The 55499-nt window shown below is 69.9% G+C and carries 56 protein-coding genes, 1 rRNA gene and 2 pseudogenes (1 of these 59 running past the window's edge); 35 read left to right on the top strand and 24 right to left on the bottom strand.

From position 1 onward, the window contains the following. The 8 genes and pseudogenes from ACIRVH_RS23960 to ACIRVH_RS23925 all read left to right on the top strand — a co-directional run. Positions 1-22, top strand: partial view of a S1C family serine protease gene (locus ACIRVH_RS23960; protein WP_403956472.1) — the 3' end only. The gene continues 992 nt to the left of window position 1, outside the view; only the last 22 of its 1014 coding nucleotides appear in the window; its start codon lies beyond the left edge, outside the window; the stop codon is at positions 20-22. Between the two features lie 28 nt (positions 23-50). Next, entirely contained in the window at positions 51-275 is a 225-nt protein-coding gene (locus ACIRVH_RS23955) for a hypothetical protein (RefSeq protein WP_403956470.1), read from the top strand. Positions 276-362: 87 nt separating this feature from the next. After that, on the top strand, positions 363-1097 hold the full coding sequence (locus ACIRVH_RS23950; RefSeq protein WP_403956468.1) for a response regulator transcription factor: 735 nt from the start codon (positions 363-365) through the stop codon (positions 1095-1097). Continuing rightward, complete coding sequence (locus ACIRVH_RS23945) at positions 1094-2578, top strand: sensor histidine kinase (protein ID WP_403956466.1); 1485 nt, start codon at positions 1094-1096, stop codon at positions 2576-2578. Before ACIRVH_RS23950 ends, ACIRVH_RS23945 begins: the two co-directional genes overlap by 4 nt. A 97-nt stretch (positions 2579-2675) precedes the next feature. Continuing rightward, positions 2676-2915, top strand: a pseudogene (locus tag ACIRVH_RS23940) (hypothetical protein); the annotation flags it as partial. A 38-nt stretch (positions 2916-2953) separates the two neighbouring features. Further along, positions 2954-4240, top strand: coding sequence for an ATP-binding protein (locus ACIRVH_RS23935; protein WP_403956464.1), 1287 nt, complete (start codon positions 2954-2956; stop codon positions 4238-4240). Next, positions 4237-5361 carry a tetratricopeptide repeat protein gene (locus tag ACIRVH_RS23930; protein WP_403956462.1) on the top strand — a complete coding sequence of 375 codons (1125 nt, stop codon included), beginning with the start codon at positions 4237-4239 and terminating at the stop codon, positions 5359-5361. The genes ACIRVH_RS23935 and ACIRVH_RS23930 overlap by 4 nt, the downstream gene beginning before the upstream one ends. A 25-nt stretch (positions 5362-5386) precedes the next feature. Next, complete coding sequence (locus tag ACIRVH_RS23925) at positions 5387-6109, top strand: hypothetical protein (RefSeq protein WP_403956461.1); 723 nt, start codon at positions 5387-5389, stop codon at positions 6107-6109. A 19-nt stretch (positions 6110-6128) separates the two neighbouring features. Here ACIRVH_RS23925 and ACIRVH_RS23920 read toward each other — a convergent pair whose 3' ends face one another. The 3 genes from ACIRVH_RS23920 to ACIRVH_RS23910 all read right to left on the bottom strand — a co-directional run bounded on the left by ACIRVH_RS23920 (position 6129) and on the right by ACIRVH_RS23910 (position 10080). After that, positions 6129-7916, bottom strand: a complete 1788-nt coding sequence (locus ACIRVH_RS23920; protein WP_403956459.1) for an ABC transporter ATP-binding protein — start codon at positions 7914-7916, stop codon at positions 6129-6131. A gap of 94 nt (positions 7917-8010) precedes the next feature. Continuing rightward, entirely contained in the window at positions 8011-8133 is a 123-nt protein-coding gene (locus tag ACIRVH_RS23915; RefSeq protein WP_403956457.1) for a hypothetical protein, read from the bottom strand. Positions 8134-8286: 153 nt separating this feature from the next. Next, positions 8287-10080 carry a bifunctional metallophosphatase/5'-nucleotidase gene (locus ACIRVH_RS23910; protein ID WP_403956455.1) on the bottom strand — a complete coding sequence of 598 codons (1794 nt, stop codon included), beginning with the start codon at positions 10078-10080 and terminating at the stop codon, positions 8287-8289. 170 nt (positions 10081-10250) lie between these two features. Between ACIRVH_RS23910 and mshD the strand changes: the two genes are divergently transcribed. From mshD to ACIRVH_RS23870, 8 genes are all read left to right on the top strand, one after another. Further along, positions 10251-11177 (top strand): mycothiol synthase, encoded by a 927-nt coding sequence (gene mshD / locus ACIRVH_RS23905; RefSeq protein ID WP_403956453.1) that lies wholly within the window; start codon positions 10251-10253, stop codon positions 11175-11177. Positions 11178-11269: 92 nt separating this feature from the next. After that, positions 11270-11656, top strand: a complete 387-nt coding sequence (locus ACIRVH_RS23900) for a GntR family transcriptional regulator (RefSeq protein ID WP_403956451.1) — start codon at positions 11270-11272, stop codon at positions 11654-11656. After that, positions 11653-12549: an ABC transporter ATP-binding protein gene (locus tag ACIRVH_RS23895; RefSeq protein ID WP_403956449.1), complete on the top strand. Its 897-nt coding sequence runs from the start codon at positions 11653-11655 to the stop codon at positions 12547-12549. The genes ACIRVH_RS23900 and ACIRVH_RS23895 overlap by 4 nt, the downstream gene beginning before the upstream one ends. Then, positions 12546-13559, top strand: a complete 1014-nt coding sequence (locus ACIRVH_RS23890) for an ABC transporter permease (protein WP_403956447.1) — start codon at positions 12546-12548, stop codon at positions 13557-13559. The genes ACIRVH_RS23895 and ACIRVH_RS23890 overlap by 4 nt, the downstream gene beginning before the upstream one ends. Then, the gene (locus ACIRVH_RS23885) at positions 13556-14413 is read left to right on the top strand and encodes a hypothetical protein (RefSeq protein ID WP_403956445.1); all 858 of its coding nucleotides are present in this window, start codon (positions 13556-13558) and stop codon (positions 14411-14413) included. Before ACIRVH_RS23890 ends, ACIRVH_RS23885 begins: the two co-directional genes overlap by 4 nt. 222 nt (positions 14414-14635) lie before the next feature. Then, positions 14636-16990: an RNA degradosome polyphosphate kinase gene (locus ACIRVH_RS23880; RefSeq protein ID WP_403956443.1), complete on the top strand. Its 2355-nt coding sequence runs from the start codon at positions 14636-14638 to the stop codon at positions 16988-16990. Then, positions 16971-18092 carry a CHAD domain-containing protein gene (locus ACIRVH_RS23875; RefSeq protein WP_403956441.1) on the top strand — a complete coding sequence of 374 codons (1122 nt, stop codon included), beginning with the start codon at positions 16971-16973 and terminating at the stop codon, positions 18090-18092. The genes ACIRVH_RS23880 and ACIRVH_RS23875 overlap by 20 nt, the downstream gene beginning before the upstream one ends. Positions 18093-18111: 19 nt before the next feature. After that, positions 18112-18525 carry an NUDIX hydrolase gene (locus ACIRVH_RS23870; protein ID WP_403956439.1) on the top strand — a complete coding sequence of 138 codons (414 nt, stop codon included), beginning with the start codon at positions 18112-18114 and terminating at the stop codon, positions 18523-18525. Positions 18526-18537: 12 nt separating this feature from the next. On the opposite strand, the gene ACIRVH_RS23865 is transcribed toward ACIRVH_RS23870, so the two are convergent. Continuing rightward, a complete protein-coding gene (locus ACIRVH_RS23865; RefSeq protein WP_403956437.1) occupies positions 18538-18711 on the bottom strand; it encodes a hypothetical protein in 174 nt (57 codons plus the stop codon). 144 nt (positions 18712-18855) lie between these two features. On the opposite strand from ACIRVH_RS23865, the gene ACIRVH_RS23860 reads away from it, so the two are divergent. Next, on the top strand, positions 18856-19725 hold the full coding sequence (locus ACIRVH_RS23860; RefSeq protein ID WP_403956436.1) for a hypothetical protein: 870 nt from the start codon (positions 18856-18858) through the stop codon (positions 19723-19725). Between the two features lie 95 nt (positions 19726-19820). Continuing rightward, positions 19821-19994, top strand: coding sequence for a hypothetical protein (locus ACIRVH_RS23855; RefSeq protein ID WP_403956434.1), 174 nt, complete (start codon positions 19821-19823; stop codon positions 19992-19994). A 40-nt stretch (positions 19995-20034) separates the two neighbouring features. Here ACIRVH_RS23855 and ACIRVH_RS23850 read toward each other — a convergent pair whose 3' ends face one another. Next, the gene (locus ACIRVH_RS23850; protein WP_020940900.1) at positions 20035-20340 is read right to left on the bottom strand and encodes a metal-sensitive transcriptional regulator; all 306 of its coding nucleotides are present in this window, start codon (positions 20338-20340) and stop codon (positions 20035-20037) included. Between the two features lie 206 nt (positions 20341-20546). On the opposite strand from ACIRVH_RS23850, the gene ACIRVH_RS23845 reads away from it, so the two are divergent. Together ACIRVH_RS23845 and ACIRVH_RS23840 are read left to right on the top strand one after the other, a co-directional pair. Continuing rightward, positions 20547-21167 (top strand): DUF47 domain-containing protein, encoded by a 621-nt coding sequence (locus ACIRVH_RS23845; protein ID WP_094216994.1) that lies wholly within the window; start codon positions 20547-20549, stop codon positions 21165-21167. A gap of 7 nt (positions 21168-21174) precedes the next feature. Next, positions 21175-22173 carry an anion permease gene (locus ACIRVH_RS23840; RefSeq protein WP_403956431.1) on the top strand — a complete coding sequence of 333 codons (999 nt, stop codon included), beginning with the start codon at positions 21175-21177 and terminating at the stop codon, positions 22171-22173. Positions 22174-22453: 280 nt separating this feature from the next. On the opposite strand, the gene pstB is transcribed toward ACIRVH_RS23840, so the two are convergent. The 4 genes from pstB to pstS form a co-directional block, all read right to left on the bottom strand. Further along, positions 22454-23230 carry a phosphate ABC transporter ATP-binding protein PstB gene (pstB, locus tag ACIRVH_RS23835; RefSeq protein ID WP_403956429.1) on the bottom strand — a complete coding sequence of 259 codons (777 nt, stop codon included), beginning with the start codon at positions 23228-23230 and terminating at the stop codon, positions 22454-22456. Positions 23231-23277: 47 nt separating this feature from the next. Beyond that, positions 23278-24339, bottom strand: coding sequence for a phosphate ABC transporter permease PstA (gene pstA / locus ACIRVH_RS23830; protein ID WP_403956428.1), 1062 nt, complete (start codon positions 24337-24339; stop codon positions 23278-23280). Further along, positions 24336-25343 carry a phosphate ABC transporter permease subunit PstC gene (gene pstC, locus ACIRVH_RS23825; RefSeq protein ID WP_403956426.1) on the bottom strand — a complete coding sequence of 336 codons (1008 nt, stop codon included), beginning with the start codon at positions 25341-25343 and terminating at the stop codon, positions 24336-24338. Before pstC ends, pstA begins: the two co-directional genes overlap by 4 nt. A gap of 142 nt (positions 25344-25485) precedes the next feature. Then, positions 25486-26616, bottom strand: coding sequence for a phosphate ABC transporter substrate-binding protein PstS (gene pstS / locus ACIRVH_RS23820; RefSeq protein WP_403956424.1), 1131 nt, complete (start codon positions 26614-26616; stop codon positions 25486-25488). A 327-nt stretch (positions 26617-26943) separates the two neighbouring features. Here pstS and ACIRVH_RS23815 point away from each other — a divergent pair, with 327 nt between their 5' ends. Continuing rightward, entirely contained in the window at positions 26944-28503 is a 1560-nt protein-coding gene (locus tag ACIRVH_RS23815) for an FAD-binding oxidoreductase (protein WP_403956422.1), read from the top strand. A 68-nt stretch (positions 28504-28571) separates the two neighbouring features. On the opposite strand, the gene ACIRVH_RS23810 is transcribed toward ACIRVH_RS23815, so the two are convergent. The 4 genes from ACIRVH_RS23810 to ACIRVH_RS23795 all read right to left on the bottom strand — a co-directional run bounded on the left by ACIRVH_RS23810 (position 28572) and on the right by ACIRVH_RS23795 (position 32986). After that, positions 28572-29276 (bottom strand): phosphatase PAP2 family protein, encoded by a 705-nt coding sequence (locus ACIRVH_RS23810; RefSeq protein WP_403956420.1) that lies wholly within the window; start codon positions 29274-29276, stop codon positions 28572-28574. A 228-nt stretch (positions 29277-29504) separates the two neighbouring features. Then, positions 29505-30506: an NlpC/P60 family protein gene (locus tag ACIRVH_RS23805; RefSeq protein ID WP_403956418.1), complete on the bottom strand. Its 1002-nt coding sequence runs from the start codon at positions 30504-30506 to the stop codon at positions 29505-29507. Between the two features lie 56 nt (positions 30507-30562). Then, positions 30563-32299, bottom strand: coding sequence for a serine/threonine-protein kinase (locus ACIRVH_RS23800; RefSeq protein WP_403956416.1), 1737 nt, complete (start codon positions 32297-32299; stop codon positions 30563-30565). An 84-nt stretch (positions 32300-32383) separates the two neighbouring features. Beyond that, positions 32384-32986 carry a ScbR family autoregulator-binding transcription factor gene (locus tag ACIRVH_RS23795; RefSeq protein WP_403956414.1) on the bottom strand — a complete coding sequence of 201 codons (603 nt, stop codon included), beginning with the start codon at positions 32984-32986 and terminating at the stop codon, positions 32384-32386. A 51-nt stretch (positions 32987-33037) separates the two neighbouring features. Between ACIRVH_RS23795 and ACIRVH_RS23790 the strand changes: the two genes are divergently transcribed. Then, complete coding sequence (locus tag ACIRVH_RS23790; RefSeq protein ID WP_403956412.1) at positions 33038-33724, top strand: hypothetical protein; 687 nt, start codon at positions 33038-33040, stop codon at positions 33722-33724. 77 nt (positions 33725-33801) lie between these two features. Here ACIRVH_RS23790 and ACIRVH_RS23785 read toward each other — a convergent pair whose 3' ends face one another. Both ACIRVH_RS23785 and ACIRVH_RS23780 read right to left on the bottom strand, forming a co-directional pair. Next, the gene (locus tag ACIRVH_RS23785; RefSeq protein WP_403956410.1) at positions 33802-34572 is read right to left on the bottom strand and encodes a trypsin-like peptidase domain-containing protein; all 771 of its coding nucleotides are present in this window, start codon (positions 34570-34572) and stop codon (positions 33802-33804) included. Between the two features lie 239 nt (positions 34573-34811). After that, positions 34812-35258 (bottom strand): ATP-binding protein, encoded by a 447-nt coding sequence (locus ACIRVH_RS23780; protein WP_403956408.1) that lies wholly within the window; start codon positions 35256-35258, stop codon positions 34812-34814. Positions 35259-35404: 146 nt separating this feature from the next. Between ACIRVH_RS23780 and ACIRVH_RS23775 the strand changes: the two genes are divergently transcribed. Next, positions 35405-36250 (top strand): helix-turn-helix domain-containing protein, encoded by an 846-nt coding sequence (locus ACIRVH_RS23775; RefSeq protein ID WP_403956406.1) that lies wholly within the window; start codon positions 35405-35407, stop codon positions 36248-36250. 11 nt (positions 36251-36261) lie between these two features. Next, positions 36262-36618 carry a DUF397 domain-containing protein gene (locus ACIRVH_RS23770; protein WP_403956404.1) on the top strand — a complete coding sequence of 119 codons (357 nt, stop codon included), beginning with the start codon at positions 36262-36264 and terminating at the stop codon, positions 36616-36618. A gap of 42 nt (positions 36619-36660) precedes the next feature. Here the strand turns inward: ACIRVH_RS23770 and ACIRVH_RS23765 are convergent, their stop codons facing one another. The 7 genes and pseudogenes from ACIRVH_RS23765 to ACIRVH_RS23735 form a co-directional block, all read right to left on the bottom strand. Then, on the bottom strand, positions 36661-37665 hold the full coding sequence (locus tag ACIRVH_RS23765) for a hypothetical protein (protein ID WP_403956403.1): 1005 nt from the start codon (positions 37663-37665) through the stop codon (positions 36661-36663). Positions 37666-37689: 24 nt separating this feature from the next. Further along, a complete protein-coding gene (locus ACIRVH_RS23760) occupies positions 37690-38985 on the bottom strand; it encodes a WXG100 family type VII secretion target (RefSeq protein WP_403956401.1) in 1296 nt (431 codons plus the stop codon). Continuing rightward, positions 38982-39335: a hypothetical protein gene (locus ACIRVH_RS23755; protein WP_403956399.1), complete on the bottom strand. Its 354-nt coding sequence runs from the start codon at positions 39333-39335 to the stop codon at positions 38982-38984. The genes ACIRVH_RS23760 and ACIRVH_RS23755 overlap by 4 nt, the downstream gene beginning before the upstream one ends. 178 nt (positions 39336-39513) lie before the next feature. Further along, a pseudogene (locus ACIRVH_RS23750) lies at positions 39514-39608 on the bottom strand. Between the two features lie 110 nt (positions 39609-39718). Then, positions 39719-40903 (bottom strand): flotillin family protein, encoded by a 1185-nt coding sequence (locus ACIRVH_RS23745; protein ID WP_403956397.1) that lies wholly within the window; start codon positions 40901-40903, stop codon positions 39719-39721. Positions 40904-40913: 10 nt separating this feature from the next. Beyond that, positions 40914-41165 carry a hypothetical protein gene (locus ACIRVH_RS23740; RefSeq protein WP_403956395.1) on the bottom strand — a complete coding sequence of 84 codons (252 nt, stop codon included), beginning with the start codon at positions 41163-41165 and terminating at the stop codon, positions 40914-40916. Positions 41166-41317: 152 nt separating this feature from the next. Next, entirely contained in the window at positions 41318-42268 is a 951-nt protein-coding gene (locus ACIRVH_RS23735; RefSeq protein ID WP_403956394.1) for an oxidoreductase, read from the bottom strand. A gap of 98 nt (positions 42269-42366) precedes the next feature. Between ACIRVH_RS23735 and ACIRVH_RS23730 the strand changes: the two genes are divergently transcribed. The 10 genes from ACIRVH_RS23730 to ACIRVH_RS23685 all read left to right on the top strand — a co-directional run bounded on the left by ACIRVH_RS23730 (position 42367) and on the right by ACIRVH_RS23685 (position 54117). Then, positions 42367-42981: a TetR/AcrR family transcriptional regulator gene (locus tag ACIRVH_RS23730; RefSeq protein ID WP_403956392.1), complete on the top strand. Its 615-nt coding sequence runs from the start codon at positions 42367-42369 to the stop codon at positions 42979-42981. A gap of 236 nt (positions 42982-43217) precedes the next feature. After that, positions 43218-44582, top strand: a complete 1365-nt coding sequence (locus ACIRVH_RS23725; RefSeq protein ID WP_403956390.1) for a peptidase S8 — start codon at positions 43218-43220, stop codon at positions 44580-44582. Between the two features lie 178 nt (positions 44583-44760). Beyond that, on the top strand, positions 44761-45045 hold the full coding sequence (locus ACIRVH_RS23720; RefSeq protein WP_403956388.1) for a hypothetical protein: 285 nt from the start codon (positions 44761-44763) through the stop codon (positions 45043-45045). A gap of 109 nt (positions 45046-45154) precedes the next feature. After that, on the top strand, positions 45155-46576 hold the full coding sequence (locus tag ACIRVH_RS23715; RefSeq protein ID WP_403956387.1) for a hypothetical protein: 1422 nt from the start codon (positions 45155-45157) through the stop codon (positions 46574-46576). Between the two features lie 408 nt (positions 46577-46984). Then, a complete protein-coding gene (locus tag ACIRVH_RS23710) occupies positions 46985-47293 on the top strand; it encodes a hypothetical protein (RefSeq protein ID WP_014673544.1) in 309 nt (102 codons plus the stop codon). Positions 47294-47461: 168 nt separating this feature from the next. Beyond that, a complete protein-coding gene (locus tag ACIRVH_RS23705) occupies positions 47462-48280 on the top strand; it encodes a hypothetical protein (RefSeq protein WP_403956385.1) in 819 nt (272 codons plus the stop codon). Continuing rightward, positions 48270-49595 carry a hypothetical protein gene (locus ACIRVH_RS23700; RefSeq protein ID WP_403956383.1) on the top strand — a complete coding sequence of 442 codons (1326 nt, stop codon included), beginning with the start codon at positions 48270-48272 and terminating at the stop codon, positions 49593-49595. Before ACIRVH_RS23705 ends, ACIRVH_RS23700 begins: the two co-directional genes overlap by 11 nt. Next, positions 49592-51151 (top strand): SCO6880 family protein, encoded by a 1560-nt coding sequence (locus tag ACIRVH_RS23695; protein ID WP_403956381.1) that lies wholly within the window; start codon positions 49592-49594, stop codon positions 51149-51151. Before ACIRVH_RS23700 ends, ACIRVH_RS23695 begins: the two co-directional genes overlap by 4 nt. A gap of 14 nt (positions 51152-51165) precedes the next feature. Next, complete coding sequence (locus ACIRVH_RS23690; protein WP_403956380.1) at positions 51166-52578, top strand: ATP-binding protein; 1413 nt, start codon at positions 51166-51168, stop codon at positions 52576-52578. Positions 52579-52587: 9 nt separating this feature from the next. Then, on the top strand, positions 52588-54117 hold the full coding sequence (locus ACIRVH_RS23685) for a type IV secretory system conjugative DNA transfer family protein (RefSeq protein WP_403956378.1): 1530 nt from the start codon (positions 52588-52590) through the stop codon (positions 54115-54117). 27 nt (positions 54118-54144) lie between these two features. Here ACIRVH_RS23685 and ACIRVH_RS23680 read toward each other — a convergent pair whose 3' ends face one another. Beyond that, the gene (locus ACIRVH_RS23680; protein WP_403956376.1) at positions 54145-54705 is read right to left on the bottom strand and encodes a GNAT family N-acetyltransferase; all 561 of its coding nucleotides are present in this window, start codon (positions 54703-54705) and stop codon (positions 54145-54147) included. An 82-nt stretch (positions 54706-54787) separates the two neighbouring features. Here ACIRVH_RS23680 and ACIRVH_RS23675 point away from each other — a divergent pair, with 82 nt between their 5' ends. After that, positions 54788-55336, top strand: coding sequence for a cysteine hydrolase family protein (locus tag ACIRVH_RS23675; RefSeq protein WP_403956374.1), 549 nt, complete (start codon positions 54788-54790; stop codon positions 55334-55336). 58 nt (positions 55337-55394) lie between these two features. On the opposite strand, the gene rrf is transcribed toward ACIRVH_RS23675, so the two are convergent. Continuing rightward, positions 55395-55499, bottom strand: a 5S ribosomal RNA gene (gene rrf / locus ACIRVH_RS23670); the annotation flags it as partial.

Raw genomic sequence — 55499 nt, 5'->3', positions numbered from 1 at the left:
GCGGGCGGGCTCCACCAGCTGAGCCCCCGCGAGGCACGAGGGAGTACGTCATGATCAAGCAGGTTTCGCACCAGGCCGCCGGCACCGGTCCGGCCGACCTCGCCCTGGCCCTCTCGGTCGCGCACGCACTGCACACGCCGGCCCCGCGCGCCCCGGAGGTGCCGCCCGTCCCCCAGCTGATGGGGCTGCGCACCTCCGCCGGCCGCCCGCACCGCCACAAGGTGCCACTGCACCGCCTCTCCGCGATCAGCGAGCTGAGCACGCTGGGCGTCTGAGCCCGGCGCACCTGCCCGGCGGCCTCGACTCGTGCGAGGCTGAGAGACACCCGTCCACGACCCACCGCACCCCGAGGAACGCGAGCGATGAGCCCCGCCGAAGTCGACCGTGACCCCCAGCGCATCCTGATCGTCGACGACGAGCCCGCCGTGCGCGAGGCGCTCCAGCGCAGCCTCGCGTTCGAGGGGTACGACACGCAGGTCGCCGTCGACGGCGCGGACGCGCTGGACAAGGCCCAGGCCTACCGGCCGGACCTGGTCGTCCTGGACATCCAGATGCCCCGCATGGACGGCCTGACCGCCGCCCGCCGCATCCGGGGCGCCGGCGACACGACCCCGATCCTCATGCTCACGGCCCGCGACACGGTCGGCGACCGGGTGACGGGCCTGGACGCCGGGGCCGACGACTACCTGGTCAAGCCCTTCGAGCTGGACGAACTCTTCGCCCGCATCCGGGCCCTGCTCCGCCGCAGCACCTATGCGTCGGCCGTGTCCGCCGAGGCTCAGGAGGACGAGGCGATGACCTTCGCCGACCTGCGCATGGACCTCGCGACGCGCGAGGTCACCCGGGGTGGCCGCCAGGTCGAACTGACCCGCACGGAGTTCACCCTGCTGGAGATGTTCATGGCCCACCCGCGCCAGGTCCTCACCCGCGAGCAGATCCTCAAGGCCGTGTGGGGCTTCGACTTCGAGCCGTCGTCCAACTCCCTGGACGTCTATGTCATGTACCTGCGCCGCAAGACGGAGGCCGGCGGCGAGCCGCGGCTCGTGCACACGGTCCGGGGCGTGGGGTACGTCCTTCGACAGGGCGGCGCGGAGTGAACAAGCTGGTCCGCAGGTACCGGGCCCTGCCGATCCGGGCGCGGCTGGCGATGCTGGTGGCGTCGGCGGTGGCGTTCGCGGTGGCCGCGGTCTCGGTCACCTGCTGGTTCATCGTGGAGCGGAAGCTGTACGACCAGGTCGACAACGACCTGCAGAAGGCCTCCTCGCCCCAGCGGCCGGGGGACGCGATGTCCACGCTGGAGTCGTGTCCGCAGAAGCCGAGCGGGTCCGACCTCGGCGGCTTCCACATCCACAGCAGCTACTACCAGCTCATGAAGCGCGACGGCACCGCCTGTGTGTTCGCGAACTCCGCGGGCCGGGTGAGGACCACCGGCTCCGACATCGCCGTCATTGCCGACGCGGCCGCCCACGGCGGACTCCTGCACCAGAAATTCCTCGTGCGCAACGGCACCGACGCCGAGGGCAACGCCGTACGCGTGCTGACCCAGCCCCTGACCGTCACCAACGGTCTGGGCACTCCGCCGACGCTGGTTCCGGACACGGCTCTCCAGGTCGCGATACCGCTGAAGAACACCCAGAACACGCTCAACGACCTCGCCCTGATCCTCCTCGCCGTCTCCGGTATCGGCGTGGTCGGGGCCGGTGCGGCGGGCCTCGCGGTGGCCCGTGCGGGACTGCGGCCGGTCGACAAGCTCACGGAGGCCGTCGAGCACGTCGCACGGACCGAGGACCTGAGTGTCCGCATCCCGGTGGAGGACGACAGCGAGGACGAGGTCGCCCGGCTCTCCCGCTCCTTCAACTCGATGACCACCGCCCTGGCCAGCTCCCGCGACCTGCAGCAGCAGCTCATCGCGGACGCCGGCCATGAACTGCGCACCCCCCTCACCTCCCTGCGCACCAACATCGAACTGCTCACCCGCAGCGAGGAGACGGGCCGCCCGATCCCGCCGGAGGACCGCAAGGCGCTCCTCGCCTCGGTGAAGGCGCAGATGACGGAGCTGGCCGCCCTCATCGGCGACCTGCAGGAGCTGTCCCGCTCGGAGGGCCAGCGCGGCGAACGCGTCCAGGTCGTCGCCTTCCAGGACACCGTCGAGGCCGCCCTGCACCGGGCCCGGCTGCGCGGACCGGAACTGACGATCACGGCGGACCTGAAGCCCTGGTTCGTACGCGCGGAGCCCTCCGCCCTGGAGCGGGCGATCGTCAACATCCTCGACAACGCGGTGAAGTTCAGCCCCGACGGCGGCATGATCGACGTCCAGCTGACCGACGGCGTCCTGACCGTCCGCGACCACGGCCCCGGCATCCCCGCCGACGAACTCCCCCACGTCTTCGACCGGTTCTGGCGCTCGCCTTCGGCACGAGCGTTGCCGGGCTCGGGCCTGGGCCTGTCCATCGTGGCCCGCACGGTCCAGCAGGCGGGCGGCGAGGTCGCCCTCGCCCGGGCGGACGGCGGCGGCACGGTGGCGACGGTACGGCTGCCGGGGGCGCGCACGGCTCCGCCGGAGACCGCCGGCCCGTAAGAGGGATCCGCCCGGCAACCTTCCCGCCCTTCGCGGCGACTCCAGGTCACCCCACACGACCATCGGGACCGGAGTCGCCCATGAGCCCCCGCACCCCTTCCTCGACGGGGTCATCGTCAGCGGGGACCAGGACACCCTGCTCCTCGACACCGCGGCCAAGGAGAAGCTGGGCCGGGTCTACATGACCAACTCCTACGTCGTCGGGAACGTCGACTTCATTTCGGGCGGCGCGGGCGCGGGCACGGCGAGCGCGGACCGTCCTCAACCGACCGACGCCCAGGCCGCACAGCAGGAGGTCGCGGACTGGCTGGGTGACTGGACGCCTGCCGCCTCCTGACCGAGGGCGGGGCCGTAAGGGTCCGTAGGGTATGGCCCATGCCGGAAGACTCCCCACTGATTCGCAGCCTGCGTACGGCAGTTGCCGCCGCACCCGCCGACGTACCCCTGCGACTGCACCTCGCCGAGCTGCTGCTGGACGACGGCCGGCCGGACGCCGCCGTCGCCGAGGTGGCGTTCGCGTTGCAGCACGCGCCCGGGGACGCACAGGCGCGGCAGCTCATGGCCCGCGCCATGGGAGTACCGCAGCAGCCGGCCCCGCCCGCCGAGCCGGAGCCGGCACCCGAAGCGGCACCGTCCGCCGCACCTGCCCCGGCCGCCGGGGCCCGGGGCGGGTTCGACTGGCAGGCCGCCGAGCAGCAGGTCGGGGATGCCGTACCGCCCCGCTTCACCGCGACACCGGCCCGGGCCGACGGCGACGACGACCCCGGGGACGCCGAGGCGTGGGACGTCGAGCGGCCCGGTGGGGTGCGGCTCGCCGACGTCGGCGGGATGCAGGAGGTCAAGGACCGGCTGGAGGCCGCCTTCCTCGCACCGCTGCGCAACCCCGAGCTGCGCAAGCTGTACGGCAAGAGCCTGCGCGGCGGACTGCTGCTGTACGGTCCGCCCGGCTGCGGGAAGACGTTCATCGCGCGCGCGATCGCCGGTGAACTCGGCGCCGGTTTCCTGTCCGTGTCGGTCAACGACGTGCTCGACATGTGGATGGGCAACTCCGAGCGCAATATGCACGAGATCTTCCAGACCGCCCGCCGGCAGGCCCCCTGCGTGGTCTTCCTGGACGAGCTGGACGCGCTCGGCGCCAAGCGCAGCCGTACCGCGCACAGCGGGATGCGCAACACCGTCAACCAGCTGCTCACCGAGCTGGACGGCATCGACTCCGCCGCCAACGAGGGCGTGTTCGTACTCGCGGCCACCAACGTCCCCTGGGACGTGGACAACGCGCTGCGCCGCCCCGGCCGGCTGGACCGCACCCTGCTCGTGCTGCCGCCGGACGCCCCGGCCCGCGAGGCGATCCTCCGCTACCACCTGCGCGAACGCCCCATCGAGAACATCGACCTGGCCAAACTGGCCAAGGTCACCGACGGCCTGTCCGGCGCCGACCTCGCGCATGTCTGCGAGGCGGCCGCCGAGCGCGCGCTGCTCGACTCGGCCCGCACCGGCACCGTCCGCCTGATCGGCATGAAGGACCTGCTCGGTGCGGCCAAGGAGATCAACCCGTCGACCGATCCGTGGTTCGCCTCCGCCCGGAACGTGGCGATGTTCGCCAACGAGGGCGGCATGTACGACGACCTGATCGCCCATCTGAAGAAGAGGCGCAAGCTGTGACCGCCGTGCACCCCGCCCTGGAGCGGGCCGACATGCTCTTCGAACTGGAGCGGTACGACGAGGCCAAGAAGCTGCTCGGGCAGCGGCTCGCCGAGGACCCGGACGACGTCCGGGCCTGGGTGAGGCTCGCGCGGTGCCATCTCGCCCTGGGGAACGAGGCCGGCCAGGCGCTGGAGGCGACCGAACGGGCGCTCGCGCTCGACCCCGAGGACATCGCCGCGCTCATCCAGCACGCCCGCGCCCTGCAGGCGGTGGGCGGCCGCTTCCCGGAGACCGAGGGCGTCCTGCGCCAGGTCATCCGTCTCGCACCCGAGTACTGGTACGGGTACGCGATGCTCGCCAACTGGCTGTTCCGCATCCGGGCCATCACCTTCGGGCAGGCCAACGGCGGGGAAGTCACCCGGGAGGCCATGGACCGGTTCCTCCAGGAGTCGGCCGAACTGGCCCAGCAGGCCATCCGCCTGGCGCCCGAGGAGGTGTTCGGCTACGAGGTGGCATGGCTGATCGCCGACATGGGCGGCAACCGGACCGTCGCCGACCAGATGGACCAGGCCATCCTCCGGCTCGACCCGAACCACCAGCAGGCGCTGGCCCGGCAGACCAGGAAGGCCGCCGCCGCACCCGGCGTCAAGGCCGCCGAGGCCGCCACGCTCTACGCCGACGCCCTCGCCGCCGCCCCGGACTCGGCGCCCATGCAGCAGGGCCTGGACGACGCCTCGTACCGGCTGCTGCGCGGAGTGCGCTGGCTCGCCGTGCTGTGCGTCGGCCTCGCCGCCGCCGGACTCGACCTCTTCGCCACCGACGGCCACAGCCGGCGCGCCCTGCCGCTCCCCGTGGGCCAGCGTCTGTGGGACCTCGTCCCCATGGCCGCGGTCTGGGCCTTGGGTGCCCTGCTGCGCTACCGCCGGCTGCGCATGGGAGTCCGCTACAACCTCCGCTCCCTGATCAACCGCCGCCGCTGGCCCCGCATCGTCCTGGGCCAGGCCGCCTGGGCGATGCTCTGTGCCCTGGTTCTCACGCAGATCCCATGGACGGACCGGACCGTGCCGCAGATCATCTTCTGGGCGGGGCTGGTACCGACGGCGGCCACGATCTGGTTCGACCGGCGGAAGCGGACCTGAGGCGGCACACGAAGGCGGGCGGGGCGTGGACACGTACGGCGGCGGGATCGAACGCGAGTACCGCAAACAGAGAAAGGCACCGCGCTCCTTCGTCCTCGGCATGGGGCTGCTGGGCGTGAACGGCGTCGTCCAGATGTGGCGGCAGCACAGCACGCCCTCCTGGGTTCCGGTGTCACTCGCCGCGTTGTACGTCGTGCTGTTCGTCAAGATGTGGCTGTACCTGCGGCGCGGCCGCACCCTCGTCGGGGCCCTGGGGATCACCGCACACCGGGCGGTGACCGAACGCGGCCGGGCCTGGCACGAGATCTACGACATCCGGGCCGAGCCGGTTCCGAAGGCCCCCGCGTCCGCCCGCAAGTGGCTCACGTTCCTGTACGACACCGAAGGCCGCCGGTTCGTGCTGCCGCATCTGGACGACTGGCAGCTGGACGACGTGCCCGCCGAGGTCGCCGCGCTGCGCGAGGCCGCCGCCCGGCACCGTGGCGCCGCCTGGGAGCCACGGCCGCAGGTGGAGGCGCTGATACGGCGGCGGGCCGGGCACCGCAAGGCGTGGGAGCGGGCGTCCGTCGGCGGCGTCGTCGCCCTGGTCTGCGGCTTCCTGCTGTGGGTGGTGCTCCTGTTCACCTCGGACCACCCGCCCACGCTCCTGCTGTTCCTGTGGCTTCCGCTGGGCACGTTCGCGGTGCTCGCCGCGCTGCTGAACCGGCGCTGGGAGTCACAGCTTCCCAAGGCGCCGCAACAGCCCTGAGCAGCGGCTCCCCAGCTCCCTACCAGCGCAGGATCATCGTCTCCTCAGGTGCCGGTGCCGGTGTCGCGGCCGCCTCCGGCAGCGGTGACGCCAGTCGCGCGTACGCGCCGCCCAGGGCCAGCAGCTCCTCGTGTGTACCCGCCTCCACCAGGCGACCGTGGTCGACGACCAGGATGCGGTCGGCGTCGGGGGCGAGGCTCAGGTCATGGGTGATCATGATGGTCGTACGGCCGGCCATCAGGCGGCGCAGGGGCTGTACGACCTGACGGGCGGCCACCGCGTCCAGGCCCGCCGTGGGCTCGTCCAGGACCAGGACCGGCGCGGCGCGGAGCATCGCGCGGGCGATGGCGATGCGCTGGAGCTGACCGCCGGAGAGCGCTGCCGTGCCCGGAGCGATGTGCGTGTCGTAGCTCTCGGGCAGGGCGGCGATGAAATCGTGGGCCGCCGCGTCCCGGGCCGCCTGCTCGATCTCGGTGTCGGTGGCGCCGGGGCGCCCGCAGCCGATGTTCTCGCGGATGGTGCCGTTGAGGATCAGCGTCTGCTGCGGCAGCAGGGCGACCTGCTCGCGCAGGAAGTGCAGCGGTACGTCGGTGAGGGGGACGCCGTCCAGGCTGATCACGCCGGTCGCGGGGTCGTAGAAGCGGGTGAGGAGCTTGGCGAGGGTGGACTTGCCGGCCCCGCTCGCGCCGGTGACCAGGACCAGCTCGCCCGGTCCCGCGGTGAGGCTCACGTCCCGCAGAGAGGCGCGGCGGGACTCCGGGTAGCGGAAGGACACCCCGTGGAAGCCGACCCATCCGCGCACCGGCCACGCGGCCACCGGTTCGGCGGGGTCGGTGACGGCGGGCTCGGCCTCCAGGATCTCCCCGATGCGCTGCGCGCCGGCGGTGGCCGCGGTGACGGTGAGCCCGAGCTGTCCGAGGCTGCGGACCGGCGGGTACAGGTACCCGAGAAAGGCGGCGAAGGCGAGCAGTTGGCCGAGGCTCATCCGCCCGGCGGAGATCTCCCACGCCCCGAGCCCGATCACGGCGAGCACGCACACCGTCTCGACGACCTCGACGACCTGCTCGTACATCTCGCTCAGCCGCGCCCCGCGCACACTGGCCCGCATCCAGGAGCGGGCCTCGCGGTCGAGCCGCCGCTCCTCGTCCCGCTGCCGGTTGTAGGCCTGGGTGAGCACGACGTTGCCCAGCGACTCCTCCACCACCGAGGTGATCGCGCCGTCGGCGGCCCGCTCGTCCCGGGACGCCTGCTGGATACGGCCGGAGAAGCGGCGGGCGGCGAGCAGGAACAGGGGCGCGAGGACGAACGTGGCGAGCGCCAGGTCCCAGCGCAGCCAGAAGGCGGCGCACGCGTAGAAAACGGCGGAGAAGGCGGCGGAGACGGCCCCCACCACACCCGACACCACCAGATGCTCGATGGACTCGACGTCCCCGGTGAGCCGCTCGACCAGATCCCCCTGCCGGTGCTTCTGGAAGAAATGCGGGGGCAGGTCCTGCACATGCCGGAAGACGGCCGCCCGCAGCCGCAGTACGAATCTCTCGGCGGTCCAGGTGGCCAGCGAGTTGCCGACATACCCGACCAGCGCGGCGAGTGCGGCCACCCCGAGCCAGGCGCCGGCCGGTCCCCAGAAGGCGGCCGGAGAACCGGACTTCAGGGCGTGGTCGGTCAACTCGGCGAACAGCAGGATCGCCGAGGTCTCCGCGACCGCGGCGACCACCACGCACGCCACGATCGCCACCAGCCACCTGCGGTCCCCGCGGGTCAGCGGCCAGAACCGGCGGAAGGCCTCGCGGGCTTCCCTCACCATCGACACATCCTTTCCACAGCTGTGGACATGGCCGAGGCGGGGCCACCGGTGCGACCTCGCACCACCGGGTGACCCCGCCTCGCGGCGTGCTGTCTCAGCCCTTGCCACCGACCGGCCGACGCTTCGGCGCGGGCTCGGGCTTCTTCGGGGCCGGCTTCTTCGGGGCGGGGGCGGGCTTGTGGTGCTTCTTCACGGGGGCGATCTTGCGGAAAGACATTGACTTTTCCTTTCGGGGCCGTTCGGTTTCGACACGGAAAACATTACGGGGCCCGAAAACAGGAAAAGGCCAATTTCGATGAGACCTCAATGAAATAGCCCTGAGAGAAATTCTCAGGGCTATTTCGGAACCACCGTGCTATTCACACAGGTTTTACTGCACGACGGTGATCCGGTCCGCCGCCGAAGGCGCGAGCGGCGAGCCGGCCGAGGAGTGCGCCGTCAGGTACTTCTCCAGCGCGGCCAGGTCGTCCCCGCCCACCAGGTCACCGGTGCCCTGCCCGAGGGTCGGGAAGCCGTCACCACCGCCCGCCAGGAAGCTGTTGGTGGCGACGCGGTAGGTGGCCGCCGGGTCGATCGGCGCGCCGTTCAGCCGGACGGAGTCGGTGACCACGCGGTCGGCGCCGGTCTTCGTCATGTCCAGCGTGTACGTCAGACCCGCCGACGGCTGCAGGATCTTCGGGGCCGCCGCGTTGGCCCCGCTCACCTGCTCCTTGAGCACCTGGATCAGCTGGGCACCGGTGAAGTCCTGGAGGTTCACGGTGTTGGCGAAGGGCTGGACGGTGAAGCCCTCGGCGTAGGTGACGACCCCGTCGCCCTCGGCGCCCTTGGCCCGGTAGGTCAGACCCGCCCGCACGCCGCCCGGGTTCATCAGAGCGAGGCTGGTCCTCGGGTCCAGCTCCCGGCCGTGGGCGAGCTGCGCGTCGGCGATGAGGTCGCCCATCGGGGACTCGGTGCCGGTGTTGTCGATGTCGGCCGAGATGTAGCCGATGGCGCGGTTGCCGATGGGGGCCGCCAGGGTGTTCCAGCGGGAGATCAGGTCCGTCATGTCCGGGGCCTTCGGGACGTCCCGGGTGACCACGTGGTTCGCGGACTTCACGGCCGTACGCGCGATGTCGCCGGTGAAGCGGTCGTACGTCAGCGTGGTGTCGGTGTACAGACGGCCGAAGGAGGCCGCCGAGGTGACCATGCGGGGCTTGCCCGACGGGTCGGGGACCGTGCAGACGTAGGCCTGGTGGGTGTGGCCGGTGACCAGGGCGTCGACCGCCGGGGTCACGTTCTTCGCGATGTCGACGATCGGGCCCGAGATGCCGGAGCCCGCACCCGGGGAGTCACAGTTGTAGTTGTACGCGCCCGAGGCCGGGAAGCCGCCCTCGTGGATCAGGGCCACGATCGACTGGACGCCCTGGCGCTGCAGCACCTTGGCGTACTTGTTGATCGTCTCGACCTCGTCCTTGAAGGCCAGTCCCTTGACGCCGTCCGCGGAGACGATGTTCGGGGTGCCCTCGAGCGTGACGCCGATGAACCCGATCCGTACGTCCCGCTTCTTCCAGACCCAGTACGGCTTCAGGATCGGCTTGCCGGTCTTCTCGTCCTGGACGTTCGCGGCCAGGTACGGGAAGTCCGCGCCCTCGAACTCCTCGTCGTTGTAACAGCCGTCCGTGGGGTGGCAGCCGCCGTTCTGCAGGCGGGCCAGTTCCCGCGCACCCTCGTCGAACTCGTGGTTGCCGACCGAGGTGACGTCCAGGTCCAGCTTGTTGAGCGCCTCGACGGTGGGCTCGTCGTGGAAGAGACCGGACAGCAGCGGGGAGGCGCCGACCATGTCGCCGCCGGCCGCGGTGATGGAGTACGGGTGCCCCTCACGGGCCTTGCGCAGATGCGTGGCGAGGTACTCGACGCCCCCCGCGTCGATCGTCTTCGTCGTGCCGTCCGGCTGGAGTTCGGTGACCCGGCCGGCGGAGCCCGACGGGGGTTCGAGGTTGCCGTGCAGGTCGTTGAAGGACAGGAGCTGGACGTCCTGGTAGCGGCTCGGCAGCGGGTGATGACCCTGGTCCCCGTGGGCCTGCGCGGGAAGCGCGGCGGCCAGGGCGGCGGCCGTGGCGAGAGCCGCGGTCGCGCCGAGGAAAGCGTACGTACGGCGTCTGGTGCGCCGGGGCACGGCTGGCATTGGGACCCCCCTGTGGGTCGGCTGTGGCGAGTGGCCGGTCCGGCGCAGCCTAGGGTCAACGCGCGTAGCGCGACAGGGGGTTCATGGTTACGTCCTGGTTTCCCTTTGGTGATTCCTTTAGGTGCTTCGCTGTCGGCACTTCGGCCCGCCCGCCCCGTACCCTCGTACGCATGAGCAGCGACGACGCCGTACGGCCCTTCCCCTCCCGCTCCATCGAGACCCTCTCCGCACTCGACCCCGACCGGGCCGAGGCCGTGCTCGGGCTGCTCGCCGAGGCCGCCCGCGTCGACGGGCAGCAGTCCGTTTCCGAGCAGGGGCGGTTGCAGCTGCGCGGCGGCGCCCGCCCCGGCGTATCGCATCTGCTGCTGACCGTCGGGGACGAACTCATCGGCTACGCCCAGCTGGAGGACACCGACCCGGTGGAGGCGCCGGCCGCCGAGCTGGTCGTCCACCCCGCGCATCGCGGGCACGGGCACGGGCGGGCGCTGGGCTCGGCGCTGCTCGCCGCCTCGGGCAAGCGGCTGCGGGTGTGGGCGCACGGCGGGCACTCCGCCGCCCGGCACCTCGCCCAGGTGCTCGGACTGACCCTGTTCCGTGAACTGCGCCAGATGAGGCGGTCGTTGACCGATCTGGAGCTGCCCGATCCGGTGCTGCCGCAGAGCGTGACCGTGCGTGCCTTCGAGCCCGGCAAGGACGATGCGGCCTGGCTCGCCGTCAACGCGGCCGCCTTCGCGCACCACCCGGAGCAGGGCTCGCTGACCCAGCGCGACCTGGACGACCGCAAGGCCGAACCGTGGTTCGACCCGGCCGGGTTCTTCCTCGCCGAGCGGGCCGGGGAGCTGGTCGGCTTCCACTGGACCAAGGTGCACGCCGAGGAGGGGATCGGTGAGGTGTACGTGCTCGGGGTCCGCCCGGGCGAGCAGGGCGGCGGCCTCGGCAAGGCCCTGACCACGATCGGCCTGCGCCACCTGGCCGCCCAGGGACTGCCGACGGCGATGCTGTACGTCGACGCGGACAACAAGGCGGCGGTGTCGGTGTACGAGCGGCTGGGGTTCGGCACGCACGAGACCGATCTGATGTACCGCACCGAAACGTGACATAACCCCACGCGAGGGGCGGCCGTCTTGACGGCCGCCCCTCTCTTGCACCACCCTTTCACTACTCAATTAGTGAAAGGGTGGTTCAGCGCGTGGTCGAATTCCGCATCGACCGGCACAGCGGTGTCGCCACCTACGTCCAGATCGTCCAGCAGACCAAACAGGCGCTCCGCCTGGGCCTGCTGCAGCCCGGCGACCGGCTGCCGACGGCCCGCGAGGTCGTCGAGGCCACCGCCATCAACCCCAACACCGTCCTCAAGGCCTACCGCGAGCTGGAGCGGGAGGGCCTGGTCGAGGCGCGGCGCGGGCTCGGCACCTTCGTCCGACGGTCCCTGGGCGCCGCCCCGGCCGACTCCCCCCTGCGGGCGGAGCTGGACGAGTGGGCGGCGCGGGCCGTCGAGGCGGGGCTGGACCGGGACGACGTGGCGGCTCTCTTCACCGCCGTACTCGACAAGCACTTCCAGGGAGAAGGTTCATGAGCGACACGGCTCTCGAGGCCACCGGCCTCGGCAAGCGCTTCGGGCGCAGGGGAGGCTGGGCGCTGCGCGACTTCGCGTTCCGGCTGCCCGCCGGGCGGGTGTGCGCCCTCGTCGGGCCCAACGGCGCGGGCAAGTCGACACTGCTCGCGCTCGCCGCCGGGCTGCTCCCGCCCACCGAGGGCCGGCTGACCGTGCTCGGCAGCACGCCCGCCGAGTCCCGCGCCCGGGTCGGCTTCGTCGCCCAGGACAAGCCGCTGTACCCGCAGCTCACCGTCGCCGAGACGCTGCGGATGGGCGCCGACCTCAACCCCGAGCGCTGGGACGCGGCCACCGCGGAGCAGGTCGTGGCCGCCGGCGACCTGAACCCGAAGACCCGCATACGGTCCCTGTCCGGTGGACAGCGCACCCGTGTCGCCCTCGCCCTCGCGCTCGGCAAGCGGCCCGAACTGCTGCTGCTGGACGAGCCGATGGCCGACCTCGACCCGCTGGCCCGGCACGAGCTGATGGGCACCCTGATGGCCGAGGCCGCGCAGCACGGCACCACCATTGTCATGTCCTCGCACGTGGTGGCCGAGCTGGAGGACTCCTGCGACCACCTGCTGCTGGTCGGCGGCGGCCGGATCCGGCTCGCCGGCGAGATCGACGACCTGCTCGCCGCCCATCTGAGGGTCAGCGGGGCCGCCGAGTCGACCGATCTGAGCGCGCACACCGTGGTCGAGTCCCGGGTCACCGGCCGCCAGCTGACCGCGCTGGTCCGCCCGTCCGGACCGCTCCCCGGCGACCTGCGCACCTCGACGCCCTCGCTGGAGGAACTGGTCCTCGCCCACCTGCGCAACCCCGAGGCCCCGGCGCTCGGCGCCGCACCGGCCGTCGCTCAGGAGAGTGCCGCGTGACCGCAGTGACGACACCGGCGGCCGTCCGCCGCCCGCACCTCACCCGCTGGGTCCTGCGCCTGCACCGGCCGGAGCTGCTCGTCTGGGCGGGCCTGGTCCTCCTCGGCGCCGCCCTGCTGCTGTGGCTCGGGGGGCCGCTCACCGATGCGGCGGCGAACGGCTGGCGGCAGTACAAGGCCTGCCACTGGTCCGAGAAGTGCGCCTACGACCAGGACGCGATCCTGCGCTACAAGGACGTGTACAACTACCTCACGCTCTCCCTCGCCGCGCTGCCGCTCCTGGTCGGCGCCTGGGCGGGCGCCGCCCTCACCGGCCGCGAGATGGAGTCCGGCACGGCGCAGTTGGCCTGGGCGCAGGGCGTCACCCCGGCCCGCTGGCTGGCGACCAGGCTGGCCGTGCCGGCCGCCGTGGTCACCGCGGGGACGAGCCTGCTGGTGTTCCTGCACCACCGGGCGTGGGTGGCCGCTCGCGGCCGCGTCGATACGCTCAAGAGCCAGTGGGACGTATGGACCTTCCAGACCAACGGCCCCACCACCGTCGCCCTCGCCCTGGCCGCCCTGGCCGCGGGCGCCCTCGCGGGCCTGGCCCTGCGCCGCGCCCTGCCCGCGCTGGCCACCGCCGTCGTCGCCGCCGCGGGCCTGTGGGGCCTCGCGCAGTGGCTCATGCCGCACCTGTGGCCGACCGTCACCCGCGTGACGAGCTTCGGGCACGCCTTCGGCGATTCCTCCGGCGGCCTGAGCGTCGACCAGGGCCTGGTCACGCGCACCGGCGGCCACATCCCCGAGCCCCCCTGCAACGCGGACACCTGGGCGGGCTGCCGACGGCTGTTCGAGAAGCGGGGCGCCGTCGGCTTCTACTCCACCTACCACCCCGACGCGCATCACTGGCCGCTCCAGCTGGCCACCGGCGCTTTCGTCCTGGCCCTGGCCTGCCTGCTCGCAGGGGCGGCGTTCCTCGTGCTCCGCCGCCTCACCGGCGCCCTCCGGCTCGCCGAGGGAGCCACCGCATGAGCACCGCCGTCCAGGGTCTGCCCCGCACCGTGCTGCGGCTGCACCGCACCGCCCTGCTGGTCTGGGCCGCCGTCGTCGCCGGCCTGATCGGCTGGCTGGTGTACCTGAACGAGGTCACCGCGCCCGCCACCCGCAGGGCCGAGCGGGCCTGCGCCCACGTGGACGTGTGCGTCGACTCCTTCGACAGCTTCGACTACGGCAACACGGTCGGCTGGGTCGGCACCCTCATCTGCTACACCTTCCTCGCCGTCGCCGCCTTCGCGGGCGGCGCGCTGGTCGGCCGCGAACTGGAGTCCGGCACCGCACGGCTGGCCTGGACGCAGGGCGTCACCCCGGTGCGCTGGCTGACCGCCAAGCTGGCCCTGTCGGCCGTGGCCGTCGCCGCCGGGGGACTGGCCCTGGTCCTGGTGTTCCGCTGGAGCTGGTCGGCCAACGAGGACCTGATCCCCGTCACCCACTGGTACCAGAGCGACATCATCGTGGCCCGCGGCCCGCTCACGGTGGCGTACGGCCTGTGCGCCCTCGCCGTCGGCGCGCTCGCCGCGCTGCTGCTGCGCCGCACCCTGGCCGCCCTCGGCGCCGCCTTCGCCGCGATGTGGCTGCTCAACTTCGTGCTCACCCGCTACCGCGCCGACCTGTGGCCGGCGGTCACCCGCACCTCGCCCAGCGAGCCGGACCTGGCCTACAACGTCTGGCGCGTGAACTGGGGACGCAACGCCGACGGCTATTTCGCCGTCTACCACCCCGCGTCCCACTACTGGGCACTCCAGTGGGTGGAGACCGGCATCGTCCTGACCGCGGCGGCGCTGACCACCGCCGCCGCGTACGCGGTACTGCGCCGCCGGGCGGCCTGACACCGAGGCGAGCCGAGGCTCCGTGCGCCCCTTCGGTCCCGTACGTCCCTTCCACGGGGGGAGTGACGTACGGGACCGTCGTTCTCGCGGGTACGGGAACGTCACTTTCGGGCGTACGGGATCGTCACGCGAGCACCGCGGACCCCTTCGGGCCGCCCCCCGATATCCCGCACGTCATGTCTCCGTAACCATCGATTCAGACGGTCTTGCGACGCTCAGCCAATGAACCCCGCCGTGCCAGAGCCTTCGCCGCCCCCCGAGGGGCTCGCGGGAAACGGGACCGTGAAGCTCCCTCCCGCACGTTCCGACGCGCCTGTCTCGCCCCTGGCGCGGAAGAATGGGTTCATGAGTCAGCAAGACACCCAGGCAGAGGTCCAGCACGTCCAGCCCTCCGTGGGCTCCATCGCCGCGCACCGGCCCCACACCGTGGCGGCGAACGTATCCGACCTCGAGCCCGACATCGATGCGGACCTCGACGCGTACGAGGAAGCGCAGGGTGAGGGGGCACCACTGCCACAGGGGCGTTTCCTGGACCGGGAGCGCAGCTGGCTCGCGTTCAACGAGCGCGTACTGGAGCTGGCCGAGGACCCGAACACGCCCCTGCTGGAGCGCGCCAACTTCCTGGCGATCTTCGCCAGCAACCTGGACGAGTTCTTCATGGTCCGGGTGGCCGGTCTGAAACGCCGGATCGCGACGGGCGTCGCCACCCGATCGGCCTCCGGACTGCAACCGCGCGAGGTCCTGGAGATGATCTGGGCCCGCTCCCGCGAGCTGATGGCCCGGCACGCCGCCTGTTACCACGAGGACGTCGCCCCCGCGCTCGCGGAGGAGGGCATCCACCTGGTCCGCTGGAACGAGCTGACCGAGAAGGAGCAGGCGCGCCTCTTCACGCTCTTCCGGCACCAGATCTTCCCGGTCCTGACCCCGCTGGCCGTGGACCCCGCGCACCCGTTCCCGTACATCTCCGGCCTCTCCCTGAACCTGGCCGTCGTCGTACGCAACCCGGTCAGCGGCCACAAGCACTTCGCCCGGGTGAAGGTGCCGCCGCTGCTGTCCCGCTTCCTGGAGGCCGCGCCCGGCCGGTACGTCCCGCTGGAGGACGTCATCGCCGCGCACCTGGAGGAGCTGTTCCCGGGCATGGAGGTGGTGGAGCACCACGCCTTCCGGCTGACCAGGAACGAGGACCTGGAGGTCGAGGAGGACGACGCCGAGAACCTGCTCCAGGCCCTGGAGAAGGAGCTCATGCGGCGCCGCTTCGGGCCGCCGGTGCGCCTGGAGGTCGAGGAGTCCATCGACCGCGAGGTGCTCGACCTGCTGGTGCGCGAGCTGAAGATCGGCGAGGCCGAGGTGTACCCGCTGCCGGGTCCCCTGGACCTCACCGGTCTCTTCCGCATCGCCGGCATCGACCGTCCCGAGCTGAAGTACCCGAAGTTCATCGCGGGCACCCACCGTGACCTCGCCGAGGTCGAGTCGGCGTCCGCGCCCGACATCTTCGCGGCCCTGCGCAGCCGGGACGTCCTGCTGCACCACCCGTACGACTCCTTCTCGACGTCCGTGCAGGCCTTCGTCGAGCAGGCGGCGGAGGACCCGGACGTCCTCGCGATCAAGCAGACCCTGTACCGGACCTCCGGCGACTCCCCGATAGTCAACGCGCTCATCGACGCCGCCGAGGCCGGCAAGCAGGTCCTGGTCCTGGTCGAGATCAAGGCCCGCTTCGACGAGCACGCCAACATCAAGTGGGCGAAGCGGCTGGAGGAGGCCGGCTGCCACGTCGTGTACGGCCTGGTCGGCCTGAAGACCCACTGCAAGCTGTCCCTGGTGGTCCGCCAGGAGGGCGAGACGCTGCGGCGCTACAGCCATGTCGGCACGGGCAACTACCACCCGAAGACGGCACGCCTGTACGAGGACCTCGGCCTGCTCACCGCCGACCCGCAGGTCGGCGCCGACCTGTCCGACCTCTTCAACCGCCTCTCCGGCTACTCCCGCCGCGAGACCTACCGCCGGCTGCTGGTCGCCCCCAAGTCCCTGCGGGACGGCCTGATCTCGCGGATCAACAAGGAGGTCCAGCACCACCGGGCGGGCCGTCCGGCCTTCGTCCGCATCAAGGTCAACTCGATAGTCGACGAGGCGCTCATCGACGCCTGCTACCGGGCGTCCCAGGTGGGCGTGCCGGTCGACATCTGGGTGCGCGGCATCTGCGCCGTCCGTCCGGGCGTCGCGGGTCTGTCGGAGAACGTCCGGGTCCGCTCGATCCTCGGCCGGTTCCTCGAACACTCCCGGGTGTTCGCCTTCGGCAACGGCGGCGAGCCCGAGGTGTGGATCGGCAGCGCCGACATGATGCACCGCAACCTCGACCGCCGGATAGAGGCCCTGGTCCGGGTCACCGACCCCGGCCACCGGGCAGCCCTGAACCGGCTGCTCGACACCGGCATGTCCGACGCCACCGCTTCCTGGCACCTCGGCCCCGACGGCGAGTGGACCCGGCACGCGACCGACGCGGACGGACAGCCCCTGCGCAACGTTCAGGAGATGCTCATAGACGCCCGGAGGCGCCGGCGTGGCACAGCAACACCTTGACCCGACGGACCCCACGGCCACGGAGGTGACGGGGGACGCCCTGGCGGGCTACCTGCGCGCCCAGGCCACGGAGTTCCTCCGCGCGCTGCGCCTGCACCGGGAGAACGGCGGTGCGGCCAACGGCGCGGTGGAGTCCGTCGACGCGGCCCGGGCGCTGCGCCGCTCGGCCCGCCGCATCAGCGGCAGCCTGCACACGTTCCGCCCGCTCCTCGACACGGACTGGTCGGAGGAGATGCGCCCCGAACTGGCCTGGCTGTCCGGCACATTGGGACTTGAACACGCGTACGAGTCCCGCCTGGAACGGCTGTTGCAGGCGCTGCACCGGTTGTCGGGCTCCACGACGCTGCCCGCGCAGGTGACGACGGTGGGCGTCGGCGACCCGACTGCCCCCACTCGTGCCGCCCCAGTGGCACGAGTGGGGGCAGCAGCGCCGTCCAACGCCGGTGGCCCGGCCCGCCCGACGCCCACCGTGGAACGCGGCAACCTCACCGTGGGCGCGGCCAAAGCAGGCGCCCTGCTGGAACGACAGCTGACCCTGGCCCGGACCCGCGCCCACTCCACGGCGCTCCAGGCCCTCGGATCGAGCCGCTTCCACGCCGTCGCCGACAAGGTCGCCGTACTCGCCAGCGAGGTCCCCCTCACCCCGGCCGCCGCCACCACCGGGCTGCGCCCCCTCGCGGCCGCCGCCGAGGAGCGCCTCACGGACGCCATCGCCGCGCTCCCCCTGCTCACCGCCGGCCACCCCTACAACGCGGAGGCCCTGGTCCACGGCCTGTCCCCGGACCCGTCCCCGCACCCCCAGGACGGCCCCTGGCACCAGGTCCGCCTGCTGCTGCGCCTGCACCGCTACGCCCTCGAGGTGCTGTGCGGAGGCAGCACCCCCGTGGACGTACGGCTGCTGGCCGCGGGCCAGGCCCTGAACCGGCACCGGGACGCCTCGGAGGCGGCGGCCGCGGCCGCGCAGGCGGCCCGTACGCCCCGCATCGCACCGGCGACGGCGTACGCCCTCGGCGTGCTCCACGCCGACCAGCGGCACGAGGTGGAGGCGGCCCGGTTCGCCTTCCAGCAGGCGTGGCAGAAGCAGACGGTCAACGCACCCTGAACCCTCCCGAGGAGGCGGTGTGAACGACACCTTGGTCCTGGCGGCGGGCTGCGTGCTGTGGCGCCGCTCGCCGGTGGACGGCGAGCTGGAGGTCTGTCTGGTCCACCGGCCGAAGTACGACGACTGGTCCCACCCGAAGGGCAAGCTCAAGCGGGGTGAGGACGCGCTCGCGGGTGCCCTGCGCGAGGTCGCCGAGGAGACCGGCTACACCGCCGAGCCCGGCAACGAGCTGCCGACCCTGCACTACCTGGCCAACGGCCGCCCCAAGCAGGTGCGTTACTGGGCGGCCGAGGCGGTCTCCGGGCGGTTCACCCCGAACAGCGAGGTGGACCGCATCCTGTGGCTCTCCCCCACCGCGGCCCGGGGCCGGCTGACCCAGCCCCGCGACCGCGACCTCGTGGACACCCTCGTCCGGGAGTTCGAGCACCGGTAGCGGCCGGGGCCTTCACAGGGTCGCCGAGTGGCCCGCCGCGTCCGTTCTGGCCTGGCTGCGCGCCCGGCGGGCCGGGCCGCGCCAGCCGCAGGAGCAGCGGGCGACACAGAAGCGTCCCTGCTCGGTCGTCGTCGTGAGGTGTTCCTGCCCCTGCCGGAGTCGCTCCGGCCCCTCCTGCTGCGCCACGCCGACAACGTTACCGACATCCCGGTTAAAGCGTTTGTATGCCCTTTCCCAGCCTTCGGCAGCGCGTGACGGCACTCCCTACTCGTCGTTAACCGGAACGACAGGGGGCCCGTGACGGACGTACCGGCTGGGGGTAGGCAGGCGATGGATCGGCGGCAGCAGAGGCGCGCGGGCAGGACGGTCGTCGCGGCGGGAATCATGGTCGGGCTCGGCATGGGTGCCACGGGGTGTTCCGGCAGCGGAGCCGCGGCCGAGGGCGTGAACGGCGCGGGCGGCGACCCCGTGACCGCCCTGCAGCGGGCCGCCGACACCCTGCGCGGCGCGGGCAGCTCCAAGGCCACCACGTCCATGGAGATGGCGACCGGCGGCACCCGGGTCACCATCCGCGGCAGGGGCGTCTACGACTACCGGCGCCGGCTCGGACAGCTGACCGTGATCCTGCCGGAGGACCCCGCGGGCGCCTCCGAACACCGGCCCATCACCGAACTCCTCGCCCCCGGCGCCCTGTTCATGAAGAACCGGGGTGCGGGGGTGCCCGCCGACAAGTGGGTGCGGGTGGAGACCGCGAGCCTGTCCGACGGCAACCTCGTCACGGGCGGCGTGACGGACCCGTACGCCGCCGCCGAGGTGCTGCGCGGGACGCGTACGGCGACGTACGTGGGGCGGACGGAGGTCGGCGGCACCCGGGTGCGGCACTACCGCGGGACGGCCGATCTGTCCGACGCGTCGAGGCGCGCCTCGGCCGACGACCGGGCGTCCCTGGCAGCGGCAGCGAAAGGGTTCGCCACGGCCGAGGTTCCGTTCGACGCCTATCTGGACGACGAGGGCCGCATCCGCAAGCTGCGCCAGCACTTCAGCTTCGTCAACGGCCGCGAGAAGACCGCCGTGGCGGTCGCCTCGACGACCCTGCTGTACGACTTCGGCGCCCCCGTGGACGTGCGCCTGCCGAGCCCGAAGGACATCTACGCGGGCCGCATCGCCGACAGCGGGGCCGAAAACCAGTCGGCGCACTAGCCCGGGTCGCCACCCACGGACTAGCCCGTCCGTGCCATGCGCGGTGTGTAGACCGCTCCCTACTCTAGGAAGTCGGTGACGGTTGAGAAGAGGTGATGCACGTGGCTCCGGTCGGCGGTACGGCAGTTCAGGACTACGTGGCCCTCGCCGAGATCGAGCTGTGCGGAGAACTGATCATCGCCGCCTCGGCCGCCGAGGACCGGCTGAGCCTGGAGACCATCGACGAGGTGCTGCGGGTGGCCGAGGAACGGGAGTCCGCCGAGGTCTGATCAGGACCTGCCGGCCCTGACCACGCCCTGCCGGTTCCGGTCAGGTGCGCAGGAGCCGGCCGATCGCCTTCGTGGCCTCGTCCACCTTCGCGTCGATCTCGTCGCCGCCCTTGAGGGCCGCGTCCGCGACACAGTGCCGCAGGTGCTCCTCCAGCAGCTGCAGGGCGAAGGACTGGAGGGCCTTGGTGGAGGCGGACACCTGGGTGAGTATGTCGATGCAGTAGGTGTCCTCGTCGACCATGCGCTGCAGACCGCGGATCTGCCCCTCGATCCGGCGGAGCCGCTTGAGGTGCTCGTCCTTCTGCTTGTGGTAACCGTGCGTGGCGCCGGCCTCGGTCGTCGTCATCGCGGGCCTCCATCTCGGGACGAACTGAGGAAATATACCCCTGGTGGGTATATGGTAACGAATTTTGCTGGGTAAAGGGCCCTTGGTACGCCCCCGTGCTGATCAACATGCCCGATGGGTGACACTGGGGGACGACCCGATAGCCGTGGCCGGATGTTGCGCCTAGCATCAGCCTGACCGAAACCGAAGCACCCCGAGGACCACACGTGCGCTTTCGTCTGACCCCCAGGGAGACGAGCTTCTACGACATGTTCGCCGCATCCGCGGACAACATCGTCACCGGCTCGAAACTCCTGATGGAACTGCTCGGGGCGGACGCGTCTGCCCGGGCCGAGATCGCAGAGCGTATGCGGGCCGCGGAACACGCAGGTGACGACGCCACGCACGCGATCTTCCACCAGCTGAACTCCTCGTTCATCACGCCGTTCGACCGCGAGGACATCTACTCCCTCGCCGGGTCCCTGGACGACATCATGGACTTCATGGAGGAGGCCGTCGACCTCGTCGTCCTCTACAACGTCGAAGAGCTGCCGAAGGGCGTCGAGCAGCAGATCGAGGTACTGGCGCGCGCTGCCGAACTGACGGCCGAAGCGATGCCCAACCTGCGCACGATGGACAACCTCACCGAGTACTGGATCGAGGTGAACCGTCTGGAGAACCAGGCGGACCAGATCCACCGCAAGCTGCTGGCCCACCTCTTCAACGGCAAGTACGACGCGATCGAGGTGCTCAAGCTCAAGCAGATCGTGGACGTCCTGGAAGAGGCCGCGGACGCGTTCGAGCACGTGGCGAACACGGTGGAGACCATCGCCGTCAAGGAGTCCTGAGGCGTCGATGGACACCCTCGCTCTGGTCGTGACCATCGCGGTCGCGCTCTTCTTCACGTACACGAACGGTTTCCACGACTCCGCGAACGCGATCGCGACGTCGGTGTCGACGCGGGCGCTGACCCCGCGGGCGGCGCTCGCCATGGCCGCGGTGATGAACCTCGCGGGTGCCTTCCTGGGCTCCGGGGTCGCCAAGACGGTCAGCGAGGGCCTGATCGAGACGCCCCAGGGCTCGCGCGGGATGGGGATCCTCTTCGCGGCCCTGCTCGGCGCGATCGTCTGGAACCTCGTCACCTGGTACTTCGGCCTGCCCTCCTCTTCCTCCCACGCCCTCTTCGGCGGTCTGGTGGGGGCGGCGCTGGCGGGCGGCACGGAGGTGCTCTGGAACGGCGTCCTGGACAAGGTCGTCATCCCGATGTTCCTGTCGCCGATCGTCGGTCTGCTCGTCGGCTACCTGGTCATGACGGCGATCCTGTGGCTGTTCCGCAGGTCCAACCCGCACAAGACCAAGCGTGGCTTCCGGATAGCCCAGACCGTCTCGGCGGCCGGTATGGCCCTCGGTCACGGTCTCCAGGACGCCCAGAAGACGATGGGCGTCGTGGTGATGGCACTGGTGATTTCCGGCCACGAGACGTACGGCGACCCGATCCCGGTCTGGGTGAAGATCGTCTGCGCCGTCATGCTGTCCCTCGGTACCTACGCGGGCGGCTGGCGGATCATGCGCACGCTGGGCCGCAAGATCATCGAACTCGACCCCCCGCAGGGCTTCGCAGCGGAGACCACCGGTGCGTCGATCATGTTCACCACCGCGTTCATCTTCAAGGCGCCGATCTCGACCACCCACGTGATCACGTCCGCGATCATGGGCGTCGGCGCGACGAAGCGACTGAACGCCGTCCGCTGGGGCGTGGCCAAGAACATCGTCATGGGCTGGTTCATCACGATGCCGGCAGCGGCCCTGGTGGCGGCCCTGTGCTTCGGCCTCATGAACCTGACGATCCTGTAACCCACGGACTCGCCCACCACACCCACCAGCCTCGGTCCGCCGCAAAAGCGGGACAGAGGGGGGTGGGTGTTCGTTTTCCTCGCTTCTCAGCCGACCGAGTCGGGTGGGCGGGTGGGAAACCGGGGGCCAGGGGCGAAGCCCCGGCGGGGTCGGGGGCGGAGCCCCCGGAACCAGCGGCCGAAGCCGAACGCAGTGGGCCCGCCCCCGGGAGCCAGGGGCGGGCCCTCTTGCATCCTCGCGGTGGCACCGCCATGCAGCACCGCGAGGGGACTGGGGAGGCTCAGCCGAAGCGGCCCGAGATGTAGTCCTCCGTAGCCTGGACCGAGGGGTTCGAGAAGATCCGCTCGGTGTCGTCGATCTCGATCAGACGGCCCGGCTGACCGACCGCGGCGAGGTTGAAGAACGCCGTACGGTCGGACACACGCGCAGCCTGCTGCATGTTGTGCGTCACGATGACGATCGTGAATCGTTCCTTCAGCTCACCGATCAGGTCCTCGATCGCGAGCGTCGAGATCGGGTCCAGCGCCGAGCACGGCTCGTCCATGAGCAGCACCTTCGGCTCGACCGCGATCGCACGGGCGATGCAGAGCCGCTGCTGCTGACCACCGGACAGACCGGAGCCCGGCTTGTTCAGGCGGTCCTTCACCTCGTTCCAGAGGTTCGCGCCCTTGAGGGACTTCTCGACGACCTCGTTCAGCTCGGACTTCTTGTAGCTGCCGTTCAGCCGCAGCCCCGCCGCCACGTTCTCGAAGATCGACATCGTCGGGAACGGGTTCGGGCGCTGGAAGACCATGCCGACCTCGCGGCGCACCGACACCGGGTCGACGCCGGCGCCGTACAGGTCCTCGTCGTCGAGCAGCACCTTGCCCTCGACGCGGCCACCGGGCGTGACCTCGTGCATACGGTTCAGCGTGCGCAGGAACGTCGACTTGCCACAGCCGGAGGGGCCGATGAACGCCGTCACCGAGCGGGGCTCGACGGTCATCGAGATGTCTTCGATCGCCTTGTGGGAGCCGTAGTAGGCGGTGAGTCCGCTTACGTCGATTCGCTTGGCCATGTCTACTTCACTTCCAGAAATTCAGGCTCGGTCGCTGTATGGCCGCGTCAGCGACCGGTCTTCGGGGCCTTCCAGCGGGCGATCGCCCGGGCCACCAGGTTGAGGATCATCACGAAGGCGATCAGCGTGAGCGATGCCGCCCAAGCCCTGTCGTACGCCGCTCCGGAACCCGCGCTGTTCGCGAACTGCTGGTAGATGTACAGCGGCAGCGAAGCCTGCGCACCCTCGAAGGGGTTGTTGTTGATGAACGGGTTGCCGAACACCAGCAGCAGCACCGGCGCGGTCTCACCGGCGATACGGGCGACCGCCAGCATGATGCCGGTGGTGATGCCGCCGATGGAGGTCGGCAGGACCACCTTCAGGATGGTGCGCCACTTCGGCACGCCGAGCGCCAGGGACGCCTCGCGCAGCTCGTTCGGAACGAGCTTGAGCATCTCCTCGGTGGACCGGACGACGACCGGCATCATCAGGATGGCCAGGGCCAGCGAACCGGCGAAGCCGAACGGCTGCATCTTGAAGATGAGCATCAGGCTGAGGATGAACAGACCCGCGACGATCGACGGGATACCCGTCATGACGTCGACGAAGAAGGTGACCGACTTGGCGAGCTTGCCCCGCCCGTACTCCACGAGGTAGATCGCGGTCATCACGCCGATCGGGGCGCCGATCAGGAGGGCGAGGCCGACCTGCTCCAGGCTGCCGATGATGGCGTGGTAGATGCCGCCGCCGGGTTCGGTGTCGGCGACGACGCCCATCGAGTGGGTCAGGAAGTAGACGTTCAGGACCTTCACACCGCGTGCGACGGTCACCCAGATCAGGGAGACCAGCGGCACCACGGCGACCACGAAGGCGACCCAGACCAGGCTGGTCGCGATGCGGTCCTTGGCCTGCCGGCGGCCCTCGACGCTCGCGGCGATCACGTACGTGCCGAGGACGAACAGGACCGCGGCGATCAGACCCCACTGGATCTTGCTGTCGAGACCGGCGGCCAGCGAGATGCCGATGCCCAGGGCGATGGAGCCCGCGGCGATCGCCCACGGGGACCACTTGGGCAGGTTGGCGGCGCGCAGGGTGCTGGGGCGCTTGTCGGTGACGGCTGCGGTGCTCATGCGTTGGCCCCCGAGTACTCCGCGCGCCGGGCGATGATCAGCCGGGCCGCGCCGTTGACCAGCAGCGTGATGACGAACAGGACGAGACCGGACGCGATGAGCGCGTCGCGGCCGAACTCGTTCGCCTCGCTGAACTTGCTGGCGATGTTCTGGGCGAAGGTGCCGCCGCCCGGGTTGAGCAGGCTGGCCTGGATGTCGAAGGACGGGGAGAGCACGGTGGCCACGGCCATCGTCTCGCCGAGCGCGCGGCCGAGGCCGAGCATCGACGCGGAGATCACGCCGGAGCGGCCGAAGGGCAGCACGGCCATGCGGATGACCTCCCAGCGCGTGGCGCCGAGGGCCAGGGCCGCCTCCTCGTGCATCCGCGGGACCTGGCGGAAGACCTCACGGCTCACGTTGGTGATGATCGGCAGGATCATGATCGCGAGCAGGATGCCGACCGTGAGCATCGAGCGCGGGGCGCCCTGGTCCCAGGAGAAGAGGCCGGTCCAGCCGAAGAAGTCGTTGAGCCAGCCGTAGAGGCCGTTCATGTGCGGTACGAGGATCAGCGCGCCCCACAGGCCGTACACGATGGAGGGCACGGCGGCGAGCAGGTCGATCACGTACGCGACGGGGCCGGCCATCCGGCGCGGCGCGTAGTGCGTGATGAACAGCGCGATGGCAACCGCGACCGGGACCGCGAGGGCCATGGCGATGACCGAGGAGACGATCGTGCCGAAGGCCAGCACCGCGATGCCGAAGGTCGGCGGGAGGATGTTGGTGTTCCACTCGAAGGTGGTCAGGAAGTTGCCGTGGTCCTTGCTGATCGCGAGGGAGGCACGGTAGGCGAGGAAGACCGCGATCGCGGCCATGATCGCCAGCAGCAGGATGCCAGAGCCGCGCGACAGACCGAGGAAGATCCGGTCACCGGCGCGGGTCGCGGAGCGGGACTTGCCCCTGTGCTGGCCCGCTTTCGGCTGGGGGGAGGGTGGAGATGCGTCAGTTGTCTGCGTCGATATGTCCATCGGGTTCTCCGGTCTGCGGAGCCGCGCGGTGGGCGGCTCCATGGAGCCGCTTCCCCAACGGTACGGGGTGCGACTCCGGGCGGCGGTGCACCGGACGGTGCGGCCCGGATCGATGAGAACCGGGCCGCACTCTCGGATCAGGTCAGCTCAGGCCGTCGATGGTGGTGCGGACCTTGGCGATGATCTCGTCGGGGACGGGGGCGTAGTCGATCGTGGAGAGGATCTTCTGGCCGTCCTCGCTGGCGATGTAGCGCAGGAACGCCTTGGTGGCGGGCAGGGTGTCCGCCTTGTTGCCCTTGTCACAGACGATCTCGTAGGTGACCAGGGTGATCGGGTAGGCGCCCTCGGCCTTGGTCTTGTAGTCCAGCTGGAGCGAGAGGTCCTTGCCGGTGCCGACGACCTTCGCGGCGGCGATGTCGGCGGTGGCGCTCTCGGTGCTGGGGGCGACCGGCTTGCTGGCACCCGTGTTGACGGAGACGGCCTTGATCCCGTCCTTGACGTAGGACAGCTCGAAGTAGCCGATGGCGCCGGAGGTCTGCTTGACCTGCTGGGCCACACCCGCGGACTGCGGAGCGGACTGGCCGCCCTTCGCCTGCCAGGCCTTGCCGCCGGAGTACTTCCAGTTGTCCGGGGTGGTGGCGATCAGGTACTTGGTGAAGTTGTCCGTGGTGCCGGACTCGTCCGAGCGGTGGAACGCCTGGATCTTGAGGCTGGGCAGCTTGACGCCCGGGTTGAGCTTGGCGATCGCCTTGTCGTTCCAGTTGGTGATCTTGCTGTCGAAGATCTTGGCGAGCGTCGGGGCGTCCAGGACCAGGTTGTCGACACCCGGGACGTTGTAGCCGAGCGCGATCGGGCCGCCGACCATCGGCAGGTCGATGCCCTGGCCGCCGTTGCAGATCTTCTTGGAGGCGGTGACCTCTTCGGGCTTCAGCGCCGAGTCGGAACCGGCGAAGGCCACCTGGCCCTGGGTGAACGCGGTGACACCGGCACCGGAGCCGCCACCCTTGTAGTTGATCTGCACGCCACAGGCCTGCGAGAAGTTCTTGACCCAGGCGTCGATGGCGTTCTTCTGCGCGGAGGAGCCGTCGGCGAGCAGCTGGCCCTTGGCGTTGTCGCACTTGATGGAGCCCGCGCTGGCCGAGGAGGCCGGCTTGCCGGTGCCCGTGTTGTTGCCGTTGTCGTCGGAGCCGCACGCCGTCAGGGCCAGGGCGCCGGAGACGGCGAGAGCACCGAGAGACAGGGCGCGCAGCCGGTTCTTGCGCTGAAGCATCACTTTCGGGAGTTCCTTCCAGGAGCCGCCGCAGGCAGTCGGCGGCGTGCGAAGCACTTCGTGCGTGAGCGCAGTCCTGAACCGCCCTCGCACCGGGTAAGGCCGAAATTAGGCAGATCAGATGAAGCGGCCGATGGCCGGAAGTGAACGGCGGGTGAACCCCTGCCGTCGGTGCGGTGAGGTCACGGAATGCTTACGGGGAGGGCACGCCTAGGTTCCGACAACCAGGTTAACCGGACTGGTATTCGAGACTCGTAAAACTGTCGGTTGGAACCCCTGTGCGCATGGCGTCGTCTCGTTCCAGGAGAGCCGAGGAAAGGCGACGAACACATGGAACGGCGTACGTTCATCTCGGGCGGCGCGGCCGCCCTGGCGGCGACCGCGCTCGCCGGGTGCAGTACTGGCTCGGGTACCTCCGCCAGATCCTCGGCGCACACCCTGACATCCTCCGGTACGGCGCTGAAGACCACCAGCCAGGCGGCCGCCGCGAACTGGGCGGCCCTCGCCCGCGACCTGGACGGACCCCTGGTGCGCCCCGGGGACGCGACCTGGAAGACGGCCCACCAGCTGTACAACACCCGCTTCGACGGCCTGAAGCCGGCCGCGGTCGCCTATGTCGCCCACGCCGACGACGTCCGCACGACCCTGTCGTACGCCCAGTCCCACGGGATACGCGTGTCGATACGCAACGGCGGCCACTCCTACGCCGGCTACTCCTCGGGCGACAACCGGCTGATCCTCGACGTGTCCAAGCTGAACCGCGTCCGCGTGAGCGGCGGGACGGCGGTGGTCGGCGCCGGGTCCAAGCTGATCGACGTCTACCGGGCGCTGGGCGCGAAGGGCGTGACCATACCCGCGGGCTCCTGCCCCACGGTCGGCGTCTCCGGCCTGGTCCTCGGCGGCGGCCACGGGGTCGCCTCCCGCGCCTACGGCCTGACCTGCGACAGCCTCACCCAGGCGACGGTGATCACGGCGGACGGCACCCAGGTCACCGCGAACGCCACCTCCCACTCCGACCTCTTCTGGGCGCTGCGCGGCGCGGGCAACGGCAACTTCGGGGTCGTCACCGAGTTGCAGTTCAAGACCCACGCGGCGCCGCAGGCGGTGACCGCGTACATGACGTGGTCCTGGTCCAAGGCGGCCGCGGTGATCAAGGCCTGGCAGGAGTGGGGACCGAGCCAGCCGGACGAGATCTGGTCCTCCCTCCACCTGTCGAACACCCCGGGCGGCACGCCGACGATCTCCGTGGCCTGCTTCTCCCTCGGCACCTACGGCGAACTCCAGAACGCGGTGGACCGCCTCGCACACCAGGCAGGGGCGAACGCCCGGACCGTCTCGCTGCGCCGCCGCGGCTACGAGGAGGCGATGGAGATCTACGCCGGCTGCTCCTCCTTCTCCACGGACGCCCAGTGCCACCTGCCGGGCTCCACCCCCGGCCGCTCGCCCCAGGGCAGCCTGGGCCGGGAGACCTACGCGGCCCGCTCCGACTTCTTCGACCGCTCCCTGTCCTCGGCGGGCATCCAGACCCTGCTCAGGCAGATCGGTTCCGTCCGGGGCGGCGGGGGCAGCATCGCCTTCACGGCCCTCGGCGGCGCGGTCAACCGGGTCAGCCCCACGGCGACGGCCTTCGTCCACCGCCGCTCCCGCATGCTGGCCCAGTACATAGCCTCCTGGGGCGCGGGTTCCTCCGGCAGCTCGGCCCAGGCGTGGCTCACGTCGGCCCACAACGCGATGAAGCCGTACGCCTCCGGCGCGGCGTACCAGAACTACACCGACCCGACGCTGACGAACTGGCGCAAGGCGTACTACGGCGACGCGGCGACCCGCCTCGGCAAGGTGAAGAAGCAGTACGACCCGGAGAGGTTCTTCTCCTACGCGCAGGGGTTGTAACAGGGGGTGTCGGGGATCGCGGGGACCTGCGGGCCTGCGGTCCCCCAGGGGGTTGCAGTCCCGCCGCGCTACGCAGCCAGGTCCTTCTCCTCGGACTCCACCGGTCGGCGCGCACCGGTCACCAGCGCATCTTCCTGAGCCCCGCTCGCCGACCGGCGTCGCACGATCCACCCCGCCCGCGGCGACCGCTCGACCGCCTTCATCAGCGGGGTCAGCAGAGCCATGGCCAGCGGGGAGAGGAGCAGTACGACCGCCGTGCCCAGGGCGAAGCCGCCGACCACGTCGGTCGGGTAGTGCACGCCCATGTACACCCGGCAGAAACCCTCCAGCAGGGCCAGGCCGATGCCCGCGAGGCCGAAGCGGCGGTTGGCGACGAAGAGGCCGACGCCGAGCGCCATGGTGATCGTCGCGTGGTCGCTGACGAAGGAGAAGTCGGTCTTGCCGCCGACCAGGACGTCCAGGCCCTGGTGATCGACGAAGGGGCGGGGGCGGTCGACGAAGCCGCGGATCGGTACGTTCACCAGCACCGCGATGCCGGCCGCGAGCGGCGCCCACACCAGCGCGGCGACGGAGGACGCGGCGTCCTCCTCGGTCCGGCGGCGCACCGACCACCAGCACCACAGCACGAGCAGCACCATGGCCAGAAGCAGTCCGTACTCACCCACGAACTCCATGACCCGGTCGAACCAGTGCGGCGCGTCCTTGGCCAGGCCATTGATGTCGTAGAGCAGGTCGACGTCGGGGTTCGATCCGGATTCGGCGAGTACAGCCATCGTGCTGCGGCCCCTTCGTCGTTTTCCCGGACGCACCTCGTGTGCGTCGCTCCAGCCCCCCGTGGTTCGTAGATCCGCTTCCGCTGCACTGCCGCTGACGTCCGCTCGGCTACGTCAACAGGAACGCACAGCCCCCATTGATACGTTCCACTCTCCACCGAATGATCACTCAGACGTTATCGAAGAGAGACTCATCACCGCAGCTCAGGGGGTTGGTTCACACGCGGTTCACACCGCGGTCGGGAGCGCTTTTGCGCCATCTTCGGTGACCCGCGTGGCACCGAAGTAGTCGGGGGTGTCGACCGGGTCGAACCGGATCACGGCGCCCGATCGCGGCGCGTCGATCATGTACCCGCCGCCCACATAGATTCCCACGTGCCGGATGGCCCGCGAGTCGGTGAGATTGTCGGAGAAGAAGACGAGGTCACCGGGGAGCAGTTGGTCGCGCGAGGGGTGCGGGCCCGCGTTGTACTGGTCGTTGGCGACCCGGGGCAGGGTGATGCCGACCTTCTCGTACGCGGCCTTGGTCAGACCCGAGCAGTCGAAGCGTCCTCCCTGGTCGGCGGTGCCGTTGCCGCCCCACAGGTAGGGCGTGCCGAGCTTGCTCTGGGCGAAGGCGATGGCGCCCGCGGCCTGCCGGGTGGGGTCGATCCGCCGGACCGGCGCGGCGAAACTCTTCTCCAGGCTGCGGATCCGCTGGACGTAGTTCTGCGTCTCACTGATGCCCGGGACGCCGCCCGCCTTGATGACCCGGTAGGCACCGGCGTTGTAGGCGGCGAGCATGTTGTCGGAGACGTTGCCGGGAACGTCCTTGACGTACTTGGCGAGTTCGCAGTCGTACGACGCGGCCGACGGGATCGCGTCATTCGGGTCCCAGATGTCACGCTTGCCGTCGTCGTTGCCGTCGATGCCGTGCGTCGCCCAGGTGCTCGGGATGAACTGGGCGATGCCGCGCGCGTCGGCCGGACTGACGATGGTCGGGTTCCAGCCGCTCTCCTGGTACAGCTGGGCGGCGAGCAGCGCCGGGCTGAGCGCGGGGCAGAGGTTCCCCCACTGCTGCACGAGCTGTTTGTAGGCGGCCGGCACGGCTCCCTTGGCGAGCCCACGGCTGCCCGTGGTCACGCTGTTGACGAGGTTCCCGGCGACGATGTACACGCCGACGACGAGCAGCATGACAAAGCCCATCCCGAGCCCGACAGCCGCCCCACCGATCACCCATACCTTCCGCACGGTTCAACTTTCCCCCATGCCGGGGCGGTTCATGGCACTTTCCGCTCGATGTGGCGTCATTTCACAGCGAAGCCCAGGCACATGATGCTGCTGTAGTCGTGGGGCGTGCGGATGTGGTGCCACTGGACGGTCCAGTCGCCGGGATCGTTGGTGAGCGGGATCGCGGGCCACGTCTTCTTCCCGTCCGGTGACCAGGAACGGAAGTCGTCCGGGTAGGTGAGGTACTTCCAGGCGGACTTGTCGCCGCCGTGGAGGTCGACGGGCTTGCTGGTGTACCCCAACGTCACGTTCTGCTGAAGCGCACCGGTGACGGGCTTTCCGGTGGTCGGGTCGATGCTGTGCGGCGGCTTCACGCTGACGGTCACGTAGTACGGCGCGTCGGTTCCGGATTTCCCGGGTGTCACGGAGTAGCCGCTGCTCCGGATCCCGATCTGCACCTTGTGGTCGAAGACCGGGTGCTCCCCGCCCTTGCTCGGGTCGTCGGGGTCGGACTCGGAGCCCTGGAAGCCCTCGGGCGCCCGCTCCTCGGCCGGCAGCTGGCACTGTCCCGTCGACGACTGCCAGAAGGTGCGGTCGATGTCGTCACCGGCGTAGGCGGGCGCGCCGCCCTTGCCGTCGTCCGCCTCGGACGCCGTGGCCTTCGGGCTGGACCCCGTGGCCTGCGCGCTCGCGGAAGCCCGCCCCTGCACGGTGTCCTTCCCCTCGCCCTGCTGGGTGAGCACCACTGTGGCGGCCGTCCCGACGCCCACCACGAGCCCCACGGCCACGGCCACCGTCCACCGCTTGCCCGAGCGCCGGCTCGGCTGGGCCAGCTGGGTGGGCGTGTAACCGGGCGGCCCGGACGGCGCCGGCCCCACCGTCGGCAGGTCGTGCGGCCCCACCGGCGGAGCCGTCGACGGCGCCACCGATGGCCGTACCGGCGCCGGCGGGGTCTGCGGTGCGGCCTCGCCCAGCGCGGCGAGGCCGGCGTAGACCGAGTCCTCCACCAGTGCGGTACGCACCCCGCAGCGTGCGATCACCTCGGCGAGCCCCGGCCGGGCGGCGGCGTCCTTGGCCACGCACGCCTCGATCAGGACCGCCAGCTCCGGTGCGACACCGGCCAGGTCGATGGGCTCGTGGACGGCGCGGTAGCTGACCCCGTTCGAGTCGCCCGAGCCGAACGGTGCCCGGCCGGTCGCCGCGTAGGCGAGGGTGGCACCGAGGGCGAACACATCGGCAGGCGGTCCGACCTCGTTGCGTATCAGCACCTCTGGGGCGGTGAAGCCCGGCGTGCCGGACGCGAACCCGGCATCGGTGAGGGCGGTCTGGCCCACGCCGCGTGCGATGCCGAAGTCGATGAGCTGCGGGCCCTGGGCGGCGAGGATGACGTTCTGGGGCTTGAGGTCCCGGTGGGTGACGCCGTGTGCGTGGACGGCGGCGAGGCCCTCGGCGAGCGCCGCGAACAGCCCTCGGCAGGTCTCCGTCGGCAGCGGGCCGCGTTCCGCCACGGCCTTGGCGAGGGTGGGCCCGGCGACGTACTCGGTGGCCAGCCAGTAGGGGGTGTCGTCCAACGAGGCGTCAATGAGGTTGGCCGTATAGGCACTCCGGACCGTCCGCGCGGTCTCCACCTCGCGCCGGAACCGCCCCAGAGCCTCGGGGTGATCGACGATCTCGTCCCGGATCACCTTGATGGCGACGAGCCGGCCGCCGGGCGACCGCCCCAGATAGACCTGTCCCATCCCACCCGCCCCGAGCCGGGCGAGCAGCGTGTGCGTGCCTATGTGCGGCGGGTCCTGAGGCCTGAGTGCGTCCACGGACCCACCTTGCCACGAAGATCAGTTGCCGGTCCGGGGTGTTTCACGGATCACGGTCGCGGGTCGCGTCCCGTCCGCCCCGCCTCAACCCCGCAGCCCCTCCAGCACGACCGTCCGCAACTCGGCGTACCGCTCGGCGAGATCGGCGCGCCGGCTGAGCACGTCCGAGACGTGCTGCATGCCGAAGAACGCGGAGACGAGGACCCGGGCGGCCGAGCGCGGGGTGACACCGGCGCGCAGTGCGCCTGCCTTCTCGACCTCCTCGACCAGGCCGGTGAGGAAGTCCTCCCAGCCGACGTACGGCTCGGGCAGGTCGGCGTCGATCAGCGACCGCTCGATCTGCAGCCGGGCACCGGCCTGCACGACGACGTCGTCGCGGAAGGCCTCGGTGACCCGGTCCAGGACCGCCACGAGCGCCTCGAACGGCGGCAGTTCACGGGCCGAGACCGCCTCCAGGATCACCGGCCAGCGGGCGTAGTGCTCCTGCACCACGGCGACGGCGAGGTCTTCCTTGTTCTTGTAGTGGAAGTACACCGCTCCCTTGGTCATCGACGCCCGTTCGGCGACGTCCTGCAGCGTCACCGTGGCGTAGCCGCGCGCGGCGAAGAGCTGGGCCGCCATCTCGAGGATGTGGGCGCGGGTCCGCCGTGCCCGTTCCTGCTTCGGCTCCGCCCTGCTGCTTGGCATCTACTCCACCTTCCCGAGGGCGCCCTGAACGCCTCGATCATGATGGCGACCATGCCCATGATGGGCTTCCTGGTGAACTGGGTGCTGCGCAAGGTCGTTCCGCCGAAGGGCGCGCTGGCCTTCATCGCGATGTCCTTCGTCGGTGTCATCCTGGTGGTCTCGGACGGCAGCCTCAGCTCCCTCCTCGCCCACCCGTCCGACTTCGGCCCCGACGCGCTGCTGCTGTTCGCCGCGCCGTGCTGGGTGATCTACACCTCCGGTGCGACGTACTTCCCGACCTGGTCGCCGATCAAGTACACCGCGATCACCACGGTCCTCGGCCTGGCCAGCGCCTCCGTCATCACGGCGGTCATCCTGGCCACGGGCGGCGTCCCGGTCCCGACCGCCCACGCGGTCACCTCGATCCTGCCCGAGCTGGCCTACATGAGCATCATCGCCGGCTTCGTGGGCGTGCTCGGCTGGAACTTCGGCAACAAGTACCTCGGCCCGCTCAACGGCGTCCTCTTCATGGACGTCGTCCCGATCACGGCGTTCATCGTCTCGGCGCTGACCGGTGTGATCCCGGCGGGCATGCGGGTGGCCGGCGCCTCCCTGACCGCGCTGGCGCTGGCGCTGGTCCTCAACAACCTGTACCTGCGCAAGGTCACCAAGCGGACGGCGGCGGAGGCGGCGGCGAAGAAGTCGGCGGTGACGCCCGCCGCTGCCGAGAAGCCCGCACCGGTGACGGCGGGGCGCTGACCCGGCTCGTGGTGAACGGACGCGGCTGCCGTGGGGGTACGACTCCCACGGCAGCCGCGCCACTGTGTCCGCCGGGCTCACGGATCGGCAGTGGCGTCCTTGTACAACTCGTCCGCCTCCGCGCCCAGCACCACGCTGTAGGAGATGTCGGCGGTGACACCACCGTGCTCATGCCCGCCCAGCACCCCGACGATCTGCTTGGCCCCGTTCACCCAGGGACTGCCACTGGTCCCTCCGGTGAACTCGGGACAGTTGATCCGCTGCTGGGTACGGCTGTGCAGGGCCGGCTTGTTGGTGCAGGTGATGGGCACCTCGCGCTCGTCCGGATACCCGGTGACGGTGACGGCGGTGGCCCCGGTGGCGGTCCCGGTGACGAACCGGTTCCCGCCCACCACGTCCTCGACCCGCTTCCCGCCCAGCTCGTCGACGTAGGCGAAGGCGATGTCACTGTCCTCGTGCTGCCCCTTGGCCCATCCGTCGGGCAGGAACCGCTTCGCCACCTTCCACACCCCGTAGGGCGCGTGCCCGTCGCGGTACCCCGGCGCGAACACCAGATCACCGGCATCGCCGTCCACACAATGCGCGGCCGTGACGATGAGATCCCGCTGCCGGCTGTGCACGACCGAGGCGGTGCAGAAGTGCCCGCCGACCAGCTTGCCGACCCGGTCCGCGCCGAACAGCGCGCCGACCCGCGCGCTCTGTCGCGACGCGACCGTGGCGGCGGTGACCCCGAAGGGCCCCGGCCCGTCGGAGGCGGAAGCCACGGACGCCGACGTGAGGCCGAGCGTCACCACACCGCACAGCAAGGTGGGACGCGAAGTGAGCCAGATGCGTGAGATGCGCTTCATCAGGCGTCACTCTCTCCCATAAAGGTGAGAAACCCGTCCCGACTTCACTGAGATTTTCCTGTGAACCGTCCCTATGGCTGCTGGGCTTGTCCATGGACCGGGAAGTCTCGGTGGTCTCAGTGGTCTCGACGGCGGCCCGACATCCCGCTCGGCGTCGAATCCACCGTACGGTGCGACGCTCTCCGTCGCCTCTCCGTCACGCTCCGCACGCGCTCCCGTGGTCCCTCCTGAGCTACTGCTCACCCCCCGCCACGACAGTCCGCCCACAGCAGCTTCCCGCCCTTCGACCCGCCCAGTTGCCGCAGCACGGAGACTCCCCACGAGTCGGCACAGGCACGCACGAGGTGCAGCCCACGTCCGGTTTCGGCGTCGTCCGGTGCTACGGCGACGGAGGCGGCCTCTTCTCTGTCCTTGGTGAAGCCTGGCGGAACCCGGGGGTCGGTGTCCCACACGGCGATGCGCAGCCGGCCCGCTTCACTGCCGAGGAGACGGAGGGCGTACGGGCCGGTGGTGTGGAGGTGCGCGTTGGTGAGGAGTTCGCCGGCGACGAGTTCCGCGGTGGGGGTGAGCGCGGAGAGGTCGTGTGCGGAGAGGACGGTACGGAGGGTTGCCCGGGCGATCCCCGGTGCGCGTGGATCGTGCGGGAGTTGGAGGGTGTAGGTCCAGGGCGGGGATACGGTGGACATGGAAAGCCTCCGGCCAGTCAGGGGGGTTGAAGGTCTGAGCGGGGCCCCGGTTGTAAGGTAGCGGCACCCAGTGAAGGTCTTCACTGAAATGCAGGGATCGCCTTCACTACCACCTATGTGAGTGACTGCAAGGAGGCGGCAAGCCCGTGAGGAACCCAACGGGTCGCCAACTGCGCTTCGGCACGGAGCTGCGGAAACTGCGCGAGCGTGCAGGCCTGAGTTCCACCGAGGCCGGTCAACTCCTAGGCATCAAGCAGGCCCAGGTCAGCAATATGGAGGCAGGTCGCGTAGGCGTGAGCCCCGAGCGGGTACGCACGATCGCCTGCCGCTACGACTGCTCCGACAAGCCCCTTGTCGAGGCGCTCAGCGACATGACCTCGGAGCGCACCCGCGGCTGGTGGGAGCAGTACCGCGAACCCCTGTCCAGCTCACTTGTCGACCTGGCCGAACTGGAGCACCACGCCCGGTCGTTGCGCGACTCGACCACCGCTCGCATCCCAGGTCTGCTCCAGACACGCGAGTACGCACTCGAGATCTTCCGCCAGGCCGTGACCGAACTCTCGCCACCCGACATCGAGCACCGCCTGTCGTTCCGGATCAAGCGCCAGGCGGTTCTCTTCCGCGAGGGCGCTCCGACCCCGTACGAGGCGATCATCCACGAGGCCGCCCTGCGCATGAAGGTCGGCGGTTCCACGGGGGCCCGAGCGCAGTTGCAGCACCTGCTCGACATGAGCGACCGAGACCACATCTCCCTGCGCGCGATCACCTTCGACGCCGGCGCCTACCCGGGATCCGGCCAATCGATCCACTACGCGCACGGCCCGGTACCGCAGCTGGACACCGTCTACCTCGACCAGGCCCACGGCCTCGCGTTCCTCGACGCCGAGGCCCAGTTGCGCAAGTACCGCACACTGTTCGACCGGGTCGCGGCTGTCGCACTCGCGCCGAAGAAGACCCGAGACCTCATCCACAACGTGATGCGAGAGCTGTGAAGGGAACGCCCGTGAACCCGCGCTGGCAGAAGTCCTCGTACTGCTCCGAGGGCGCCTCCTGCATCCACATATCCGCCACCCCCGAAGCGGTCCGCATAACCGAGTCCGCCGACCCCGCCGGGGCAATACTCACCACGACCCCCGCGGACTTCGGCGCCCTCCTGGCCGCACTCAAGGAAGAACCGGACAGCACCTCCCCCATCGAGATCACCTTCGGCGCAAACAACGCCGAGGAAACCCCCGTCCACCTCCACGCCCCGAACACCGTCGTCACGACCACCCGCCACCAGTGGGACACCTTCGTTCTCGGTGTCCGAGCGGGCGAGTTCGACCACTTCGTGGGCGCGTCGAGGATCACCGGTCCATAAGATCCCAGGCTGAAGCAACCGGCAGCCGGGCCAGGGCGGCAGTCAGCGCTCAGGCCGGTGGAAGACCGCGAGCGGGCCGTACTCCGTGGACTTCACGGCGGCGAGTTCGGGGTGGGCGGAGAGGCGGTCCCGTCGGATCCCGACGATGTCCGGCAATGCGGCCAGCTGCTCACCGGGACCGACCAGGATGCGGTCCCAGTCCTGCCCGCCGGATGTACCCACACGGTCGATGACGAATCCGAGGCAGTGCGCGGCGTCCTGGTCGAGCGTTCGCACCAGGGCGGCAACGACTTCCTCACGATCGGCTGCGGGGACGTCGGCGATCTGGACGGTGACCTTCTGGGTGGACGGGTCGAGGCGCCGTACGTGTGCCGTGACGGGCTGGTCGTACCCCATCCAGCAATGGAACTCCACATCGAGGTACTGACCGTCGGCCAGAGAGGCCGCCAGCACGTCAGGACCGCCCATGAGCGGCTCCCTTCTGCCGTCCGCCGTCTCGCGGGAGCCGAAGAGGGCGTCCGTGAGCGGATGCACGACCGAGAGACCCGCGGTGCCGAGCTGATTGATCAGTGCGCGGCTCGACACGCTCGTCAGCGTCGGCAGGTACCAGACGAAGAAGGGCTTCGGAGCAGCGGGCTGCGCGTCGGCGCCGTCCGAGGCGTCCCGGCCGAAGTGCTCGTTGAAGATTTCGAGGGCACGCTCATGGGAGAGGACAGGGCCGGCGTAGTCGTTGCCCCGGATGTGGGCGACGAACTCGGCGGGGAGAGCGATGTGATGCCGACGTACGTAGTGCGTCAGCTCGACAGGCCACAGCCAGGTTCCGTCGGTGACAAGGGACCCGGCGCCGGGAATCCATGCGTCACCGGTGATGACGTCCCGCTCCGCTCCCATGGCGGAGTAGATCTCGGGCGACGATTCCAGGTAGGCGACGATCCGGTCCTCATCCCACTCCCCGGCAGTTCTGACCGCATCGCGAAGGGAAGGAGCGGAGGCCGACGGATCGCCGTGCTCGCCGAACTCCTGGTAGAAGCCCACTCGCTTGATCATCGTCTCTCCAGTCGAACCGTGGGCTCAGTGGCTCATGGGCAGGTAGATGCGCCAGTAACCATTGTTACCGATCGTGGGGGTCTGATTGAGGCCGAGCTCGGCCGAGGTGCCCACTTTGTTCGTGGGTGCGTAGACGGGTACGCCCAGCTCATTGGCCACGGACTGCCCAAGTGGCAACGCCGGCGGCTTCGCGTCGGCACCGGAATGGCATGAGATGAGCCGCACCGGCCCACCGCTGTAGTTGGGATTGCTGCGGATCGCGTCCACGATGTGGTTGGGATGCACCTCGAAGTCGGTGATCGTCCGTCCCGCCATGTTGATGCGCCCCGGCAGAAAAACACCCTCGTTCGTCCCATGGACGACCACGTCGTGTACACCCGGCATCCGGGCCACACGCTGCAGGTTGTTCAACGTGCGCTCGTCGTAGCCGATGGTGGTCGTCCCTTTGCCGAAATAGACGGGATCACCTGAGACGAGTTCAAAGTCCCCGGGCTTGGTCGGAGGTACCGGAACCTTCGAGTCTTCACTCCGCAGGAGTTTCCAGTAGCGCGCCTTGCCCATCTCGTCCAGCGCGGCACTGTTCAGCCGCAGGGAGTTGCCGAAGACTGCCTCGAAACCACCACTGTCCGCGACGACCCTCGCCGTACCCCCTGCGGCTCCGAACATGCCGCCGTAAAGCATCCCGTCGGTGGCCGCCTGGCTCGCTTCGTCGAGACTGAAGCCCTTGCTCTCGCCGAGGGCGATGGAGACCGGCTGGGTGACGGCCAGGTCGACGGTGACGGACTCGATGCCGGCGAAGGCAGCGGTGGACAAGGTGGTGCCCGCGATGGTGGCAACCTCGGTGGTGACCGTGACACCCAGGGTGCCGGCGAGTTCGGTGACCGTCGCCGCGGCCGCCACGGCGGCACCCTCGGACATACCCGCGGTGAAGATGGCCAGGGCGGTGCCCGCGACGAGCGTGGCGCCGACGATCTCCAGCTCGTGCTCGAGCTTCTTCTTCGCCCCGTGCACGGCGTCCGCGTACGCGTCCAGCGCCTTGGCCATGTCACGGGCGGCGTCGGCCAGGTCCTTCAGCCAGCCGTGCCCGTCGTGGTAGTAGCGACGCCAGAACGGGTCGTCAAAGGCGGAGATGGCCTCGCCCTTGTTGTGCTCGATCAGGGAACGGGCCGCCTTGTTGGCACCGGAGGTGACGTCGTCGACGTCGTCGGCGAAGGCCCGCCACGCCTTGGCGGCATCCCGCAACCCGTCCTCGTCCGCGTCCGGCCACCACATGCCGGTCATGTCCTGGACGACCTTGCGGGCCTTGTCCGCAACGCTCACTTGCCGTCGCCCTCGGTGTCGTGATCAACGGGGATCCGGCTGAACATGCCGCGGATCAGCTGCTCGTTGTCGATGTGTCCGTCGGCCATGTCGACCATGGCCTCGTGAATGCTGACCAGACCATCGACCAGGATCTGCGCGGATTCCTCGATCTGCTTGACGTGCGGGCCGTACGCCTTGTGGAACTTCTCGCCCTGCTCGTCATCGCCCCACGGCGCCCCGGCCGCGGCAAGCCCGTGCTTCAGCTTGGTGAGCGCGTGTGCAAGGGCAACGCTTTGATGGTCGAACTGAGGCGCTGTCGCCTTGATATCGGCGATCTTGATTTCAAGTATCTCGCCACTGTCACCCATGACTTGGCGTCTCCCCCCGCCGCTGACTGCCCGGATGTACGACCCTAAATTCCGGCCAGTGCTTCACGACTGCGAGTTACGCCAAGCCGGAGTAAAGATCCGGTAGGTGGCCGTGAGTCATCTCACTGGCGATGGCATGGCGAGCCGGCACATCAAGGTGAGCCGACGATCCGTACAGCGGAGAGGGCAGGATTCGAACCTGCGTGGACCCCTGAGGGGCCCGACCTTGAGACGTGCTCGCGGTCCCCGATCAACCACTCCGGGCACCTCTCCCCGTGACCGGCTTCCGGTTTCCCGTGCCGTTCACAAGTACAAGAGTGCCCGGAGGTGCTGACAGCCCGCTGACGGAGCGCTGACCGCCAACGGGCGTCCGGAGAAGGGGCCTAGTCGACGTCGACCGGACCGTCGTCCGACTTCTTCTCCTTGCTCGCGGGCAGCTGGATCAGGTCGTTGACCTTGTTCTCCTCGGGGCGGCGGCCCTCGGAGTCCTGCCCGTTCAGGTTCTGCCGGACCGAGTCGAGGATGGTCAGGCCCTGGGACACCAGGCCCGCGGCGATCTCGCCGAGACCGTCCGCGCCGTTGAGGACGTTGACGTTGGCGCCGGCGAGGCCACCCGCGGCCTCCTTCACGATCTGCGGGAGCTGGTCGATCAGCATCCGGTCGAGCGCGACCCGGTCGTACGAGGCCGCCGCCTCCGCCTGGATCTTCATCCGCTGTGCCTCGGCGGCGGCGAGGATCCTGACCCGCTCGGCCTCGGCCTCGGCGGGCTTCACGACCTCGGCCACCAACTGCTGCTGGCGCAGCTTGGCCTGGCGCTGGGCCAGCTCCGTCTGGGCGGCGAGCACCTCCTGCTGGGCGTGCGCCTGCGCCAGCGGTCCGGCCTGCGCCGACTGGGCCTGCGCACGGTCCACCTCGGCCGAGTACTCCGCCTTCACGATGGCGGTCTGCCGGGCGTACTCGGCCTGCTTACGGGCCGCCGCCTGCTCCGCCTCGACCGCGGCCTGGGTGGCCTGCGCCTGGGCGATCTGCGCCTGCCGCTGGATCGCCGCCTTGTGCGGCGCGGACATCGCGTCGATGTAGCCGGTGTCGCCGTCGTCGATCGACTGGATCTGCAGCGAGTCCACGATCAGGCCGATCTTCGCCATCTCCGTCTTCGAGGTGTCCAGGACCTCCGCGGCGAGCTTCTGACGCTCGGTGACGATCTCCTCGACCGTCATCGAGCCGATGATGGCCCGCAGGTGGCCGGCGAAGATCCGGCCGGTCAGCACCGACATCTGCTCCTGGTCGGAGAGGAAGCGCTGGCCCGCGTTGATGATGCTCTCGTGGTCGTTGCCGACCTTGAAGGCGATGACCGCACGGACGTGCAGCGAGATGCCCTGCCTGGTCACACAGGTCTCGGTGACCTCGGACTCGCACATCGACAGGGTGAGGAAGCGGACCTTGCGGAAGACCGGCAGCACGAACTTGCCGTGCCCCGTCACCACCCGGAACGGCGCGCCCCCCAGTCCCCGCCGACCGCCCGAGATCAACATCGCCTCGTCGGGCGCGGGAACGCGGTATCCGAACATCCTGTACTCCTCAGCCGGCGTCGGCGGTGTCGCCGCCGAGCGCATCCAACGGATCCACCCACTCGATGACACCGACCTCGCGGCATCCACGGGATTCGATCACGAGTACCGTCGCGCCCGTCGGCAGGGGTTGCTCCGACCACGCGAGGAAGGTCTCGGAGCCTCCTCTGACCCGCACCAGGACCTCACCGGGGCCCGCGGATCCACGCGTTCCGATGAGCACTTTCCCCGTGCAGCCGATCACGGCCTCGTCCTGCGGCATCACCGGCCGTCCTCCTCGTCCTGACCCCAGGATTCCGACGATAGACCCAGTCGGGGCGGGGGCCCAGCGGACGGTGGGCCTCGGTTCCAGAGGACTCCGTGGGACCCGGTTCCGCCGCCGCGGCGGACGGCCCCCGGCGTGCTGCCTCCGCCCTAGCGCACCCCCTCCGCCCCGGCCGGCCCCGCCACCGCGGCGAGCCCCCACGCGACCCCGGTCATCTCCTCCGACAGCCCCCACAGCCTCCGCGCCCCCTCGGGATCGCTCGCCGCCGTGCTGCGGCCCACCAGTGTCGGCGCGCCCCGCATCTCGCCCAGGCCGTCCGGGCCGACGTACGCGGCCCCCGGCAGATCCTGGCCGGCCGCGTAGAGCGTCGGCAGGGCGCCGGACTTGTCGTCCTGGGCCAGGACCTTGTTGCCGACGGCCATGAACGCCCGCAGGAAGGGGTTCGTCGTGTGGCTCTGCAGGTTGGTCGCCGCGTAGCCGGGGTGGGCCGCCAGGGCCCGTACGGAGGAGCCCGCCTCGGTCAGGCGGCGCTGGAGTTCCAGGGTGAACAGGAGGTTGGCCAGCTTGGACTGGGCGTAGGCGCGGGTCGGTGAGTAGCGCCCCTTCAGGTTCACGTCCTCGAAGTGGATCACTCCGTCGCCTCCGCGGTGGAGACCGGAGGACACCGTCACCACCCGGTCCGTGACGTACGGCAGCAGCAGGTTGGTGAGGGCGAAGTGGCCGAGGTGGTTCGTGCCGAACTGCATCTCGAAGCCGTCCTTGGTGCGCTGCTCCGGCAGCATCATCACGCCCGCGTTGTTGATCAGCAGGTCGATCGGCCCCTGCCATCCCGCGGCGAACTCCCGCACCGAGGACAGGTCCGCCAGGTCCAGGCGGCGCACCTCGACGCTGCCGCTCACGTTCGCCGCCGCGGCGCCGCCGCGCGCGGGATCCCGTACGGCGAACACCACATGCGCCCCGGCCCGGGCCAGCGCCTCGGCGGTCGCGAGGCCGAGGCCGCTGTTGGCGCCGGTGATCACGGCCGTACGGCCGGACAGGTCGGGGAGGTGGGCCGCGTTCCACTTGCGCACAGGGCGCGTCGTCTTGCTCGTATCAGCCATACCCTCAATGTAGGCAGCGCCAACAATGCTGTCAATGACAACAATGATGGCGATGACAACTAAATTGACGCCGTCTACATCGGGATACGATGGTGCCCATGTCGCGCATGTCCCCGTCATCCACGAGCCGGCCGTACCACCACGGAGATCTGCGCGCCGCCCTGCTCAAGAGCGCCGAGCGCACGCTGCGGGAGAAGGGGGTCGGCGCGCTGTCGCTGCGCGAGCTGGCCCGTGACATCGGGGTCAGCCATGCGGCCCCGGGCCGGCACTTCAAGGACAAGCAGGCCCTGCTCGACGCCCTCGCGCTGGACGGGTACGAACGCCTGAACCAGGCCCTGGGCGCCGCCGCCGAGCAGCCCGGCCTCACCTTCGAGCAGCGGATGACGGCGCTCGCCCGCGCCTACCTCGGCTTCGCCGTCGAGAACCCGGAACTCCTGGAGCTGATGTTCGCGCGCAAGCACGACCCCGACAGCTCCGCGCAGCTCGCGGCGGCCGTCGACGAGTCCCTCGGCTCCTTCGCCCGGATGATGGCGGACGCCCAGGAGCGGGGCGAGATCATCCAGGGCGATCCCGAGCGCCTCACGATGGTCGCCGCCGCGAGCCTGCACGGACTCGCCGCCCTCATCGCGAGCTGCGCCCTGGAGGCGGAGGAGGCCCTGGCCGGCCTGGACGAACACGTCCATCTACTGCTGCACGGCCTCAGGCCCAGGTGAGCAACTGACCGTCTGTGCGCCCTCTGTGCGCCCGGTCAAGCACAGGCCAGCACAGAGCCATTGATCAGTAAGCCCCCAACCCCCTTCGGTATGGCGGAAGTCAGAATTCCGAAACCCTCCTTGTTTGTCGCGTACTCAACAAGTCATCGTCGTCGCGGGCCGCCGCCCCCACCGGCAACCACACCGGTGGCCCCCACCCGCAGGCCTCTGTCACCCCACTCACAGGAGGCTGTACGTTGCGTACGCCCACCCCCACCACCCCCCATATACGCGGCAGATGGCGCCGTATCGGCTCCGCCGCCACGATCACCGCGGCGCTGCTCCTCGCCGGACTCGGCACCGCCGCCCACGCGGACGCGGCCACCCCCACGGCCCCGAAGTCCGTCAGCGCCAGGGCCGTCGCCGCGCAGGTCGCCAAGGCCCATGTGCACTACACCAACGCGTGTGACGCGACCCCGAAGAAGGGCTACGCGTCCTGCCACGCGCTGCGCGTCACCAGCGGCACCACCGCCTTCCAGGAGGAACAGGCCGCCAGGAAGGGCGTCGCGCCCGCGACCGTCTCGCCGAAGGCCTCGTCCGACTCCCCGACGGGATACGGCCCGAGCGACCTCCAGGACGCCTACGGCCTGACGTCCGCCGCCTCTTCCAGCGGCTCCGGCGAGACCATCGCGATCGTCGACGCGTACGACGACCCGAACGCCGAGGCCGACCTGGCCACCTACCGGTCGTACTACGGCCTGTCGGACTGCACCACCGACAACGGCTGCTTCAAGAAGGTCGGCCAGACCGGTTCGACGACCTCCCTGCCCAGCGCCGACAGCGGCTGGGCCGGTGAGATCTCGCTCGACCTCGACATGGCCTCCGCCGTCTGCCCGAACTGCACCATCCTGCTGGTCGAGGCGAAGTCGTCGAGCATGGCCAACCTGGGCACGGCCGTGAACGAGGCCGTCAAGCTGGGCGCCAGGTTCGTCTCCAACAGTTACGGCGGCTCCGAGTCGTCCAGCGACACCTCCTACGACACCTCGTACTTCAAGCACCCGGGCGTCGCCATCACCGTGAGCGCGGGCGACGAGGCCTACGGCGCGGAGTACCCGGCGGGCTCGAAGTACGTCACCGCCGTCGGCGGCACCGCCCTCAAGACCTCCTCCAACAGCCGCGGCTGGACCGAGAGCGTCTGGAAGACCTCCAGCACCGAGGGCACCGGCTCGGGCTGCTCCGCGTACGACGCCAAGCCCACCTGGCAGACCGACACCGGCTGCACCAAGCGCATGATCGCCGACGTCTCGGCCGTCGCCGACCCCGCCACCGGCGTCTCCGTCTACGACACCTACGGCTCCGACGGCACCGGCTGGAACACCTACGGCGGCACCAGCGCCTCGGCCCCGATCATCGCGGGCGTCTACGCCCTGGCCGGCACCCCGGGCTCCAGCGACTACCCCGCCTCCTACCCGTACGCCGCGGCCGGGACGTCCGCCCTCAACGACGTCACCAGCGGCACCAACGGCACCTGCTCCACCAGCTACTTCTGCACCGCGAAGTCGGGCTACGACGGCCCGACCGGCTGGGGCACCCCGCAGGGCACGGACGCCTTCACCGGCTGACGGGCAGGTGAACCACCCCGTCGGGTCACGGGGAGCCGCCATCTGAGGGGGACGTGGGGTCCCTTCGGCGGCAAGGAAAAGGAAGACGGGTCACGGCATCCGGCCGCGGCCCGTTTTCCCGTGCTCACTACCATGCCCCGCAGCACACTTGGTCCATGACACCCACGGGGGAAACCATATGAAGCGCACGCTCGCAGTCCTGCTCACCGTCGCCGCGTTCACCACGCCGCTGGCCGGTTGCAGCAACACATCGAAGAACGTCACCGGCACCGTCGTCAGCAAGGACACGGACCACGAGTGCAAGACGAAGAAGAAGGGAACGAAACGGACCCGCAGCTGCCACACCGAGTACGAGCTGACGGTCCGCACGAAGAGCGGCGACCAGGAAGAGGTCGACGTCAGCAGCGGCGCCTACGACAACTGCGTCGAGGGTTCCAGCTATCCCAAGTGCACCACGCGCTAGTCGGCGTGTGTCGAGCCCGTGCAGATCTCCGGAGCCTGCCTGCCGGGCTCGGCCGGGCACCTATGCTGCACTGCACATCTCAAGATCATCTGCAAAAACACACGGGGACATGAACAAGTACACAGTGACGGCCGTCGGCCTCGTCCTTACGCTCGGGCTGGTCGCAGGCTGCGGTTCCTCCGACGGCGACGACTCCGCCGCCCGGCCGAAGGGCGGCAACTCGGCCGGCCCGGACGGCGCGAGGCCCACAGGACCCGCGTACAGCGGTCCCGCGATACCCGGCCTTGCCGCCCGGCCCGCGTGGAGCCTGCCGCCCGCCCACGCCATCGACCTCGGTGACACCCTCCTGTTCGTCAAGGATGCCCAGGGCAAGTACGCCATCGGTCGCGGATACGCGTGGGAGCCGGCCGACGGCTCGATCGGCACCCTCCACTTCACCGACGACCCGGAACCGGCCACCTTGGAGTTCCGGGATGTGAAGACCGGCCGGGTGCGCAAGATCCTCAAGGTGAAGACCGATCGCGTGGCCGCCACGACCTGGCACAACGGCGTCCGGGCGGTCGCAGTGTTCGCCGCTGCCACGACGGAGTCGGACGGTCTGAGCGAGGAAAAGACCACCACCAAGGTCACCGTCTACGGCAGTGACGGCACCGAACTGGGCAAGGCCACGGCCGAGGGCGACAAGTTCGACGTCCACGAGGCGTACATCATCGAGCAGGACGGTGAGGAGAGCCTGAAGCTCACGCCCATTGACGGCGGCGCCGCCCGCAAGGTCACCTGCACCGGACAGCTGGCGCAGTGCTCCTTCGACTCGCGCACCAACGAGATCGACGGTGGGCAGGCCCACGCGCCCTTGATCACCGGCAAGTACGCCTTTTACGTGGAGAACGCGTCCACCTACGAGGACGATCCCGAACAGCTCGTCATGACGGACCTCACCACCGGCAAGAAGGCCTGGAGCACCGCGGACGTCACCCCGCCGGCGGGCGTGGAGCTGGACGAGGACGGGAAGCGCACCAGCGGCGCCCTCCGGGTCCTCGACGTGCGCGACGGCCGTGTCCTCACTGCCTGGGGTGCGGGCGCCTTCTCTCCCGACACCTGGGTGACGGCGACGTACGACATCGCAAGCGGCAAACAGGTCGGCGGCTCCTCGAAGTACTCGTACGAGGACAGCCCTTCCGACACCATCGACACCGAGGGCACTTCCGTCTTCACGCCCGACCGCACCCTGGCCGCCGCTCACACGGAGCAGGGCACCGCCGTGTGGCAGCCCGCCGACGGCAAGGAGGTCTGGGCACAGAAGGAGGGCGAGAAGGCGATGCAGCCGCTGCGCTTCTCGCCGAACGGCATCCTCTACGGCACCACGAAGGACGACTTCAGCCCGAGCGTGTTCCTCGCAGTCGACGGCCGTACCAAGAAGGTGCTCGCCAAGAGCCTGCCCGAGGAGAACATCCCGCTCTTCTCGCAGCCGTCGGGGTACGGCTACATCAGCACGCAGAAGGGCTTCTTCGTGTTCCCAGCCCAGGGCTGAAGCGTGTTGTGCGGGTGGAGACGCTCACCGGGCCGGGGGGCCGCGCGGCCGGACGCCGTGAGCGGTACCTTCGTAGCGCTTGCCATAAACGCGGTCAGGCCCCATTCACCCGTCCGAGGGGGATGACGGCCGACCGCGACCCACCGTTGCCTGCCCGACCGGCCGTCAGAAACCCTGCCGGGCCGTAAGGGGGTCAACGACGGAACCACACGACAGGTTCCGCTCAGGCCTCGTTGCCCGGCGTGACCTGCCGTGATACACAGAGTGACCGTACGAGGTATTCGTACGAAACCCGCCAGTCAATGACGTCAAGTCGACATACGACGGCGACGTTGTCAGCGAGAATGATGCCTGACCTCTGCACACCGCGGGGTCCAGCGGAACTACCCACCAGGGGCGGTGACTTACATGCTCTTTGCGGCCGACAAGGGAGACATCAACACCATCATCGGCGGGATCGCTCCGGACTGGGGCCCCTTCGGCAGCCTGGGCAACGAGGCCAAGGTGATGATCGAGGTGGTGATGGCCGTGGCCATCCTGCTCTGCCTCGGCATCGCGGTCTGGGGTGCGGCCAAACAGCGGATCGGCGCGACGGCGCTGCGCGACACCTTCAGCGCCGAGCAGGGCAAGGGCCTGATCATCGCCGGCCTCACCGGAGTCTTCATCATCGGCTCCCTCGGCACACTGTTCACGATCGTGTACGGCATGGCGGTCTGACGCCCCTTCTGCTCCCGGGCGCGCCCGGTCGTCCCCTCCACCCCACCCACCCGTCGTGCCCACCGGCAGAGGTTGCGTTTCCCTGATGTCGAGTCACCACACCGCGCCCGCGCGGGAACCAGCACGGCTACCGTCGTATGTCTACAAGGTGGAGGGGGCGTACGCGGCATGAGTCCCACAGACGAGCAGGATTACACCGAAACGGGCCAGACCCGAACCCGCCTGCCCGGCGGCGACCCCTACGGCGGCGCACCCCGCAGAACCGGCCGCTCCTCGTCCCGGGGCCTGGTCACGGTGGTCGGCGTGGTCGTCCTCCTCATCGCAGCGATCGCCTTCGCGAACCGCGGTGACGGTTCGTCCACCGACAACTCGTCCGGCAAGAGCGACCGGCCCCGAACATCCTCCACCGCAGCCAGCGGCACGAAGCCGGTGGAGACGAAGAACGGCGGCATTCCGTCGGGGTTCACGCACAGCGGGCAGGGGGCGGAGAGCGCGGCGGCCAATTATGCGGTGGCCCTGGTTTCGGCCGACATTCTCAAGCCTTCGCGGCGGAGCGAGATCGTCAAGCAGGTGTTCGCCACCGATCAGCAGGCTCCCCTGACTGAGAAGTTCGACAAGGCGTACAGCAAGCAGTTCCTGAGCAGCATCGGCCTGGACGCGAACGGCAACGCACCCACCGGACGCACCTACGTCTCACGCACGGCGCCGCTCGGCACCAAACTCACGAACTACTCGGACTCCACCGCCACGATCGAGGTCTGGTGCACCGGTGTGTTCGGCACCGCCGGTAACGACTCGACCAATCCAGTCACCAGCGACTGGTTCACCATGACCCTCCAGCTGCGCTGGGAGAACGGTGACTGGAAGGTCGACAGCTTCTCCCAGAAGGACGGTCCCGCTCCCGTCCCCGGCGACAGCAAGGCATCCAGCGCCGACCAGATGGCCAAGGCCGTAGAGGAGTACGGAGGCTTCACTTATGCCCGGTAGTCCGCGCCGAGTACTCAAGATCGCCGCCGCCGCAACCGCCGTGCAGGGCACTGTCCTCCTGCTGGCCACTCGAGCCGTCGCCGCCCCCACACCGTCACCGTCGTCCAACAAGTGCGACCTCATCGTCGGCCCTGCCAAGCAGTTCTGCGAGAAGGACAGCAGCTCGAAGGGAGGCTCCTCCGGCCTCACCTCCGACAGCCCCATCGGCTCCACACTCGACCCCCTCGCCTCCCTCGCCAAAGGCTGTGCCGACGCTGCCTCATGGACCATCGGGAAGCTCAGTGGTGCGGTGAAGGAGACGGCCAACGTCGACTTCACGAACACGAAGTTCCTGCAGCAGTACGCGGTGGTGTTCGCGGCGTCCACGATCCTCACCCTGCTGCTGTGGCTGCTGGCCGTGGCCAAGAGGGCCGTGCGAGGGGTGCCCCTGACCACCGCGATCGGCGAAGCCGTCGGCTTCCTGTGGCTGACGGTCCTCGCCTCCGCGTTCACCCCGCTGATCCTCTACACGGTCGTCTCGGCGACGGACGGCGTCACGGACGTACTCGCGAAGGCCACCGGCGACCAGACGGACACCTTCTTCGGCACCTTCTCCGGCGCCCTCAGCAAGGGCAACGACATCGGCGGCGGCCCGATCATGCTGATCGTCGTCTCCCTGGTCAGCATCCTCGCCGCCGGCGTCCTCTGGCTGGAGCTGGTCATCCGCGCCGCCCTGCTCTACGTCGGCGCCCTCCTCGGCACCGTCGTCTACGCGGGCCTGGTCGACAAGAACCTGTGGGGGCACGTCAGGCGCTGGGCCGGAATCATGATCGCCGTCATCCTGGTCAAACCGGTGATCGTCATCGTGCTCGGCCTCGCCGGCGCCCTCTCCGGCGACAGCGGCCCCGACGCCTTCTCCGCCGTCGTCTCCGGCCTCGCCATCATCCTGCTCGCCATCTTCGCCAGCGCGATGATCTACCGCTTCGTCCCCGGCTTCGGCGACGAGATCGCGAACGGCCGCAACAACCGCATCATGCAGGGCGCCGAGGGCAAGGCCGCCGCCGTCATCAGCTCGCCCGCCACCCTCGTCGCCCAGGGCATCAAGACCCACAGCACCCGCGCCGACAACAACGGAGGAGGCGGAGGCGGCTCCAGCAGCGCCCGCCCCGCCAACCCCGCTTCCGGCGGTGTCGCCGCCCACAGCAGCCGTACCCCCCAGGGCGGCGGCGGAGCAGTCCCCTCCGCCGCGCCCGCGCCGCGCGCACCCAGCCCGGCCAACACCCCGCACGCCAGCAACAGCCGCAACAGCAACCGCTCGGGAGGTGAAGGGCGTTGACGACCGAGTCCCACCTGTCCCATCCGGTCACGCCCCGCCGTACGTATCTCATCGGCCGCGCCCGGCCGAACGCGATCGTCGGCCGGAACCGCGAGTCCGGCGAGATCGCGCTGATCATCGCCGGCGCGTTCCTCGGCATGATGTGCGGCCTCCTCGTCCCGGTCCTCTCCCTGCGGATCGTGCTCCTGACGGGCTTCCCGCTGCTCGCGCTCGCCGCGGTCTACGTGCCGTACAAGCGCCGCACGTTCTACAAGTGGTTCGAGATCAACCGCTCGTACAAGCGGACCGTCAAGCGCGGCGCCGCGTACCGCTCCGGTGCCGTCGAGGCCGGTACCCGGCTCGACGGGCGCGAGGTCGAGATCGGGCCGCCGCCGGGCATCGGGCGGATCAGCTGGCTCGCCGCCCCCTTCGGACCCGACGAGATCGCCGTCCTCCTGCACGCCGACCGCAGGACGGTCACGGCCGCCATCGAGATCGAGGGCCCCGGCGTCGGCCTGCGCGACGCCGAGGACCAGGAAGCCCTCGTCGACCGCTTCGGCACGCTGCTCAAGCACGTGGCCAACGGCGACGGGTTCGTCACCCGTCTGCAGATGCTCGCCCGCACGCTCCCCGCCGACCCCGACGCCCACGCCAAGGACGTCACACTGCGGGGCGACGAGAAGGCCCCCGACTGGCTGTCACGGTCCTACGACCAGCTCCAGTCCATGGTCTCCACCAGCAGCGAGCAGCACCGCGCCTACCTCGTCGCCTGCATGCACTACACCCGCGAACTGGCCTCCGAGGCCCAGGCCATGGCACGCGCCGCGCGGCCCCAGGCCGGCCGCAAGCTGGACCGGGACGCGGGCCTGGCCGTCGTCATGGCCCGTGAGCTGACCGACATCTGCTCGCGCCTCCAGGAGGCCGACATGCGCGTCCGCCAGCCCCTCGGGCAGGGCAGGCTCGCCTCCCTCATCCACTCCATGTACGACCCGGACCACCCCATCGACCACATCCAGGCGATGACCCGGCGCAACGCCTGGCCGGCCGAACTGGACGCCATGGAGCCCACCTACCTCCAGGCCAAGACCCGCGAGTCCGCCACCCGCGCCCCCTGGTGCCACGCCACGGCCTGGGTGAAGGAGTGGCCGATGACTCCGGTCGGCGTCAACTTCCTGGCGCCCCTGCTCGTCCACACCCCGGACGTCATCCGCACGGTCGCCGTGACGATGGATCTCGAACCCACCGAGGTGGCCATCGAACGCATGCTGACCGAGAAGACGAACGACGAGGCCGAGGCGTCCCGCGCCGCCAAGATGAACCGCACCGTCGACCCGCGTGACATCGCCGCCCACAACCGCCTCGACCAGCGCGGCGAGGACCTGGCGAGTGGCGCGGCGGGAGTGAACCTCGTCGGCTACATCACCGTGTCCTCCCGCTCCCCGGAGGCCCTCAACCGCGACAAGCGGACCATAAGGGCCTCCGCCGGAAAGTCGTACCTGAAGCTGGAGTGGTGCGACCGCGAGCACCACCGGGCCTTCGTGAACACACTTCCCTTCGCCACCGGCATTCGAAGGTAGGGGCTGATGCGCTGATGCGGGACCCGCTGTCCGTCCTCACCGACGCCTTCACGTCCTTCCTCTTCGGCAAGGTCGAGACGACCCGCCTGCCGGTCCGCACCTCCACGGGCCAGGCCCAGGCGGTCTACCTGCCGACCGCCGCGCCCGGCCTCGGCGACTCCGGCGTCATCATCGGCCGCGAGGTGTACTCCGGGAAGGGCTACATCTACGACCCCTTCCAGCTGTACGGCCAGCAGCTGCCCGCTCCGCACTGGCTGGTCCTCGGCGAGTCCGGAAACGGCAAGTCGGCCCTGGAGAAGACGTACGTCCTACGGCAGCTGCGCTTCCGCGACCGCCAGGTGGTCGTCCTCGACGCCCAGGGCGAGGACGGGGTCGGCGAATGGAACCTCATCGCCGAGGAGCTGGGAATAACTCCCATCCGCCTGGACCCGACGGCGGCCCTGGACCACGGCATCCGTCTGAACCCCCTGGACCCGGCGATCACGACGACGGGCCAGCTGGCGCTGCTGCGCACCATCATCGAGGTCGCCATGGGCCACGGCCTGGACGAACGCTCCGGCTTCGCCCTCAAGGTCGCCCACTCCTACGTCAACGAGTCGATCCTCGACCGCCAGCCGGTCCTCACCGACATCGTGGAGCAGCTGCGGCACCCCGAGCCGGAGTCGGCGGAGGCGATGAACGTCGCCATAGACGACGTTCGGGCATGGGGCCTGGACGTGGCCCTGGTCCTGGACCGCCTGGTCGACGGTGACCTGCGCGGCATGTTCGACGGCCCGACGACCGTCGGCATCGACCTGGACGCCCCGCTGATCGTCTTCGACCTGTCCCACATCGACCGCAACTCCATCGCCATGCCGATCCTGATGGCGATCGTCGGTGTGTGGCTGGAGCACACCTGGATCCGCCCCGACCGCAAGAAGCGCATCTTCCTCGTCGAAGAGGCCTGGCACATCATCAACAGCCCCTTCGTGGCACAGCTGTTCCAACGCCTGCTGAAGTTCGGCCGACGACTGGGCCTGTCCTTCGTCGCGGTCGTCCACCACCTGTCCGACGTGGTGGACGGCGCGGCGGCGAAGGAGGCGGCGGCGATCCTGAAGATGGCCTCGACCAGAACCATCTACGCCCAGAAGGCGGACGAGGCGAGGGCCACGGGCCGGGTTCTGGGCCTCCCACGCTGGGCCGTGGAGATCATCCCCACCCTCACCCCCGGCATCGCCGTCTGGGACGTCAACGGCAACGTCCAGGTGGTCAAACACCTGGTCACGGAGACGGAACGCCCACTGGTCTTCACCGACCGCGCCATGACCGAGTCGTCCAGCGACCTGACGGCCGACGACGCCCTGCACGCGGCCGAGCTGGAGGCCGAGGAGCGGGCGGCCGCCTTCGTGGAGCAGCACCTGGGCGACTCCGAATCGACGGTGGCGTAGGGGGAGAGCGTGAGACCGGACGACCGCGACCGTCGCGACAGACGTGACAGCCGTGACGGCCGTCGGGAAGGCCAGGGCGGCATCCCCGACGGCCTGCTGATCGGCATACTCGGCTTCCTCCTCGGCATGACCCTGCTGGTGTGGACGGCCACGGGTCTGGCAGGCCTCTTCACCAAGGGCGCCTGGCCCCAGGGCGTCACCTTCACCCACACCCCCCTGGCCATGCGTCACCTCATCGGCCGGCCCCACGACATCACCGGCGCCTGGCCGGACACCCCCGCCGGCCAACTCTCCGGCTGGGGCCTCTTCTGGGGCCTGTTCATCGGCCAGCTGATGGTCCTCTTCGTCCTGGCCCTGTTCGTGATGGGGACGGTGGCGCGGTGGCGGGCAGGGAAGGCACGGCGAGCGTTCGACCGGGGGGCGGCGAAGGGGCGGGCCCAGTCGCCGGCACCCGCGCCGGCTCCCGTTGCCGCTGCCGCTCCCGCTGCAACACCGCAGCAGCACTACGAGGTCCCGGAGCCCCGCACGGAGCCGGAGCCGACGGAGGCGGCGCAGGAGGCGGCTGGGGAAGGTCTGTCGGGCGCCTTCTCAGCCAACGGTGAACGGGTGGGTGGGTGGGAAAAGATCCTCATCGCACCCAGGGAAAGCCGCCACGCAACCGCAACCCAGGCCATCCAGGATGCACCAGGCCCCACCCTTGTAGTCACTTCAAACCCCGCCCTCTGGCAGGACACAAAGGACGCCAGAGCCAAACTCGGCCCCACCCTCCTGTATGACCCCACCCACCTCTGCGACACCCCGGCCCGCCTCCACTGGTCCCCGACAACAGGCTGCGCGGACAAACAAACAGCGCTGAGCCGAGCGGCAGCGCTCCTCAGCCCCGTCCAACCCACAGCCAAGATCGACCAGGCGGTCGCCGACACGGCGATAACGCTCCTGCGGAGCTACCTGCACGCCGCAGCACTGGAATCCCGCACCGTCCGCCACGTCCACCGCTGGTCCCAGGGCACCCAGATCCAGGACGCCGTACGAACTCTCCGTACCCACCCCAAGGCCGCCCCCGGCGCCGCGGGCGAACTCGAGGCCGCCCTCACCGCGCACCCGGAACGCCGTGACATGGCCCAGGAGTTGACCAGCCGGGCGCTCGCCGCCCTCTTCACGGTCAACATCCGCGAGGCCTGCACTCCCAACCGAACTGATGCGCTCGCCTTGGATTCCTTCGTGGACGAAGGGGGCACGCTTTATCTGGTAGGTGAATCCATCGAGGACCCCAGGACCAACCCTGGTGCGATGCCCCTCCTGACGGCCCTCGTCTCCAGCGTGGTCGAGCGCGGCCGGCGCATGGCCGAACGGTCATCCTCCGGTCGGCTCGACCCACCACTCACCCTGGTGCTGGACGATGTGGCGGCCGTGGCGCCACTCCCCCAGCTGCCGGACCTGCTCGCCACCGGAGCCGACCGGGGCATGCCCACCCTGGCTCTGCTCCGCTCCCGCGAACAGGCCAGATCCCGCTGGCCCCACCAGGAACTGCCCGCCTGACCCCGGCTCCAGACCGCCGCTCCGGAACTACCGCTGCAGAACGAACTCCAGCTCGTTCTCGGCCTCGTCCTTCACGAACGACACGACCAGCCCGCTCGGCGCGAACCCCACCTTGCGGTACGCCCCCTGCGCCCGCGCGTTGTCCGCGTGGACGAACAGCCGTACCCGCTCGGCACCGCGCTCCCACGCCCAGGACACACCGGTGTCGAAGAGGGCCTTGATCAGCCCGTTCCCGCGGTGCTCCGGCCGTACGAACACACCGACCACATGTCCCTGCCGGCGCTCGACCGGATTCCCGCCCCAGTCCTCTGTCCCGGCCTCCTCCAGGAGCACGGTGACGGTGCCGGCCCAGCTCCCGTCCGGTGCCTCGGCGATGAACTGCCGTGCGGAGCTGGTCTGCTCAGCGGATCTGGCGGCCCGCTCCTGGTAGAAGGAGTCCGGCCGTTCCAGGGCGTCCTCGTAGGTCTCCAGGAAAGCGATGGGCGCGACCGGATCCCGCAGCGCGTCCAGACGCAACTGCTTCACGGCGGCCCACTCGTCGGGTCGTATCGCTCGGACGACGTAGTCATCGCTGGTCGGGCTATTCATGGAGCCACGGTAGCCCGCACCCCTCACACACCTCACCCCATATTCGGGGCCGACTGTCAGTGGCCGGTCCTACTGTGGCCCCATGACCACGCTTTCCGATCGACCCAACACCGCAGTGCTCATCATCGACGTCCAGAACGGCGTGGTGGCGAACTCCCACGACCGCGACGGCGTCATCGCGAACATCAACACCCTGATCGACAAGGCCCGCGCGGCGGACGTGCCGGTCATCTGGGTGCAGCACTCCGACGAGGAACTCGCGTACGGCGGCGAGACCTGGCAGTACGTACCGGAGCTGACCCGCCAGGACGCCGAGCCCCTGGTCCACAAGAAGTACCCGGACTCCTTCGAGGACACCGACCTGGAGACGGTGCTGGCCGACCGCAAGGTGGGCCGGCTCCTCGTCTCGGGCGCGCAGACCGACGTGTGCATCCGCTCGACCCTGCACGGCGCGATCGTCCGCGGGTACGACGCGACGCTGGTCGCCGACGCCCACACCACCGAGGACCTGTCCAAGTACGGCGCTCCCGCCCCGGAGCAGGTGATCGCCCACACCAATCTCTACTGGGGATGGCACAGCGCACCCGGCCGCCGGGGCGGGACCGTGGAGACGGCTGAGGTGGCCTTCTAAACACCCGTGAAAACAGAAAACCCCCGCATCCGAAGATGCGGGGGTTTTCTCAAAATTTGTTCGGCGGCGTCCTACTCTCCCACAGGGTCCCCCCTGCAGTACCATCGGCGCTGTGAGGCTTAGCTTCCGGGTTCGGAATGTAACCGGGCGTTTCCCTCACGCT

This window comes from Streptomyces sp. NPDC101165 (assembly GCF_044768135.1).
Classification (GTDB): domain Bacteria; phylum Actinomycetota; class Actinomycetes; order Streptomycetales; family Streptomycetaceae; genus Streptomyces.
The sequence above is the reverse complement of the archived record's forward strand: the minus strand, read 5'-3'. Positions and strand labels throughout refer to the sequence as shown.

Excerpts from the sequence above, each read along its gene's own strand:
- ACIRVH_RS23895 (WP_403956449.1), top strand. The coding sequence starts at position 11,653 with ATGAGCGACACGGCTCTCGAGGCCACCGGCCTCGGCAAGCGCTTCGGG.
- ACIRVH_RS23705 (WP_403956385.1), top strand. The coding sequence starts at position 47,462 with ATGAGTCCCACAGACGAGCAGGATTACACCGAAACGGGCCAGACCCGA.
- pstC (WP_403956426.1), bottom strand. The coding sequence starts at position 25,343 with ATGGACATATCGACGCAGACAACTGACGCATCTCCACCCTCCCCCCAG.
- ACIRVH_RS23740 (WP_403956395.1), bottom strand. The coding sequence starts at position 41,165 with ATGCCGCAGGACGAGGCCGTGATCGGCTGCACGGGGAAAGTGCTCATC.
- ACIRVH_RS23910 (WP_403956455.1), bottom strand. The coding sequence starts at position 10,080 with ATGCCAGCCGTGCCCCGGCGCACCAGACGCCGTACGTACGCTTTCCTC.
- ACIRVH_RS23950 (WP_403956468.1), top strand. The coding sequence starts at position 363 with ATGAGCCCCGCCGAAGTCGACCGTGACCCCCAGCGCATCCTGATCGTC.
- ACIRVH_RS23735 (WP_403956394.1), bottom strand. The coding sequence starts at position 42,268 with ATGGCTGATACGAGCAAGACGACGCGCCCTGTGCGCAAGTGGAACGCG.
- ACIRVH_RS23715 (WP_403956387.1), top strand. The coding sequence starts at position 45,155 with ATGAACAAGTACACAGTGACGGCCGTCGGCCTCGTCCTTACGCTCGGG.
- ACIRVH_RS23850 (WP_020940900.1), bottom strand. The coding sequence starts at position 20,340 with ATGACGACGACCGAGGCCGGCGCCACGCACGGTTACCACAAGCAGAAG.
- ACIRVH_RS23815 (WP_403956422.1), top strand. The coding sequence starts at position 26,944 with ATGGAACGGCGTACGTTCATCTCGGGCGGCGCGGCCGCCCTGGCGGCG.
- ACIRVH_RS23780 (WP_403956408.1), bottom strand. The coding sequence starts at position 35,258 with ATGTCCACCGTATCCCCGCCCTGGACCTACACCCTCCAACTCCCGCAC.
- ACIRVH_RS23880 (WP_403956443.1), top strand. The coding sequence starts at position 14,636 with ATGAACCCCGCCGTGCCAGAGCCTTCGCCGCCCCCCGAGGGGCTCGCG.
- ACIRVH_RS23855 (WP_403956434.1), top strand. The coding sequence starts at position 19,821 with ATGCACGTGGCTCCGGTCGGCGGTACGGCAGTTCAGGACTACGTGGCC.
- ACIRVH_RS23795 (WP_403956414.1), bottom strand. The coding sequence starts at position 32,986 with ATGCCAAGCAGCAGGGCGGAGCCGAAGCAGGAACGGGCACGGCGGACC.
- ACIRVH_RS23915 (WP_403956457.1), bottom strand. The coding sequence starts at position 8,133 with ATGTCTTTCCGCAAGATCGCCCCCGTGAAGAAGCACCACAAGCCCGCC.
- ACIRVH_RS23810 (WP_403956420.1), bottom strand. The coding sequence starts at position 29,276 with ATGGCTGTACTCGCCGAATCCGGATCGAACCCCGACGTCGACCTGCTC.
- ACIRVH_RS23755 (WP_403956399.1), bottom strand. The coding sequence starts at position 39,335 with ATGGGTGACAGTGGCGAGATACTTGAAATCAAGATCGCCGATATCAAG.
- ACIRVH_RS23920 (WP_403956459.1), bottom strand. The coding sequence starts at position 7,916 with ATGGTGAGGGAAGCCCGCGAGGCCTTCCGCCGGTTCTGGCCGCTGACC.
- ACIRVH_RS23730 (WP_403956392.1), top strand. The coding sequence starts at position 42,367 with ATGTCGCGCATGTCCCCGTCATCCACGAGCCGGCCGTACCACCACGGA.
- ACIRVH_RS23785 (WP_403956410.1), bottom strand. The coding sequence starts at position 34,572 with ATGAAGCGCATCTCACGCATCTGGCTCACTTCGCGTCCCACCTTGCTG.
- ACIRVH_RS23675 (WP_403956374.1), top strand. The coding sequence starts at position 54,788 with ATGACCACGCTTTCCGATCGACCCAACACCGCAGTGCTCATCATCGAC.
- ACIRVH_RS23680 (WP_403956376.1), bottom strand. The coding sequence starts at position 54,705 with ATGAATAGCCCGACCAGCGATGACTACGTCGTCCGAGCGATACGACCC.
- ACIRVH_RS23690 (WP_403956380.1), top strand. The coding sequence starts at position 51,166 with ATGCGGGACCCGCTGTCCGTCCTCACCGACGCCTTCACGTCCTTCCTC.
- ACIRVH_RS23885 (WP_403956445.1), top strand. The coding sequence starts at position 13,556 with ATGAGCACCGCCGTCCAGGGTCTGCCCCGCACCGTGCTGCGGCTGCAC.
- ACIRVH_RS23710 (WP_014673544.1), top strand. The coding sequence starts at position 46,985 with ATGCTCTTTGCGGCCGACAAGGGAGACATCAACACCATCATCGGCGGG.
- ACIRVH_RS23745 (WP_403956397.1), bottom strand. The coding sequence starts at position 40,903 with ATGTTCGGATACCGCGTTCCCGCGCCCGACGAGGCGATGTTGATCTCG.
- ACIRVH_RS23935 (WP_403956464.1), top strand. The coding sequence starts at position 2,954 with ATGCCGGAAGACTCCCCACTGATTCGCAGCCTGCGTACGGCAGTTGCC.
- ACIRVH_RS23700 (WP_403956383.1), top strand. The coding sequence starts at position 48,270 with ATGCCCGGTAGTCCGCGCCGAGTACTCAAGATCGCCGCCGCCGCAACC.
- mshD (WP_403956453.1), top strand. The coding sequence starts at position 10,251 with ATGAGCAGCGACGACGCCGTACGGCCCTTCCCCTCCCGCTCCATCGAG.
- pstA (WP_403956428.1), bottom strand. The coding sequence starts at position 24,339 with ATGAGCACCGCAGCCGTCACCGACAAGCGCCCCAGCACCCTGCGCGCC.
- ACIRVH_RS23840 (WP_403956431.1), top strand. The coding sequence starts at position 21,175 with ATGGACACCCTCGCTCTGGTCGTGACCATCGCGGTCGCGCTCTTCTTC.
- pstB (WP_403956429.1), bottom strand. The coding sequence starts at position 23,230 with ATGGCCAAGCGAATCGACGTAAGCGGACTCACCGCCTACTACGGCTCC.
- ACIRVH_RS23955 (WP_403956470.1), top strand. The coding sequence starts at position 51 with ATGATCAAGCAGGTTTCGCACCAGGCCGCCGGCACCGGTCCGGCCGAC.
- ACIRVH_RS23720 (WP_403956388.1), top strand. The coding sequence starts at position 44,761 with ATGAAGCGCACGCTCGCAGTCCTGCTCACCGTCGCCGCGTTCACCACG.
- ACIRVH_RS23790 (WP_403956412.1), top strand. The coding sequence starts at position 33,038 with ATGCCCATGATGGGCTTCCTGGTGAACTGGGTGCTGCGCAAGGTCGTT.
- ACIRVH_RS23860 (WP_403956436.1), top strand. The coding sequence starts at position 18,856 with ATGGATCGGCGGCAGCAGAGGCGCGCGGGCAGGACGGTCGTCGCGGCG.
- ACIRVH_RS23765 (WP_403956403.1), bottom strand. The coding sequence starts at position 37,665 with ATGATCAAGCGAGTGGGCTTCTACCAGGAGTTCGGCGAGCACGGCGAT.